Source organism: Halobacillus sp. A1 (assembly GCF_024189295.1).
Lineage (GTDB): Bacteria > Bacillota > Bacilli > Bacillales > Halobacillaceae > Halobacillus_A.
In genome coordinates this window covers 172,268-229,938 of record NZ_JAIZEN010000001.1, presented here as the reverse complement: position 1 = coordinate 229,938, position 57,671 = coordinate 172,268, and the positions used below count along the sequence as shown (strand labels likewise).

The window sequence follows — 57,671 nt, the reverse complement described above, 5'->3', positions numbered from 1 at the left end:
CAGCCAGCATGGCTTCTAATACAATCGTGGATTCGTAGCTTATGACAGCATCTACACAGTGAAGCAAGTTGTATAAATGCATGTCATCAGCGAAGCTTACATCTGGGAACTCTTTTTGTAGCAAGACCGTTTTTTCCGAGTCTCTTTGTTTACCATTCCGCTGCTTTACTATGAGGTTGCATGTACCTTTCATCTGTTGAATGATTGCCTTTGGAATTTCCGTCTCTTCATGGTGAATGACGAGAAGCACCGTTTTTTTAGACGGGTCTAATTTAAAATGGGTTTGGAAAGCTTTCTTATCCATTACGTTCATTTTAAATATTTCATCAAACCTCGGGTGTCCCATGCTCTTCAGGGAAGTTAAAGGTACTCCTTTGTTAGAATACCACTCCACATCATAACTTCCGTAGACAGCAAGATAGTCAGCAACTTTCGGAAGGTACCCGAATTCAAGCATTGGAATTCCGTGCTGCAGGCAGATGGTCGGGACTCCTTTTAACGAAGCGGCAAGCGCCATACTTCTTGTATCACTGCTATTCGTCGTTCCTAATACGAGACAGGAAACGGATGTTTTTTCAAAAAAATGGACAGCAGCAGAGATCTGATGCATGATGCCTGGAATGATCTTAACGAGTCTGTTCCTGAACTTCTTATCGCCGTATATAGGATGGAAATTCACTTTATTCAAACATTCAATAGCTTTCGTCTGGAATTCACTTATCGTTTTTTTGTTAACTTTTGAGTATGAAATAAATGGGGCGGCAGGGATGGCATGTGGTGGTTTAGGATTTTTCGATCTTTGCCGCAAAATCATTGTTTCTGAGGGCAGAAAATGCTCCTTCAACATCAATTCAGGAATTCTCAGTGAGGTGTCATATAATACGACTTTTCCTTTAGATTGGCTTACTTTTTTCCTATATGAATTCAGCCGCTGCTCAAAGTGAGACTGAATGTCCCTCTCTTTTTTTATGCTGGTCTTTATCGATTTAGACAAAGCCTTATCACTCAATTTGTTGATGGCATTCTCGTGTATAAGCACATAATAAGGACTCACCAGCGGAATAGAGATTCCTAGATAGGTAAGCGGTGCAAACAAATCAATAAAATCACAATAAGAAGACCAGTAATTGCGTTCAAAATCATTCATTACGTATTCCCCCCCTTTCTTTGTCATTCATTTAAAGATCTGAGGACAATCTATCAATTAAATTCTTCAACCTCTCCCCAGACAGTTCGGCTATTGGATAAGCCTGCTCAAGAAACTCTACCCTTCTCTCTTTAGCCAGTTTTTTCATCTCTTTGTCATTAAAATATCTATGGATCAAGTCAGCGTACCTCACCGGATCTGTTTCCACTAACTCCCCTAAACTGTCATAGTAACCCGTGTAATTAGGAAAAGGAGTAGATAAAATGAAGACAGGTTTATCAGCTATCATAGCCTCCAATGCTACTGTGGATAAATAAGTTACCACTAAATCACTGTGTCGTATCAGATCATACAATTGAAAATGTTGAGATGAGGAAAGGAAAGGATACTTTGAGGTCAGCGGGTGAGGGGTCAATTGAGGATAATCTCTCACGATGATATTGTAATCTTCATTATTTCCAAGGGAGTTAATAAACGCTTCCCATTTCTTTATCTGTTGATTATCTCGCACAACCATAAGAATCAATTTCTTCCCACGTTTTAAACCTAACTTGCGTTCCATCCGCTTCCTTGAAATAGATGGTTGAAGATGAATCGTATCGAATCGAGGGTGGCCGATCACCTCAACCGATTGCTCGTGTACGCCTAAACGCTTAAACCATTCGGCTTCAAAATTTCCATAAACAGCTTCTACATCTGCAATCTGAGGAATGAACCCTATTTCATTACCGATGATTCCATGCTGCATGCATATTGTAGGAATACCTACTTCTGCCGCAACCATCGCAATCGTTCTGCTTTGATAATAATGGGTGGAAGAAAACACGATACAAGAAACAGGATTCTTGTTAAAAAACCTGCTGGCTTCCTCTATTCGATGGACAATTCCTTCAATTTGTTTATTAAAGATCTGCTTAAATGTTTTATCATTGAACATCGGATGACCTTTGAATGATGATATGATCTCAGCTGCCTTTGTCTGTAAAATATGGATATTGGAACTCACATTCGCCCTATAGTCATGTAAGTAATGACAAGGAAGACCTTCTATCGGGATTCCTTTGACTATTTTGTTCTTTTTATTCTTAGTATAAAGATCATGAAGAACAATCGTGTCTGAAGGCTTAAAATGCTGATCAATGATTTCTTTCGGGAAACGCAGCAATTTAGCGGCGTCATATAGAACAACCTTTCCCTCTGGACTGACAGCTTTTGGAGCTAATTTACTTTTGCTTTTATTCACGTGATATCGTTTATAAGCATTAAAAAGCTGCTGGAATGATTGTTTATCTTTTATTTCATAACGTAAAGACTTCAGAAAATTTTCTGATGATATACGACCATACACTTTCTGATTATCTGTGATCAGACTGCGGAAGTGACACAAGTAAGGAATTGAAAAACCTTTATATTTTAAAATCTTGAACGTTTCTAAAAACTCGTAGTACAAAGACCAAATGTTTCGCTCTACCGTATTCATTCTTGACCTCCCTATATTTTAATAGGATTCATTTGCTTTTCCTCAAAGAACCATATACCTATTTATATTCCTTTCAATTAGCTTTGTTTAGCAATTCACCTAGTTTTTTCATAAATTAAGGGGGCGTCTCGAATATACTTTTTCTATAAAATTATAGTCTCTGCCCTTTGTCTCATTGCCATATATTGATAACCATTCGAAAAGAATAAAATCCATTTCCATATACTTCTCATCGACATCATTCAATAGAGACAATAAAAAGGCTTGGATATTAAATTCCAACCCTTTTTCTGGTTAACTTATCTAGTTAAACTAAAGCTCCCTTATGTTGAAGACTCAGTTTCGAGATGTTTGGACTGTTTCCGTTATGTTTAACAGAGGCAAGAGCTCCGGGAAATCCCTCCCTTTCCGTGGGAGCGCAGTGAGCCTCCTCGATCTTCGCTCTCCGGGCTCTCACCAAGCACTCTCTTCCCACAGGAGTCTCGTAATTTCCCGGAGCTCTTTGCGATGAGTAGGGGGTACGGAAACACCGATTTCAGGATGTCAGATGCTGTGCTACAGTTATGATCAAAACTTGATATTGAGCGGTTTATCCCTATAAACAACCGATCACCAAAAAACGAACATGGATAAAGAAGACGCACCTTCTTGCAAAAAGGGTTCATTTCTAGCTTACTTTCACGGAAATGAAAAGCCTATTGGATAGTTGGTTTCTCTAATACAACCGGTTGAATGAATCTGCAAACGTTGGTACAAGAGAGTTTCTGCTTCTCATTTCTTAGTTCCGTCCCGTAATAGAAGTTAGGGGTTTTAGGATACTGGACTGAGCATGCGAAGATAAAAATAATTCAAAGAACGGTATAAGAGGGTCTCGTTCATCTCCTATCGATTGGTGTGGTTGGGGAGCTGCGAGACACCCGTGGGAGAAGGATGTAGGCGAGATCCCACAGGGCTTGCAAGACCGAGGAAGCTCGCCACTTCCCCCACAGGAAAGCGAGTAGCTTCCCAACCACACCAGACTCTCATTACAGCCACGAACCCAGGTTATCTCGAAACCAAGTCTTCCATTATCCTGCCAGTTAGCTTAAGAACAAACCTTAACAGATTTTACAATTACCTACTTGTTCTATAAATACCAATATAGATACTAGCACGTTCCCCACTGCTTTTATCATTAGGTTATTAGAGTTGCGACTATGCTAATGCCAGTGACCATACACAACAATCGTTGATATACTTAAAGAAAACAGCAGACCAAATCATATGCAATTTGGTCTGCTCATGAGTATGTTATTTCGTATGTTTCTAAAACAGCCTCTTTTTGTGTTTATGAGGTTTTAATATTTCTTTGATACGTTGTTCCTTTCACGTTTTTTGTATTTTCAAGATGTTCAGTCAACCTAAGAAATAGACAACTTCATGCCTGGACGTATGAAGCTAGGATTTGTAATGTTGTTGGCAGATGCGATTTTCTGCACAGTCGTTCCGAATCTCAGAGCAATGCTGTACAGAGTATCTCCTGTTTTTACTGTATACGTTTGAGAAGATGGCTCAGAGGTCGATCCATTTGGAATCGTAAGCACCTGTCCAACCTGAATTAATGCTGAGTTTCTAATTTGATTCACGGAAGTAATCTCAGACAGGGTCGTATTAAATTTACGTGCAATGCTATACAGTGTATCCCCTGATTTCACCGTATAGCCTGCTGGGGTGTTCGACGGTGCGGTTGATTTCCCTGGTATTTTCAGTACTTGTCCGACACGAAGAAAATTCACATTATCCAACCGATTCTCTGACGCGATTTTACTTACCGAAGTGTTGTACTTAAGAGATAGACTGTAAAGTGTGTCTCCGGCTTTTACCGTATGAGTACCAGTGGAAGATAGTTCCCCGTCATTCAATAAGTCGGAGACGGTAACAAATTGATACCCTTGATTTTTCAGATTACTAATGATTCCAGGCAATGCACCAGGTGTACCAGATGCACCTGCCCCGGTATGCATCAGTACAATCGACCCAGGTACAATATTGTCCAGCACCCTGTTTCGAACATCGGCTGCTGAATTTCCTTTCCAATCAATCGTATCAATGTTCCAATGAATAGTTTGCTTATACCCGGCATTGCCGACGGCCGAGAGTACAGAGGAATTGACAGCACCAAAAGGAGCGCGAAAAAGTGGTTTCGTCGAACGCCCTGTCGTTTGCTTTATAATGTCTTCCGTACGATCAAGCTCGTTCTTGATTTGAGAAGCCGTAAGCTTAGTGAAGTCTGGGTGGCTGTAGGAGTGATTTCCAATTTCGTGTCCTTTTGACACGATGTTTTTGATTTTTTGAGGATGATGGTTTGTACCTGACCCAGTAAGGAAAAAAGTAGCTTTCACATTGTTTGAAGATAGTGTTTGGAGAATGTTTTCGACATTTGTTCCATCTGCCCCGTCATCGAAGGTTAAAGCAACGACTTTGCTTGAAGTTTTTCCTTTTGTAACAAACTGAGAGCTGGCTCCTTCTACTTGCGGAGAGAAAGGCAGGGTGAAGGTAATCAATAGAACGAGGGGGACACTTAAACGCAGTAATTTCACATTCATCTCACTCACCTCTTTTTTAGTTATGCTGAGGGGACCAGCATATGTATGGTGGAGTGGATAATATTCAGAAAATTCTTTCACTTATAAGTTCATTATACTTCTTTTTTAGGAAATGAAAACAAAAACATTGAAATTTCGACCAGATATAACCTTTTTTCTGTATATTGTTAGGAATTATAACTTCTGTAATAAAGTTTTCACGAGTTTTTTGTCATAAACTGAGAGCTGGAAGGTTTGCAGTATCGTCCGTGTGATGCAAATTCGAGTGCTGTCCTATATTTGCTCAGGCTTAGTTTCATATATTAGCAGGTTTAACAAAAAACAGCAGATGAGGGATTCATACAGGACAGTAACCTGTATGAATCCCTCATCTGTTTAAAAGGTTCGTTTTATTCAGCTGCCCCGATACACATGATACCCCCACGGTGACACTAATAAAGGTACGTGATAGTGGGAGTCCGGCTCACTTATGCCGAAACGGACAGGTACAGTCTGTAAGAAATTCGGCTCCTCAAGCTCTACCCCTTTCCTCTTAAAATAACTACCGATATGAAACACGATTTCATACTCTCCTTGTTGAATTTCTAATTCAGTTAATAAAGGAGCATCCAGGCGGCCGTCGAGATTGGTCGTGTCGGTTTTGATATGTTCTTTATTCTTTCCTTTAATAGTATATAAGTCTATCTCTACATGGTCCGCAGGGGTCCCGTGAGTCAAATCAAGTACATGAGTAGTTAATCCTGCCATATTGATCCCTCGCTATAACCTATTATTTTTCATAGTAGACGGTTTGTTTTTCTTTCTCCTTCGCAGCATCCTCCTGAGTAACTGTGAATTCTTGAAAGCCATATGGTGGACGCGGTTCCGTATAAACTTTCCCTTCGGACCCAGGGATGTCTTCAACTACGGTTTCCCACGTGCGGTTCTGCGATTCAAATGTCACGTTCTTAAGCTGAGGAAATCTCTCTAAAACACGGCAGCCAATATGGTAGATCAATGACTGGATAGATGGAGTTGTTTTTTCATGAAACACGCTTGCGGCTATATCTTTGATTTGAGCAGCGGCCGTATATTGGGACGGATATGCACCTGTGGCGTGCTCCTCGTTCTCATATTGCCAATGCAGGTTCAAGTAAATGAATAAAGGACGGTTGCCATCTTCCGGGAGGGTCGTATATTCATCCCGTATATAGCCGACGAACGAATTACCTTTCACTTTGATCAGCTGTAAATCCAATAAAGAACTTTGTTGGTGCTTCACTTGAATCCCGTTACCGCTTCGCACTAGTTCAATCATTGCCTGTGAACGTTCATCGCGGGAATGTTTGAATACTAGGTTACTAGGAACAAGCCCTTCCTTTGTACTGGCACTGGCGGCTTCAAAGGGAATTTCTTCACCGATCATCTGTACACTTTCGAAGTGAGGATACTTTTCCAGAAACGCATGTGATGCATAAGAGATAAAGCCTTCGGTCGTCGAACCTTCATAGCTGGCTAGATGCCGTTGGATGAAATTTTTCATCGAATCTGTTGCTACGACCATCGAGTTGTCACCTTCTGTGAATGAGGGTAAGAATTCTTTCCCTCCAATCCTTACACTTACGTTTAATCCAAACACAATATTTTCACTTCCGCTGTAGTTCGACTCGGGAATTTGTTTTACACCTCGTAGAGGTGTCATATATGTACGATAAGCAAACACATCTCTTTTTCCATAATACATAGTGCGTTCATTTGATTGAATATCCATTCGATCCTCTCCTTCAAGCCATTAGTTTATCTTGTAGACGGAACCTGGCAATTTTATAAATTTCTGATAAAGCTTTATCAAATTCTTCCGTTTCAGAGTTATCGACTCTCTCTTTCAATGCTTCATGAATATCGTCCTTATACTTGCCCTTCACAGCAAAAATAAAAGGAAAGCCGAATTTCTTTGTATATCGGTCATTCAATGATTGGAAGCTTGCGAACTCCTTCTCTGATAAGTTCTTAAGTCCGGCTCCCTGCTGTTCACGGACGGAGTCCTCACTCATTTGAATATTGTCACCCAGGTTCGGGTGGATACGGATGAGCTCCAACTTTTCTTCTTCCGGAGCGTTGCTTACAATCTCGACCATTCTTTGATGAAGAGCATCTAATGAAGGATAGGGTCGAAACTGGGCAGCTTTCACCGCCACCCAGGGAGAATCCTCAAAGACTTTCCCGAGACAATTCGCAAAATCCTGATCACTCATTTCGTTGATCTCGCTTATATTCACTACTCTCACCTTCCCCTCACTCCTTCTGCCAAAATGTATAATTCTCATCATAAGTATTTTTCTGAAAATTGTCATTATTCATTTTATACAATTATCAGCTCTGTAAATGAGCATTATGCATAATCCTTTATAAAAGACTCTGTTAAATTTCCGTGTTGATATTCATATAAGCTCCCGTTAGCGGAAGACTCAGTTTCGAGACATCCGTACTGTTTCCACCACAAAAATAGAGCGTGAAGGTCCGGGAAATCACTCGCTTTCCATGGGCGTACGGTGAGCTTCCTCGGGCTGACGCCCTCCGGGATCTCACCATGTACTAATATCCCATAGGAGTCTCGCATTTCCCGGACCTTCTTGCCCTTGTGAGGATTATGGAAACATTTGAGGCAGTGCTTCACTAAAAAAAACAACTACCTTTGAGTGATAACTGGCGAGACTTCTGTATGCAAGAAAATGCCGGGAATTGCCTTAAAGTGTAGGAAGTTTTTACACTAAAATGCTATAACCAGAGCACTGGAGTTTAATGCCCCCACTATTACTAAGAAGGTGCTTTTCAAGTGATTTAGCGAAGTACATCTTTCGTTCAGTGGCATGGACTGAGCTGATAAAGGCAACACGAGGAACGAAGAAATTCGATGGCCCCTTATCGAACAGAAGAGGAGGAATTCTCTTCTGTTGCTGATTGTTGAGTTGAGCATGGAATAGAATGTCTGAAATTTTCTTATTTGGATTTCGTAAAGCCCATCTATAGTGAGGGGCGGCGGGGAATGGGGAGACTCCTGTGGGAAAAGAGTGCTTGGTGAGATCCCGCAGGACGGGACGTCCGAGGAAGCTCACCGCGCTCCCACGGAAAGCGAGTCATTCCCCGCCGCCCTGATCCACTCACACAATGTCTCGAAATCAAGTCTTAAAGTATCCTGCCATATTGTTGAATAACTCTCTTAGGAACATCTACAACCATCTTTAACATCGCCATAAAAAAAATCATTACAAACCAAGCATCGTTTTGATCCTTAATGCTAAGCGGATTTGCATCGTCGTTTCCGCATCGCTTAGTTTACCGCCAAGTAATTCTTCACATTTTTCCAGTCGATAGACGACGGTATTTCGATGGACGAACAGCCGCTTCGCCGTTTCAGAAATCTGAGAATGAGTTTCCAAGTGCACAAAAAGTGTGTCCAGGAGTGTTTCATCCTCTCCCGCCAGCTGGTTCAAAGTGTTATTATAGAATTCTTTTAAATCTTCTTCTGGAACAACTCGGAGCAGCTCCATGACATCCTTCGTCCGATAACTTTGAATAAATCCTTCTTCCCCTGTGCGCCACCCTGTTTCAAGGGCATCTTGAGCCTCCTTATAACCTTTTCTTACATTCAGCAAATTCCTGGACAAGTTGCTTACCCCAAAAGAAATGCAGCGTCCGAATCGATCCTTTACATTATCCTGGATCAGCTTCAAAGAGGATATAACATAATCATGGTTTTCCTTAGCACTTCCATCGACTTTGAATAGAAGAATACATTGGTCTCCCCGTGTGAATAGATGGGTAGATAAAGAGAACTTTATAAGTTCTTCTTCAATATGTTCATAGATTTGGTCGGTTTCTATTTGGGTTTGGGTATAGCTGCTGAACCCTTTCGTCACTACCTTACCAATGGCACAAAAATAAGGAGCGTTATTTTCGAGTGAGAATTCTTTTGCCCGATTGATGATTTCTTCCTGTGAAGAAAACACCCCTTCTGTGAAATTTAGAAAAAATTCATTTTTGACACGCCGGGAATACTGCTTCAACGCATTTTCTTTAATCAACTCAAATGATATGACGTTGGCAGCCTGTTCAATCGTTAATTGTGAGGAATGATCCTCCTTGTGGATTGGGGAGAATACGATAAGAGAGCCCGCTCTTTTTTCGTGAGTAAATACAGGAAATACAGAATATGTACGGCGATCGGGAACGGTGGAAAATGAATAGTACCGACTTGCTTCTGGGACAGTGTTCCCTCCTTTGACATAGATCCCTTTAGCCAAATGATTGAGTGTCAGCTTAGGGTCAGAGGCAGCGATCGGGTTCGCATACTGATCCAGTAATGCTACAGGAACATGCAGCATGTCAGCCAGGCTCTTCAATAATTTGTGCAGCCCTTTTCCACTCATAATATGCTGGGAGAATCGCTTATGAGTATCAATAGCTAAACGCAGTTCATTGGTCTTCTTATCTAATATGTTGCTAAGCGTCTGATTCACGATATCTCCCAGCGATGTTGACGACGGCAGTTCTATAATGGGAAACCCGAGTTCGTCTGCCAGCTTAATAACTTCTGGAGGAATCTTTTGCAAAAAACGCTTCGTCTTAATTCCGAGCGCGGCACAACCTTGTGCGTTCATCGCTTCGACCAGCTCGAGCAGCAGCTCAGGCTGATCTTTGACATGATAAGCAGTCGTCACCAGCAGCTCCTGCGGTTTTAAAAATCGTGCAATATCCGGTGCATCCATCATATTGACATGCAGAATTTCCCTGTCGATGCCGGTTTCCCCAGCGATTACGTGGCACCCTTCCAAGGCAGGCATATGCAAAACTTCCGAAACTTTCATAAACTTCACTCCATCTACTTTTCATTTTTATGTATCTTATCATAATTTTTAGAATTATTATGCAATTTGAACAATAAACTATCGAAATTACTACACTTTTGCCAATGATGTGCCGCAGTTCTCTTGGTAAACTTAACCTACTAACAAAAAGAATCTCATCCTTACATCAGATGAAACGGAGGAGAATTATGGCGATTGAATCAAAATCTACTTTTATCATAAATAACAAAGCCGAAGACATGGTGAAATGGCTGTCATCCTTTGGTCTTTCTCCCGACGGCGGAATAAATCGATTATTATATTCATCCGCATGGAGCGAAGCTCAGAAAGCCCTTGAACATAAAATGAAAAATGACGGATTAGCTGTCCATTTTGACAGTGTCGGCAACCTGTTCGGTAGGCTGGAAGGCAGTGATGCCAAGGCGGATACGGTTTTGACAGGTTCACATATAGATACCGTGGCAGATGGAGGAAGATATGACGGGGTATACGGCATTGTAGCAAGCCTGCTGGCTGTTGAAAGACTAAAAGCGACTTACGGGACTCCGAAAAAACCAATTGAAGTCGTATCGCTATGCGAAGAAGAAGGCAGCCGCTTCCCTATGACCTTTTGGGGGTCCAGGAACATCACGGGCCGCTATACCCTCAAGGACGCTAAAAACGTCACAGACGCAAAAGGTGTTCCTTTACTTTCAGCGATGCGTGAGGCCGGTTTTGATCCTGCGCATTATCAATCTCCTATGAGACAGGATATTGATTGTTTCATAGAACTTCATATCGAGCAGGGCATCGTACTTGAGCGATCAGGCCACTCACTCGGGCTGGTCAGCCACATAGTAGGTCAGCGCAGGTTCACTATCAACATATCAGGAGAAAGCAACCATGCCGGGACGACTCCTATGCCTTTAAGAAAAGACGCTATGAGTATCGCCTCCCATTTGATTGATTACGTAACGACACAAGCGAGAAATGATGAGTCTGATCTTGTCGCCACGGTTGGTAAAATCACCGCCCAGCCGAATACACCGAACGTCATTGCCGGCGAAGTAGAATTCACCCTCGACGTACGTCATCATGAAGAGAAACACCTGAAACAATTTTGCGACAGGTTCCATGATTATATTCAATGGACAGCCTCAGAGAATCAAGTAAGTATTTCTTCTTCCCAGTGGCTGAACGCTTCTCCGGTGCAAATGGATGCTTCGTTAATGGACCTGTCCAAAGCCACTGCGCAGGATAACAACATCTCTTTTCAGCCGTTAATAAGCGGTGCCGGGCACGATGCTCAAGTTTTCGGTACCCACTGCCCGACCGCACTCCTATTTGTACCAAGTCAGCAAGGGATCAGCCACTCACCAAAAGAATTCACGAAATCCGAAGATCTTGAAAATGGCGTAGACCTGTTAACCGATCTTTTATATAAACTCGCCTATTAAACAAAAAGCTATGGTACACATCGTTGTTGATTTTTCATAAATAGTTATTCAACAATATGGCAGGACTTTGAAAGACTAGACTTCGAGGTAGCTGGGGTTCGTTGCCGTATGAAGAGTCAGGGGTGATTGGGAAGCTACTCGCTTTCCTGTAGGGGAACTGGCGAGCTTTCTCGGACTGAAGCCCTATGAGATCTCTGCTGTTCCGTCATCTTGATGAGTGGAATGTGGTTTTAGGAATGGACTCGCTTTCCGTGGGAGTGCAGTGAGCTTCCTCAGGCTCCGCCTTCCGGGATCTCACCAATCACTCTCATCCCACAGGAGTCTCGCCCATTCCTAAAACCACCTAACTTATATTACGGGACGGAACTAAGAAATAAGAAGAAAAACTAACCAATTATTAGACTCTCTTCACCCAATGAGTCTCTTCGTTTCCCAACCTTCCTATTCCATGGAAGCGAGTAGTGAACCCTCTCCCCAAAAGGAGGGGTTTTCCGTCATTCCTGTCCTATAGGTGGGAAGCACTCTATAGAAAGTCTTTCAATATGGAATACATGATTACATTAAGATTTTTGTTTTTCCTAAAAGCGGTTTCGTGACACTTATATGGAAAGGGGCGGAGGGAAAAGGTGAGACTCCTGTGGGATTAGCGGGACAGGTGAGACCCCACAGAGCGAAGCTCGAGGAGGCTCAGCGCCCGCCCCACGGAAAGCGAACCTTTTCCTGCAGCCCCTAAACTCCCACTATATCTCAAAACTAAGTCTTCAAGAATAGGGCGCTTATATGAATATCAACAGTGAAATTTAACTGAGCGAATCAATTAAAAAGGAGAATGACTGATGACGTATACAGAATTGAACACTCCGCTCCGTACCATTATGACTCCCGGACCTGTAGAAGTAGATCCTATAGTTCTCCGGTCATTGAGTACCCCTGTCTTAGGTCAATTCGACCCGGCCTTCACTTCGATCATGAATGAAGTGATGGAGATGCTGCGAAAACTGTTTAAAACAAAAAATGAATGGGCATTTCCTGTCGATGGTACATCGCGATCCGGAATCGAAGCTATGTTGTGCAGTATTATAGAACCGGGAGACAAAGTGCTCGTGCCTATCTTCGGAAGGTTCGGCCATTTGCTGACCGAAATATGCGAAAGGTACGGAGCAGACGTCTATACGATGGAATGTCCATGGGGAGAAGTTTTTGACCAACAAGCTATCATTGACGAAATTCATAAGGTGAAACCAAAAATCACCGCAATGGTTCACGGAGAGACCTCAACAGGACGGATGCAGCCCTTACATAAAATCGGGGGGTACTGCCGAAAGAACGACGTATTATTGGTCGTTGATGCTGTTGCCTCTGTTGCCGGTACGGATATCAGGGTAGATGAATGGTTTATTGATGGCTTGATAGCAGGCACTCAGAAATGTTTGTCTGTTCCCTCGGGTATGGCTCCGATTACTTATAATGACCGTATAGAAAAGGTGATCACCTCTAGAAAAAAGGTAGAAAGAGGAATATCAACTGCTGCTGATAAAGCAGAAGAAATCGGAAGAGGACGACCGATGATCAAGAGTAACTACCTGGACTTGAGTATGCTTCAAGATTATTGGGGTCCCCGGAGACTCAATCATCACACCGAAGCTACGTCGATGCTGTACGGACTCAGAGAAGGATTACGTCTCGTTCTTGACGAGGGGCTTGAGACAAGGTTCGAACGTCATCGACTTCATGAGCAGGCTTTGATGGCAGGCTTGCAAGCGATGGGGTTGGAATTATTCGGAAACCCTGACTGCAAATTGCCGACTGTCACTTGCGTTAAAGTCCCTGAAAGAACGGATGCTGAATCGGTAAGATCTATGATGCTTAATGAATTCGGGATTGAAATCGCCAGTTCTTTCGGCGAGTTACAGGGAAAGATTTGGCGCATCGGCACGATGGGCTACAGCTGCCGAAAGGAAAACATCCTCTTTACCCTGGGTGCGCTTGAGGCCGTACTTATTCGTCATCACGCCACCGTCGCACCTGGCAAAGCTCTGCAGGCCGCTCTGGACACTTACAATACTGCAGTCAAAGAAACCATCAAACTATAAAGCTGAGGAGGAAAACAGTTTGCCACAGCTGGACACGATTATAAAAAATGGTCACGTCGTTTTACCGAATGGTGTGATGAAAAAAGACATTGGAATAAAAGACGGAAAAATTTCGGTTATAGCCGCTGATATAATTGATAATGCAAACCATGTCGTGCGGGCTGACGGTCGGCACATTTTTCCAGGAATGGTCGATGTGCACGTCCACTTCAATGAACCGGGGCGTGAAGATTGGGAAGGCTTCACCACCGGCTCCTCGATGATGGCAGCTGGCGGAGCTACCACATATTTTGATATGCCATTAAACGGTGTCCCCTCTACAACCGATCAAGCTGCTTTACTGGAAAAAGCCAAAATAGGGGCGCAGAAATCCTATATTGATTTCGGATTATGGGGAGGATTAGTCCCTGGCAACCTCTCAGATTTAGCCGACCTTGCTCACTCAGGGGCGATCGGTTTTAAAGCCTTTCTCTCAGAAACGGGGAATGAAGAATTCAAATCTGCGGACGATGAGACTTTACTTAAAGGAATGGAGGAAATTTCAAGGCTTAATAAAGTGTTAGCCCTGCATTCCGAAAGCGGTCCAATCACGGGGTACTTATCTAAGAAAAAAAAGGATAATCAGCAAACGACAGCTGATGATTATGCGGAGACCCGGCCTATTATTGCGGAGGTAGAAGCTGTAGAACGAGCGATTCACTATGCGGAGATTACCGGCTGCTCCCTCCATTTTGTCCATATCAGCAGCAAGGATGCAGTTGATAAGATCCAGTCAGCAAAAAAGAAAGGAATGGATATTACGCTTGAGACGTGCGCTCACTACCTGTTGTTCAATCATACCCATCTCATAGAACGGGGAGCTGTAGCTAAGTGTGCCCCTCCTTTGCGGGAACCTGAAGAACAGGAAAAGCTCGTTCAATTATTAATTGATGATCAATTCGATATGATCACCTCTGATCATTCACCGTGCCCTTTTTCACTAAAAGACCCGGACCAATACAATCTCCTGGATGCTTGGGGCGGTATCAGCGGCGGGCAGTTCACCTTATTATCAGTAATTGAACTAGCCCTCAAACATAATATTCCATTAGAAAAAGCAGCCGAATGGACAGCTGCTCGACCAGCGAAACGGTTCGATTTATCATCGATTGGAGAGATTAAAGAAGGAATGGAAGCGAACATGGCAATCGTCGACCTTGGTCGGCCTTTCCGGGTTCGTATAGACGACCTGCATGCCAAACATAAGCACAGCCTCTTCTTAGATCATGAGTTCCCTTGCACGATTACTTCCACGTACCTTCGCGGGCAGACGGTCTATACGGAAGAAGGCTACCCTGCTTCTCCTCAAGGAGTATGGGTTCAAAATGATCCACCCAGATAAGTAAATTCAGTCTGGCCATAAAGTTTCGACAACTTTCTCTTCCGCCCACAACAGTCAGGAGACTCTGGCGTTCGTCCGCGTAAAACAAGTGGCACACGCCCGCCCGACCGCAAAAAACTTGTAGAGAACTCAGAATTTCTTCACAATTACAAAACGAGTATTCCATAGTGGAATACTCGTTTTGTGTTCAAATCTATTATAAAATCAAAGTGTTTTTCAAAGCTGCGATCAAATGCTCAAAATCTTCATTCACTTGTTCCAGCATTTCAGGTTCTTTGTAACTTTCATCCTGTGTCCGTGACATTTGAGGTTCGATTTCTAATATACGTCCGCCCATAAGGACAATTTCAATTTTTCTAGGCGCCGTATTATCTGACAGGCTGTAGTCTTCAAAATATTCCTTCATAGAAATGATTCTTTCCGTAAACAGAGTTTCCTTGGTCACGTTCATTTTTGAATCAATACTAAGGATTGTCAGTGTGCGGTCATTCCTGTTCACGATAAAAAGTTGATGTTGTTTCGCAGTCAGCACCTCTAAAGATTGGATATTGGCAGACTCAAACACCTCTTCCGTGAACTCCAGTACAGCAGCCGTACGCAAATTTTCCAGGTTGGAATTTTTTAATCTTTCACTGACCATCATACTCATTATTTTGAAAGCCTCCTCATAGTTTATTACATTCTCCAGATTCCCCCTGACCGGGCGTCAAAACCTAATTAATGGAAGATGAATATAAGGGGCTAGCTTCAATTTCAAACGGCTATTACCAAAGATAGACACTCGTTTTTTCTCGACATATTTATGTAAATCCAAGTGACCAGAACACTAAAATGAACACAATAACCGCTCGTATGAAGAATTATGATTGTTCATACGAGCGGAGGTTTCACCCTTCCAAATGGAGCGATGATACTTTTTCTTGAAACTTAACTGCCCACGCTAATAGATTGATATCTTTATGCTGATTCGCAACGATAGACACCCCTGCAGGCTTTCCGTCTACTTTGCCTATGGGTATGGTCAACTGAGGTAATCCAGCTAAGCCTGCAATGCACAACAATTCCATCGTTTTTGCCCGCCGCTCCTCCAGCTCTTCAGGAGGTAAACCCTGTTTAGGAGCTGCTCCCGGCACTGTGGGAATGATTAGTAAACCATCCTCTCCAAGAAGCTGCTTCATATGCTTTTGTATTTCTTCTCTTCTTTTGAATTCATGAAGATGCTCTTCTTTTTTCAACGTCTGCGTCCACTGGAACCTTTCTGCAATGCCAGGTCCGAATGTCGGATTCTCTTTTTGGATCCATTCCCCATGTTCCTGGCCGATCTCTAAGCCCTGCAATATTTTGAATACACCGAACCATTCGTCCAGTCCTTCTTTAGAAATTTCGACATCTTCAAAACTACTGCTCATCTGTTCAAAGTAGGGAATGAATAAAGCTGAATTTTCTTTAGCTTCTGGATCCATCCGACCCCAAGCATCCTTACCTTTCAGCACTCGATCAAGCTTGAACTTTTGATCCGGCAACTCGGGCAGAAGAACTCGTCCGATCTCATAAAGCAATTGGGGGTCTCTGGCCATCCAGCCAACCGTATCAAAGCTCTCAGCCAGCGGAATCACTTCACTACTATCTACAGCTCCATGTGTAGGACGAAACCCATATATCCCACAATAAGATGAAGGGACACGTACAGACCCCCCTGTGTCAGTACCTAAGGCAAAGTCTACGTTACCCGCAGCTACGGCAACGGCCGAACCGCTGGAGGATCCTCCCGGAATGTGTCCTTTCGCCTCTGGATTCTCAGGAGTTCCATAATGATAATTTTCTCCGTTGAGACTATACATCAATTCATCTGTGTGAGTTGTCCCTTTAAGTCGGGCCCCGTTTTTCAATAGTTTCGTAATTACCGGGGCGGTCCTCTCTGCCGGATTGTGTGTGCGCAGCCAATCAGGGTTCCCGGCATGATTGCTATACCCTTCGATCGAATAGACATCTTTCACAGAAAACGTAAGACCATTCAGCTTCCCTGACCCTGAAGGCTTCCTCTCAATCTCTGTATCTACATACGCGTTATAATGATCTTGCATGACGGTCCCTCCTTTTGCTTAGTTAAAATGGTACGTGCCAAGTCGTCACTTTCGGCTGAGTCGATGATATAATTTTTCCATTTTTAAAAACGTATCGGCAGCTGGGCTGATGACTGATCAGATCCGTTAAAGTAGCTGCCGGCATTGTTATGAAACTTGCAGGCTTTCCTATTTCCAATCCATATTGTTCCTCCACCATAAAGCCTTTGGCGGGATGAGAGGTGATCATTTCAAGGCCAGCTTTCAATTCAGATGTGCCCGTCATATGAGCTAAGTGCAGTCCTAAATGGGCAGCTTGTAGAATATTTCCGCTTCCTAAAGGATAAAAAGGCGTTTGTACATCGTCATGAGCGATACAAATATTCACTCCTTCTTCATATAATGGCTTCACCCTTGTAATACCCCTTCCTTTAGGAAACGCATCGAACCTACCTTGCATGGAGCTGTTGACGAGAGGACAAGAAACGATCGTGAGCTGAGCTTGCTTGACAAGCTGAATGACTTCTTGAGCATAATCATCATCATAGTAAGCCAGTGCAATAGCATGGGAAGCGGACACCTTCCCTTCCATCCCCTGGCTGATCGTAAGTTCAGCCAGGGATTCTAAAAACCTCGATTTCGGATCGTCCACTTCGTCACAAAACACATGAATGAATTTCTCATGTTTTCTCGCAATCTTAAAGCAGAAGTCGAGCGAATCGACCCCTGCCTTATTTGTTTTTTCAAGGTGCGGAACAGCACTTACTCCGTCCGCTCCCATGCGGACAGCGCGTTCCATTTTTGCCTGATTTCCCTTTGACTCCAGTCCTTCTTGAGGGAAAGCCATTATTTGTAAATCTATGATACCACTGAACTTTTCCTTGACCTTCAAAATCGCTTGTAAAGCCCTCAAATCCGGTTCTGAAATATCAACGGCAGCCCTTACAAACAAAACCCCCTGGGAAATGAGCAGTTTCAAGGCTTCAGTTGCACGGTGGGTGACATCTTCTTTATCCAGCCGGCTTTTAGCTTCCGTCCAGATTTCAATCGCTTCGCCCAGGGTTCCTGATTGGTTAGAGACCGGCTTCCCTGCAGTAAGGACCGTGTCGAGATGAGTGTGCAATTCTACAAATGGTGGAAGTACAAGATCCCCGTATGCCTCCCACGAGTTCTTTCCATGGATCTCACCTTTTGTAATCGCGTCAATCTTCCCCTCTGTGATCCCGATATTGAACGCTCCTTCCCCATCGATCAATCGCACGTTCGTAACGACAGTTTCGTACATAGACAGCACCTCACTCTTAAACTTCACTCCTATCATACGTATTGCTTTCCTTAAAAAACTGATGAAGCTCAGCATCCTGGAAATTCAGCTCAGATGACCTGCTGCTCACCCACTTTCCTTTCGAAAACACATGACGACTCGGCGATAAAGAAGCAAACAGCTCATGAAGATCTGTCGCCTCTGCTATAACAAACTCTGCTGGAGCTTTTTCCTTAATTTCATGAGTCGTGAGACCATACACCTCTCCAGGTATGGAGGTGATCATTTTCAAGACTTGAGTCAAATCCTTTTCCCCTGCTAAATGAGCTGTATATGCTGTCAATAACCCGACTTGGAGCATGTCCCCCCGTCCAAATGGATGGAACGGATCGTTGACATTATCTGAAGCTGCGGCAATCAGGACACCTTCATTTATTAATTCTTTTACTCTCGTAATTCCCCGCCTGACGACTCCCTGATCGTTACGGCCCTGCAAAAACAGATTTGCTCCTGGTAAGGTGACCGCATATATATTAACATCAGCCATTCTCTCCATAATACGCTGAGCTTTAAGCTGGTCCATACCAGCTAAAGAGCATAAGTGTCCGGCCGTCACTCTCCCTTGCAGCTGATTTGTTTCTGCTGCTTCTATCAAATGTTGAATGGTACAAATCGATGGGTCATCATTTTCATCTACGTGTAAATCTATGAACTTGTCATGCTTTATCGCAAGCTGCGTCAAAGCCTCGATCGCTTTTTCTGCATCCTCATCCAGGTGAGGGGCGCCTCCGATACCATCGACTCCCAGGTCGATAGCCGCTTCAATTATCCGCAGCTCCTCCGCTGTTCTTTGATGGATTCTTGAAAACATGGGGACGACCTGAATGGACATATGATCCTTTAACGCCTCTCTCGCTCGAAGAACAGCGTGTAAATGTTCCAATGCTACGTCCCCGCTGACATCCAGTTCGAAATTCACATGTGTCCGAATATGTGTCGTCCCATAAGATAACGATTGAAGTGCTGCTTTCATGACACGCCGTTCGATTTCTTCACTGGAGAAAAGGTGAGCCTTTTTACTATAATTGGATATCGCTTCCCGCAAAGTACCGGATGGATTAGGCACCGCCTTTAATGAAAAAGCTTTATCTAAATGGGTATGGATATCAACAAAAGACGGAAACAACAGTCTTCCTTCTACATCAATCACTTGGAAAAGAGAAAGCTGCCCCTCCGCTTGCGTGAAGGGAACAGCCTGGAGGGGAGCAGCTTCTGTTTGCTTAACTATATGTTCATACCGGCCATCTTTGATTGTCAGCTGGTAAAGTGCATCTTCCTGATATAAAGGCAGGCGGACATTCTTCAAAATCAACTCATTCAATTTTTACTCCTCCAGAGACAAAAATTCAGTTGTATAATAATTGCTTGGATCTTCCTCATTTGTAATGATTTCAAGTTCAAGCATCTGTTCCTGAAGAGTGGACCATCTCTCCTCTGACATATAACCGAATCCGTGTTCTTCGGCTTCGCCTCCGAAGATCAGCTCCTCTTGTGCCTCAGCTCCATATGTCATCAGTTCTTCAGTCAAATCAGGGTTATACTCTTGTAAAAAGGACTGGACATCTTCAGAGTTTTCTCTATAATACTCCCACCCACTAAGAGTTGCGTCCATAAATTCTTGTACTTTTTCCGGGTTCTCTTCAATCATTTTTTCCGTTGTGAAAATGACATTGGAATACGGCTGGAACCCAGAATCGTGGATAGGCAGAGCATTCGTTTCCACCCCTTCTTTATCTAAGACATGAGGTTCAGATGTTACGTAACCTTGTGTCACAGCATCTGGATTGTCAATAAACTTAGACAATTCTCCTGTATAGGAGATTTCTTCCACTCCTTCTAGATCAAAATCCTCTTTAATGTATTCCCAGTACCCGACGCCAGGTGCCGTAATCACTGTTTTCCCACTCAAATCATCAAAATCTTCCACGCCCGCATCAGCGTGTGAGATGAATACGTAAGGACTTTCCTGAAAAATCGCCCCAATGGCTACTAATGGAATCCCCTTGTTTCTCGCATTGAGAATATCTTCTCCCTGGGTGTACCCAAAATCAGCTTCACCGGCAGCGACCATTTGGGTTGTCGATACTTGTGGCCCGCCTGGTTCTATTTCCATATCAAGCCCTTCGTCTTCATACATCCCTTGCTCTAAAGCTGCGTAATTCCCTCCATGCTCAGGTTGAGCGAACCAGTTCGTGATAAGCTTAGATTCCTGAAGCTCTCCCTCATCTTCATCTGAGGATCCTTCGTCTCCCTCACTTGAGCTTGCATCTGCACAAGCAGCTAAAACTAATAGTAAAAACCCAACAGAAAGCAGCCGTTTATATAACAAAGAATTTTTCATAATAGAACCCCTTTTTTAATTTTCTACATTCATTTCTGATTCATGCCATGATCCTAACAGTACCTTCGACAATAAGCTGACGAGTAGAAAAAATGCAATTCCTAAAAATGAAGCTGCAATCCCGCAGGCAAATAAATAGGGGATTTCCATCGTAGTCGATGCCACAGTAATCGCATATCCGAGCCCTCCGGCTCCCCCGCCGATTCCAGCGATGTATTCTCCGACAATTGCCCCGATAATCGCCAGCGTACAGGATATTTTCAAACCAGCGATGATATAAGGAAGTGCGGCAGGAAGACGTACTTTCCACATGATTTCCCACTTCGATGCTTTATAGAGCTGCATGAGATTGATCATTCCTCGATCTGTCGCGTTCAATCCGATCAGGGTATTAGAAAGCATAGGGAAAAAACCGATTGTAAACGCGATGATGACGATCGCGTTCATTCCTGACCCGAACCAAATGACGATGATAGGAGCAATAGCCACAATCGGGATCGTTTGCAATAAAATAGCATATGGATACAGGCTTCGCTCCAAAATTTTCGAGCTGGCCATGATCACTGCTGCTCCGACGCCGATAACGACGCTGAACACGAAGCCTATGACAGATTCCAGAATCGTTGTAGTAGCAGAGGCCAGCAGTCTGTCTGAATTTTGTATGGAAGCCGCTATAATATCAGTAGGTGTCGGCAGTATGTAAACAGGAATTTGAAGCCATTGCGTTCCGAACTGCCACAGAGATAGAAAGACCAAAAATGTGATCATCGGCGGCACCCAATTATTCATAATGTTCCTTCTTCTCTTTGCAGCAGCTTCTCGCTCTTTAGAATGATCTTCCAGTCTCTCTTTTACGTGAAGATTGTCAGATGTATGCTCCATTTCCACGCCTCCCTTAGTCATTTAATTCGCCTGGCCTGCTACAGCATTTGGAATCTTGCCTTGATTCAGCAGATTATATGGGTCGTTGACTTTCTTCTTCTTCTCGATTTCTTCCATCCTTAAATTGTAGCCGCCGAATCCTAACAGATACGTGTGCGGATCATTGATGACCACACCGATGCTTTCACAGTAGTCGATGATTTCATACAACCTTTCCTTCGATTTATAAAGGACGACAGGCAGGGACGCAGGGGTGATGACTCCGTCGATTTTAATGAACTCGAAATGGAACTGGATCTCAAGACCGAACTTCGAACGAATCGCGTCCATCTGTTCAAAAATGTGTTCTGTTTCAAAACGAGCTTGTAAATAAGTCATGTTCTCGCCGTGTTTTTGAGCCCATAATGTCGCATGGTTCCACGTGTAATCTGAAACCTTCATCCCTTTTTGGTACTTGCTTGAAGGAATCGTAAACCCTAAATCCCCTCCATAGGCTTCTGTCCATTCCCGGAGTTCATCATCGAATGATTCGTCTACTTCCAGCATGACCATCGATTTACCTTCCCGCACGACTTTTTTCAAGGAATGGAAATGCTCAGGAATCGGCCACTCACATACCGATAACAGCCTTTTTACGATACGTTCTTCAGTGGCCAGCTTTTCACTGAAGCGCACAGCATCTTTGAAATCGTCAAAGAAGGCAATATGCTGGGACCATTCGGTTTTTGTCTCGATTGGAAGAACAGCTTCGACAAGGATGCCCGAGGTTCCGTAATTATGGATGTAGTCGACCACTTTCTCACCTTTAAAAGTCAACAACTTCGGACTTTCTTCCACGGTCATAATCGTAACTGCAAGTACGTTTCCATCCCATAAATTCCCCCAGCGAATGGAACCGATTCCTCCCGACCCTCCGCACAGGAAACCGCCTACTGTCGATGTCAAAAAGGTGCTGGGATAAATATGAAGCTCTTTTCCTTCTTTCCTCAATGTTTTTTCTAATTTACCTATTCTTGCGCCTGCCTGGACCGAGACCTCATTGGCACTGATTCCATTGATTTGATTCAGCTTCGTCAAATCTAGGATGATCCCTCCGTTTAACGGAACTCCCTGACCATAATTCCCTGTCCCTGCCCCTCTTGGAGTCATAGGGATCCGATGTTTGACAGCAATCGCAACGATCGTCCTTAATTGATCAATCGTTTCAGGAAGTACGGCGCAATCTGCAACTTTATCCTTCAGCTCCTCATAAAGAATGGGAGAAAACCAGTAGCAATCCTTCGATAAACGAGCGACGTCACTCTCTTTGAAAATAACCTTTCCTTCGCCTAGTACATCTTTTAATTCCTGTTTCCACATCTTCACCACTCCTGTCAAAATTTTAAATCCTGGGAGACTTTACCGACAATATCGCTGAATTGGTGAGAAGTCCTCACCTTATCTGTTCGGGGAAAGGGCATCGGTATATCTACGGTCGACGCAATCTTACCAGGGCCAGGTGTCATGACAGCTACCCTCGTTGATAAGTACACAGCTTCGAACACATTATGGGTAATGAATAATACCGTCATTTTCTGGGACTCCCATATTCTGAGCAGCTCACTTTGTAAACTTTGCCTAGTAATTTCATCAAGAGCGCCAAACGGTTCGTCCATCAATAGCAGCTTTGGCTTAGCAACGAGCGCCCGGGCAATGGAGACTCTCATCCTCATCCCACCGGATAACTGACGCGGCAGTGCTTCCGCATATTCCTTCAACCCAACCAGTTCGAGCACTTCCTCAGCCTGCTCTTTCATTTCCGCCTTTGATAGATTCTGAAATTCGAGAGGCAGCATGACGTTTTTGATTACCGAACGCCACGGTAATAACGTGGCATCCTGAAATACGAACCCAACATCATTACTCTGCTGCTGCTGATCACTCCCGGATTCCCCTAATATTTCCAACTCTCCTTCAGAGGGAGAGATCAAACCGGAAATCATTTTAAAAATCGTCGATTTTCCACAGCCGGACGGTCCGACAAAGGATACGAATTCACCTTCTTTTATCGACGTGTTGACGTTCTCTACAGCTGTGTACCCATTTGGAAACACCTTACTGACTTGACGCATGGAAACAATCGACGTCTCCTCCACTTCTTCAGGCTGCATTTCCTGCACTATCGATTGAGCTGATTTCATATTGCTCACTCCTTATCTCACCGGTTGTTTTTTTAGATCCTCGATTTCAAAACGGCTCATTTCTTCAAAGACTTCTGCAAGAAACTCACTTGTTCTGGCATTGATTTTTATTCCTTTTTCCCGAGTGGCCTTAGTAGCGTCTCCAGCCATCCCAGTATAAGAAATATCATCCATGACCCAGGCGAAATAGCAGCCTCCTTTTAAATACAAGTGTTGATTATCTTCGGGAAGTTCAACAAAATCAATCGGGCTCCTCTTCATATCTACCCAGTCGGGTTTGAAATCGAGTACCATCGAAGTCTCTACTTCCCCGCCATGAATACCGAATTTCTTTTCTTTTTCAGATACTACCCCATCTAATCCATGACCCTCTGAAGAATTCAGTCGAAACACCATTAGCCCTGTCTGGATCCTGATTTCACGTGATACCATATTCAACAAGTCGTGATTGCCTCCGTGAGAGTTAAAAAGGACAAGGCGGCGAAACCCGCTCTCTTTGACACTCTCAGCAATATCACTGACAACGGCCTGTAAAGTAGAAGCTGACAACGTCATTGTCCCTGTCATTCCGAGGTGCTCTGTACTTTTTCCATACGGCAGCGGGGGCAGCATCCAAATATTCTGCTCATTTGTGAAATGTTCAAATGTCTGAGCCAGCAGCCCTTCTCCGATAAGAGTATCTGTATAAACCGGCATGTGCGGTCCATGCTGCTCTATAGCGCCAATGGGCAGTACAACGAGTGCATCTTCCTTGTCCAACTCTTTCACTTGTTTGGACGTGAGCCGAGCTAAGAACTTTTCATTGAAAGCTTTTCCAGAGTACCTCTCATTGATCATTCCATTTACCTCCTTATTTTTTAAATATTCAGTCTTTTGATGATATACGTTGGCATTAATTCAGCGGAAAATTAGTGCAATGTCAGCCTACAAAAGGTATACGCAGGAGAATCGTCGTGCCCTGCCCTTTCCAATGAAAAATCAACAAAAAACATGAGTCTTACTAACGTACTTCACTATTTTCTGCTGCCATTCTCTGAACAGCACGGATGATGCCGCCATATCCGGTACATCGACAGAGATTTCCGGATAACGCCATTTTAATGTCCTCTTCTGTTGGGACAGGTACTTCTTCTAATAGAACTTTCACCGCCATGACCATGCCTGGCGTGCAATAGCCACATTGGAATCCTCCTTCTTCCAAAAATGCTTTTTGAATCGGATCCATCTCCTGGTCTCTGCTGACTCCTTCGATCGTCGTAATTGACGTTTGATCTGCCTGGTAAGCCATCGTGAGGCACGCGTTGACAAGCTGTCCATCAATCATGACGGAGCATGCGCCGCAGCGGCCGATTCCACAGGAAATTTTAGTACCTGTCAGCTGCAATTCATCCCTCAGGATATCGACTAACCTTGCAGTCGGCTCCACCTGCACTTTTACCGGATTTTCATTGATTGTAAGATTCAGGTCGATGACCGGCACATTCTCTGTTTGCACATTTACTGCATCGCTTTTGTCCATGGATTGATCCTCCTCTTACTTACTTCCGCTAAAACCTCTTCTGAAGATACGGGAAGACGACGCACCCAGTAACCGACAGCTTCTTGAATCGCTTTGGCTATAGCTGGCGCTACGGCTACACTGCCGATTTCCCCGACACCGCGAGGACCATAAGGATCGTCTTCTGGCAATGTTTCGATAGCTTCTACTTTCATAGTAAAAGGAACGTCCCCTATGCCAGGGATCAGGTAAGCATCTAAGTTCTGGGTCATATACTCGCCTTCCGACATCAAAGCATCTTCCAGCAGTGTATAACCGAGGGACATGACGCCTCCCCCTTCAATTTGCCCCTTGTACCCGAGGTAGTTGACAACCGGGCCCGCTGCAATTGCTTGATCAAGATCGATCACTTTTACCTTTCCAGTTAACAGATCGACTTCCACCTGAGCCAGAACCGCTCCAAACGTATATAAAAAGTGACCAGAATCAATTGGATCGGGGGTGGTGGGAAAATCAAAGTTCGTGGATGTAGTCATCTCTTCTTCTGTGCTTTGCTGAGCTAATTCTTCATAGGTGATGATGGGAATTTCTTCTCCATCATGAGCTGTAACAACGAGGCCGCCTTTACCTGTCTGCAGTCGATGGCCTTCTACACCCGTTAAAGCTTCTCCCTTTTCTATCAGCAGCTTGCAAAAAGGTTCCTTCATCTTCTGCAGCGCATGCCAGACCATGCTCGTTCCTCGTGAAGCCGTCGTCGATCCTGAAGAAGGCACAAGGGACGTGTCCCCGATCACAACCGATAGATCTGATACTGAACATCCCAGTTCTTCCGTTACAATCGTCTCGATCACTCCTAAAATTCCCTGGCCGGCTTCTTCAAATCCGAAAGCCGCTTCGATTTTTCCGCTTTCTTTTAAACAAAGTCTTCCTCCTGCAGGGTCTAAACGCCCATATCCGAGCCCTCCGCCATGCATCGTGATAGCTGTACCAATTCCACGCACCTTCCACTTGTCCGGCATCTCATTTTCCTCTTTTATTTTCAACTGTCGGTGCTCTTTAATGGATTGAAGTACTTGATACGCTCCATCTGTAGAGGCTATTCGTTGTCCAATCGGTCCGATTTCGTCTGTTTCCCGAAGGTTATGCCTGCGAAATTCAAGCGGATCAACATCTAATCTATACGCCAGCCGATCCATTTGTCCTTCTAAAGCAAAGGTGACTTGATTACCGCCGAACCCGCGGAACTCTCCAGCTACCCCATTATTCGTAAAAACAGACACACCTTCCGTTTTCACATTCGGGATCACGTAAGGTCCTGTCGAGTGTTCGACTGCAAATTCAAGAATGGCCGGACCAAGCGTAGAATAAGCACCTGTATCTGCAAGTATGTCGACCTTATGAGCAATAATCTTCCCATCAGCGGCGACCCCCGTTTTCATCGTAATGCGCATCGGATGGCGCTTCAGTCCAGAAATCACAGATTCCTGTCTCGTCTGATGGATTTTTACCGGCCGCCCTGAAGCAAGGGCTAACAATGCTCCATATGGCTGAATGTTCAATTCATCTTTTCCACCGAAAGAGCCACCCATGGGACTAGAGACGATCCGAATCTTCTCCTCCGGCATATTTAAGATTCTCGACAATTGGAAACGGTCTTTGTAGCCGTGCTGCGTCCCTACATAAACCGTAAGCGTATCATCAGGTTCAGGCACAATCACACCACCTTCTGTTTCCATATAGGTGTGCATCTGCCGTGGAACTTGATACGTTTCTTCTACTATTTCTGTACATTTATGAAAAGCATCATCAACATCCCCTTTATAAAAGTGTGCCTTATGAAGAAGGTTACCATCTGGATGAAGCTTTGGTGTAGCAGCACCTAGCGCTTCAGCCGGATCATCTACTACCGGCAGAGGTTCGTACTCTATTGCAATTAAAGAGCAAGCATGCTCCGCCATTTCTTTCGTATCAGCGGCAACAGCAGCGACAGCATCTCCAACGTAGCGTACGGTGTCTTCACAAAGTACCGGCTGATCAGGAGTCACGATGCCAAAAGCATTCAGACCCGGCACATCTTTAAAAGTGACTACTGCACGGACTCCAGGTAGTTGTTCCGCTTCTTCCGTATGAATAGAGAGGATTCTGGCATGCGGATAAGCGCTCCGTTTTATTTTTCCATAGAGCATATGCGGGAAATGAAGATCGGTTAAGTAATTTAACCGGCCTGTAACTTTATCTGGCCCATCCGGCCGCTTCCTGTTTCTTTTTTCAGATGCTTTCATCTGCTGCAAGATACATTCTCCCTTCATTTATAAAGGCGGTAATCTGCACCTTCATTGGATAAGCTTCTCGAACTCGGAGACAATAACGTTCGCCGCTACAGTTTTACGATATTCAGCTGTGGTGAATGGGTCGCTTGCTGGAACGTACTCCTGCAGGACCAAATCATATAAGCGTCCAAGATCCTCTTCGACTAACACTTTTTTTTGTAAAAAACGTTCACTCTCGTATAGACGTTTAGGAGAAGCTGTCCCTCCTCCGGCAGCCAATCGAATATATTCCACTTCGCCAGACTCATTGATACATGTATAGCATGCCACTGTTACAATTGAAGGGATAAAAGCTTCCCTGCGCCCCACCTTTTTAAAAAAAGATAGGACTTGTGCAGATACAGGCGGTTCAGGTAAAGTTATGGATGTGAGAATCGGATGGTCCTTACCGTTTACTGATTGTATGTACGTTGCTATATCATTTCTGAGATAAGTAGTGCCATCAAATGAAACTGCTTCCGCTTCCAAAACCATTAACGCTGGAATAACATCCCCTACTTGATAACAGACATTGCCTCCAATTGTTGCTCGATTCCTAACAGCTGGAGAAGCGACATGCCTGATCGCCTCTGCCAGAATCGGCCAATATTCTTCAATGAATACATTACGGTGACAGTCGGACAGAGTAGTTAAAGCACCTATACGCAACTTGAATTGTCCTTCATCTTCTAATTGATCAAAACCTTCCAATACATTGATTTTATCTAAGCTGATTAAATGCTCAGCAAGTGGCGTCCCTTGCTCCCTTTGAAGTTGAATCAAAGTCCCGCCTGTTATATAACACGCCTCAGACCCATAACGCCTTTTTAACTCCCAGGCTTCTGACAGGTCGGAGGGCCGCCAAATCTTCGTGGGTACAGGTAAAGTTGGAGGTTTCCCGCTCATGAGCGGCTCATGTTCGTTAACCATTCATAATCCTCCTCAGTATCAATATCATAGAAGCAGCTCCCTTCTTTGAAATCAATCGTTATCCCATTGGTTATCGATTGATTGCGTAACACGCTTCTTGCTCCTTGATCTCCTTCTAACTTTTGAAGCATTGGATATAAATCTGAAGAAAATAGGATAGGCGGCTGGATGCGCCCCTCATATGTAGAAGCTGCATAGGGGAGGTGAGAAGCAACCCGGAAACATTCGAGTAATGAATTTATCATTTCCACCTTTATTAAAGGCTGGTCCCCCAGCATTACTAGCATCCCTAAAGCGTTCATTTTATGTGCCGATTCGACTCCGCACCTTAAGGAATAAGCCTGGCCGAGATGAGCCTCTCTGCATTTCACTTGGGACCATTTTGATGACCGAAGAATCTTATCAGTAAGCCATTCCAACTCATCATCTTCCTTCGTCACAAGAAATACGTGATCCAAACGTGAGTCAAGAGCCGTCTGCAGTGTATGGCCGCCAATCGTCGTTCTTTCAAAGGGTAAGGCAAGCTTATTCCTGCCCATTCTACTGCTTTTTCCCGCCGCTAAAATGACTCCACAGATTTTATGAGGTTTCACGGGCAGGCCTCCTTTTTAACTTTGAAGAGTTTTTGAGATGAATCAACTCGGCCACGACGCTGATCGCAATCTCTTCCGGCCCCTTCGCATGGATGGAAAGCCCGATAGGAGAAGTAATGCGGGAGGGAACTTCTCGAGTGCCAAGCAGCCGCTTCGTCCGTTTTTCAGAACCTAAAATTCCTAAATAACGAAGTTCCTTATCGATAAGGTAAGAGATGATTTCTCTATCCTTTTGAAAATTATGAGTCAGAACCACGACATAATCGTCAGGTGTCACATTCAAGTCCGGCATCAATTCGTTCGGAAAACCTCGAAGAATACAGTCAGCGTCAGGGAAATTTGCCTTATTGCAAAGAGCAGGCCTCCAATCAGAAACGGTAACAGAGAAGCCCGATTTTCCAGCGAAGCTGACGAGAGGCATAGCGTCCTTACCAGCACCGAATACAAATAAGCGAGGTTTTGGTTCATATCTCTGCACGAACACATCGTCACTATGGGTCAAAGACTGTTTTCCTGGATTAACTTTTTTTACTAAAGGCAGGAGAAGCGGGAGATCTTCGACCACACCGCCGAATACTTCCCGGCCTTCAGTTATGAAACAATCACGTTCGTTACTGGATGAGTTTAAAAACTTCACCCTGGTGACAGATTCCCTTTCATCTAAGCAGATTTTTACTCGCTGCAGCGTTTGGATCAATTCCACAGTCACCGGTTCCACCAAAACGTGGATCACTCCGTTGCATCCCGACCCTTCTCCCCATGATAGTTCGTTATAGCTTCTCATATCATAGATAAGCGTTTCCGTTTTTCCCCCTAAATGATTATGCTCGATTCTCGCAGCTAAATCTTCTTCTAAACAGCCTGCGCTCAACATCCCTACTTGAGTACCGTCCTTTTTAAAAACCATCGATGCGCCTTCCTTCTTATAGGCAGAACCTTCGACCTCTATAATCGTAGCCAGAACACCATCAATACCAGCTTCCGTCATTTCTTTAAGTATCACGTGGATATCTTCCATGGAGCGCTTCTCCTTTATTAAATAGTTTCGTTCCCGAAATCATCCATGTTATGTTTTATGACATATTACTCTTTAATTAATTTAAATGTCATTAAAGTTAACATTTACTGTTATATATAATCGTAAGACAAATTATATAGTTTGTCATTAGTTAACTTGTATGAATTATCAGAATATTTTTAGCTGTTCTATACAATACGTATTGAACCTTTATTTCGTCAGTTTCTGAAGCAACACAAAAAGCCTCCAGGACTGAGGTGTTCATCAGACCTGAAGGCTTGGAGTTTATTCTTATTATTAAGAGTGAAACACTCCACCACTTATTCTTTCAAAGAGTTTATGCAACAAATAACGCAGACCACCTATGACTATAACTACAATCAGGATAAAAAGCGGCATCCTCAACCAGCCTGAGGCAATCTGGCCAATCAGCCAATTCCCTCCATAATAAATGGCTACAAACCCAATAAGAGCTGTAAGAAGAAAAGAAAATCCAACCCCTATTCCCTGTCGTATATTGAGCGTTTCGAACGTTTTTATATTGTTATAAATTAAATATATCACTGCAACTCCAGACAGCAGCAAGGAAAGTGATTCCACTTAGGATCAACTCCTACACAACTTAGAGAAATAACTTGCAAAGGGTAGATGCACTCATTGTTTGACATAACTATATAATCTTTAGATCGGAGAATATAGAACAAAAGCTAAAACAGTAAATACTATGACAAGAATCCCGCGGCTTATGTAACGTTCCCTATTTTGAATTCCTACTTTCTTTTCCAAATAATCTTGATAAATGATCACTAATAAGAATCCAGCGAAAGCCAGCCCGTAACCCGTAGAATCATCAAGCAGACTTGTTAATCTCATCGCAGCTAAACCGATCAGCAGATTACCTAAGTTCCCAATACCCATAAGCAAATAATTAGTTTTCTTTTCTTTTTCCATATAATAACCTCCTTAATGCCGGCCATTACGCTGCAGCAGGCGCCAGGTACTTAGTAAAATAAGCACCCGCAATTAGTAGAATTATCGTAAGTGTCCACTTGAAAATCCCTAAAAAACCAAACCAGTAAGCTGTAAGATTAGTTATGGCAATCAAGTAAAAACAAATGGAGGTCAGAGCACTTTTCACACCCGTCACGCCTGCTTTTTTCCTTTTTTGAATCAAAATGGAAACTGAAGTAATGAGCGCTATAATTAATAAAATTGAAAGGATTTCTTCCATTAATGTTTCCCTCATTCCTCTTGGTCAGCTACATTAAACAATACGCCAGTTGTATAGCCGAAAGTTTAATCAGAGAATAGCTCGTTCACTTTAGAACCCACTGGTACGTAGCTTATCTATTAAAAGTATCTCCTGACTGTAAGTTCAATGTTCGATTGTTTATCGTAATCGTATGCTCGTCCTCCCACTCCACGTCTGCATGACCCACTCTGTCATTGAAATACACCGTCTTTTTGAACCAAAGCGGGCCTTCCCATTCCCCTTTTACAGAAAAAGAAGTAGCAGCTCCTCCATTCATAAGGTATACATTCACCTCATATTTATTGTCCGGAGAATGAGAGGACTCAATAAGCTGTTCAGCCATAGAAAAAGGGATTAAAGCAGGCAGAATAAGAAGTACGGATAGGCAGCCTGAAATTATAACCGTTATCCAGCTTCTTACTCTTGTTAACCAATTAAGGTGGTTTGCAAAACCTTTTATCCCTAAAATGAACGCCGTGAAAGAAATGAACCATAGAATGTACATCGGCGGACGAATGGACCAATCGTTGTAGAATCCGGAGTACAGGTCTTCGAATAGAAACACCAAACATGCTATTGTTAGATAAAAGGCCCATAAATGAAATCTCTTTCTCAAATAATCCCTCCCCTGTGGAAACTCCCCCTGCATGGCTTCACAACCTGATAAAGCGCCAGTATAAAAGGTGAATTGGAGCAATTCCCCTATAATTCCTTCTATAACAAAAAGGATTCCATGAAGATCCCCTATTCCTGTCGCTGCAAAGTCTCTCTTTTAAATAAAGGCGGCCATTTCTCCAACCTCTGAAGTGATGATCTTATCAGTATCTTTAAGACTTTAACCATGTTGCCGAGCCGTGGATACCTTCTGAAGTTTCACTTGACTGCAAATGACTACATTCATCGGCTCCTTATTTATTGACTAGGAAATTATATCATGAATGAGTCAGAATTATCTAAATACCCTGCAAAGTTCACTGTTTTCTGCTATAAAGCCAAATTACTATATACTTTACCATTTTATGATAATAGCGTTCTTTTCATAGACTAGGAGAACCTCAACTAAAGTCCCTCGTACTTCGGAAGGTTTAGTAAGTTCTTATCATACAAAAATCGTGTAAATATACTTATTTTTCTTAATTTTCTACAAATTTACAATATTATATTGTTCTGTTTACAAAACACGACTACCATTAGAAGTGAATCATCCATTACATACCAGAAGGGAGAACGATTATGTTTAAGAAATCTGCTGCACTGTTAGTAAGTTCGACTATTTTGTTTGCCGGAGGCAGTTTAGGCGGCGGCCAAGAAGTAAACGCCAGCGGGAGTGACGGAGACACTAGTGAAGTTAAAAATGTGATCTACATGATTCCTGACGGTTATTCTGCTGGTTATGCAACAAATTACCGCTGGTTTAAAGGAGAAGATTCAGTGTTCGATCCTCATCTTAAAGGGATGATGAAGACTTATTCAAATGATACAGAAGTAACAGACTCCGCAGCTGCAGGTACAGCCATGGCAACTGGTGAGAAGACCAACAATGGAATGATCGGTGTTACCCCAGATGGGGAGGAATTAGACAGTATTTTAAACGCTTCTGAGAATGCCGGCAAATCTTCAGGACTAGTGGCCACGTCTACAATCACCCATGCTACACCTGCCGTTTTCGCTTCTCATGTAGCTGATCGTGATAATGAAGCATCGATCGCCCCTCAGCTTCTTGAAAATGACGTCGACGTGCTGCTTGGTGGCGGAAAAGAATTCTTCCTTCCAGAATCTGAAGGCGGTCAGCAGGAGGAGAACCTTTTACAGCAAGCACAAGATGACGGCTATTCTTTTGTAGAAAATAAAGATCAATTAATGGATTTGGAAAACGAAGAGAAAATACTCGGTTTATTTGCAGACGGGACTTTAAGCTCGGAATTAGGAAGGGAACAGACAGAAGAACCGAGCCTCTCTGAAATGACGTCGACAGCAATCGACTCTCTTTCCCAAGATGAAGATGGATTCTTTTTAATGGTCGAAGGCAGTCAAATCGATTGGGCGGGTCATGCTCACGATGCAGCCTGGGCTATGAATGATGTGGCTGCGTTTGAAAAAGCTGTTGAAAAGGCAATGGAATATGCGAAACAGGATGAAGAAACACTTGTCGTTATTGCCGGAGACCATGAAACTGGCGGCATGACAGTCGGATCAAACGGAGAATATGACGTGAAGCAGGATATCGTTCAAGGTATCAGCGCGACAGGTGAACAAATGGCAGAACAACTAAATGAAGAGGCATCCAACATAGAACAGGTCGTACAAGAACACACTGGACTTGAACTTACTGAAGAAGAAGTGGAAGAGATCCGCTCTGCTGAGGAAACGGCCAATGTGATTAATGATATCGTCAGCGATCGTGCTCTTGTCGGATGGACCAGCTCCGCTCATACAGGAGTGGATGTACCGATTTACGCTTACGGACCTTCCTCTGATGAGTTTTCCGGATTAGTCAACAATACGGATCTTCCGAAAAAGATGGCTGAATCTATGGGTGTCGAACTGACTGGCGCACCAAATGGTGACGGGTCATGGAAAGACCAGAATGGAATGAGTTATGCTGTACCCATGCAAGGCTGGAACGAATGGAGTGTAGTAGATTACTTGAAATCCAATGGTTATCCATCCAGTCTTACATTCCGCGGTGAAATTGCCGATAGCTATGAAATGGAAGATTATATGGGCTCCGCTCCTCAGAACCTGGACATGCTCGATGAATTGAAACAGGATATTGGAAAAGAATAGATAAATTGTAAAACAGGCAGCCGAAATTTGCGGCTGCCTGTTCTTATAACTCGCTCTCTTTTTATTGAGGCACTACAATATTTCCACTGAGAAGAAAAGCATCTAATGACATGGTTGGAGGTTCATTTTCGCTGTAGCCTACCGGGACATCCGCATCTACAGTGTCTGTAGGCGAACCCCACGGTGTAGCGACATCAAGAAAATTGTTGAGCACTTGAATTTGATCGTCCGCCGGAACTGATGCGCCCCCAAATCTATAATCAACATATACCGCTAGTCTTTCAGAATTTGGATTGATAATGCTATTGTTTTCAATGACAATCGGCGTCGCTTCTGTGAAATCGACCGGGATGAATATAATCGAGCTGCCCGCTCGATCTTCATGGTCGATGTCATTATCTCTTACTAATATTGAGACGTCATCAAATCCAGCCAAATTAAACAACACAAACTGTGTATGTCTGCGCATCGTATTTCCTTCTATTACAATAGAACCATCAAATCCGCTTGCTCCATCCTCGAATGTCATCGCTGCGCGGCTCGCTGCTCCTCCCTGGAACGTGTTTCCTACAATGTTCGTTGCTCCTTGGGCATTTTCAAATAGTAAGGAATCTGCATTCCCAGTATGAATGAACGTATTATTGACTAGAGACAGGTTTCGGGCGCGAATAAGAGCATTCCGCCTTCCTCCTTCAAGAATCGAATTACTGATCGTAATGTTTTCATATACAACTCCGAAAGATTCAAAAGGTATAGCCAATAAAGCATTGTCACCTGCAGCAGCCGTAGGTCCGATAAAATGAATACCGTCAATCGTCACGTTATCTGCTTCAATCCTGAGACTTGTCGTATTGATCAAACTATCAGAAAACACCACCCGCGTCTGTTCAGCAGAAAGACCTCTCAACGTAAGTGGCTTGTCGATAGCTAAGAAGGAAGGCGGAGTATATTCTCCAGGGAAGGCAATTAATTCATCTCCCGGGTTGGCATCCTCTACCGCTTCTTCAATCGTCTGATAAAATATCGCTTGATCGACATTCAATACCCGTCCATCAGGAATTTCACAGACTGTAGCTGCGGGTGGAGTAACCGCATCTTCAGGACAGATTACACACTCCTCCCCAGTCCTTTGTAAAACTAAAGCACACGGCTGGTCATCAATACATACGAGAAGTTCTTCACACGGAGCATCACATGGCAGACAAACTAAATCTCCAGCGATAATCCCTTCACATCCCTCACCAGCCGTTAAGACTTCATATAGACACACTCGCTCAATTGTAATAAGCGTTGATGTTTCCACCGAATTTTGCACCCAGTCATAGACTTGAGAAGTATGGATACAAAAAGATTCTACTTGATTCTGACTGAAATCGCTGCTTATAGATTCATCTTTTGAAGAATATATGACTGGAGTCTTATAAGTTCGGTTCAATGGCGTACACTGCCCTGATACGTCTGGTTCACGAGGGGTGCAGAAAGGTGCCTCCAAGTTAACATTTACACTAGCTTCCACCTTCACATCCTGACAAAGAAAAACTGAAACTTCATAGGTCGTTTCACCATTCGTCGAAGTCGTTTCACAGAGCGAGCATCGAAAATCCGTGATCTGACAGTCTATAATTGTACCAGGAGGAGCACACAAGAAATATCTTTCACAAACACTGAATTCCCCAGAAGCCAGCGTTCCATCTTCAAGCTCCAATGTTGCCGTACCCGTAGTCAGCACATTCACCACTTGCAGCGTCACTTCTGTTCCATCCGCAAGGAAAACCACTTTTTCTGCACGTCCGCCAGGCTGGAGCACCTCATTGCAGCTTACATCAGATAGAGAGCATATGACTCCGTTTGACTGTAAAAGTTCGATATTCTCCTGCCTTTGGACTGCTTTAAATCTCATTCCTTCACCTTCTTCTCTTTATTAATCACTATTTACTGCTATTCATTATTTATATGTATTACATCTAATTATGGAGTGAGCGCTTAAGAAAATTAGGCAATATCACTCTAAACTCAATCAAGTAACTAATCGAAATATAAAAAGTGAGTACTCACTTTACAAAAGAAGAAAGCAGAAGTATTATATAAGTGAGTAATCACTCATTTAGGAGGAGAGAAAAATGGAAAAGGTGATCAGTTTAAACCACATTGCTCATTCATTTGGAGTTGAAACGGTAATAAAAGATATAAATATTGAGATTGATAAAGGAGTAATTTTCGGTTTACTCGGCCCTTCAGGATCAGGAAAGACAACACTTGTTAAAATTATAACCGGAATTTTGCATCCTACTGAAGGCTCCTCTGTCGTCCAAGACACGCAAATGCCCTCTCTGAAGCAAATGAAAAACATCGGATTTATGGCTCAATCAGATGCACTTTACGTGGAATTAACAGCCTATGAGAACATCGATTACTTCGCTTCTATTTATGGGCTCCCCCGATCCGAAAGAAAACAACGAATTAAAAAAGTGCTGGAAATCGTCGACCTTGTAAAGCATATGAAAAAACCTGTTCACACGTTTTCAGGTGGGATGAAACGAAGACTTTCTCTTGCCATTTCCATAGTGCATGAACCTGAAATTCTAATTCTTGATGAGCCCACAGTCGGTATTGATCCTCTGCTCAGACAGTCGATCTGGCAAGAATTCAATAAATTAAAAAGTGAAGGAACAACAATCATTGTAACCACCCACGTAATGGATGAAGCTGAGAAATGTGATGAGCTTGCACTCTTGCACGATGGTTATGTCATAGCTCAAGGATCACCGAAAGATTTGAAGCAATCCATTCATGTGGATACGATGGAACAGGCCTTTCTTCATTATGGAGGTGGAAAATCATGAATTCTATTTCAATCATCGTCCGCATTCTACGTCAGTTTAGACGCGATAAAAGAAGTCTCGCGCTAATGTTTGCCGCTCCATTACTCGTCCTTACCTTAATGTGGCTTGTACTCGACAGCGGGGATTATGTGCCCGAAATTGCGGCAGTCGATCTGCCTGACCGTTTCGTGGAAATATTAGAAAATGAAGCAGAGGTCATGTCTTTGGATAGACATGAAGCTGAAGACGCTCTGAAGAACCAGGAAATTGACGCAGTCCTTGAATGGGAAGAAAATAAACCTGCATTAACACTTGAAGGAAGCGATCCGACCGCAAGCGGGGCTGTGAACATGGCGTTGCAGCAGACCCTGAATCAGATGAACCCGCAACAGGAACAGATGGAGCCCGAAATACATTACTATCACGGGTCCGAAGAAATTAAGCTTTTTGATAATATCGGCCCTGTTCTTATTGGCTTTTTTATCTTCTTTTTCGTATTTATCGTAGGTGGTGTTTCATTTATACGGGAACGGACGCAAGGAACACTGGAGAGAAGTCTGGCCACACCGTTGAAAAGGTGGGAAATCGTCATTGGCTATTTAGGAGGGTTTGGTTTATTTACGATTATCCAATCCATCATTATTGCCGCTTACTCCATCTATGCACTGGATGTGTTCATGGCTGGAAACTTCTTATATGTCCTTCTAGTTACTTTCTTGCTCGCTCTTTCAGCTCTTAGTCTCGGAACGTTACTCTCAGCATTTGCAAAAAATGAATTTCAGATGATTCAATTCATTCCACTCGTCATCGTCCCTCAAGTTTTCTTTTCAGGAATGTTTAATTTGGAAACGCTGGATCCCTGGCTGCGCGCTATAGGAAACATTATGCCGCTTACGTATGGAGCTGAAGCACTTCGCGATATTATGATTCGAGGCAGTGCATTTGGATCATTTGCTGTTGAGGTTTTTGTCCTTTTTGGGTTTACTCTTTTATTCACATTACTAAACATAGTAGCATTAAAGAGACACAGAAAGTTATAATAAAAATAAAAACGGGGGATCTTTATCGTGGATAAACAAGAATACTTGCAGCAGCTGATCAACGCAGGTGAAGAAGAAATTGAATTGACCCCCAAACAAGCAAAAATTCTCGAAGCGGCGATTGAGATTTTTGCTGAAAAAGGGTACGCAGCCACTTCTACAAGCGAAATCGCAAAAAAAGCAGGGGTAGCTGAGGGAACCATTTTCCGACATTACAAAACTAAAAAAGAACTATTAATATCTATTGTGACTCCTGGGATCATAAAACTGACCGTCCCTTTTTTCGCCAATCAATTCGTCAGCGAAGTGTTTAAAGAAAAATCCGAAAGTTACGAACAACTATTGCGAAAAATTATCCGCAACCGGTTTGAATTTGTACAAAAGAACATTCCTCTTTTGAAAATCATTTTACAGGAGATGGCGTTTCATGAGGAATTGAAACAGTCTTTCCAAAACATATTCATCAAAAAAATATTTCCGAAATTCGATGAAGCGGTCACCCAATTTAAAAAGGATGGTTTAATTGTCGACTATCCTTCTTCAACCATTATCCGTTTCACAATGACTACCATTATCGGGTTCATCATCACCCGCTTTTTAATTCTTCCAGAAGCGGAGTGGGATGATGAAGAAGAAATCGACCGCACCATCCGAATGCTGATGCATGGCATACAGCCTGATAGTTAAAAAAAGCGTGATCTTCCTTTTAAAAGGAAAAGATCACGCTTTTCTAATCTCAAATCATCGTACACACTTTGTTTCTACCCGTGGTTTTAGCTTTATACAACGCATTATCAGCTCGCTTGAATATATCATCCCGAGATGACGCAGTTTCATTAAGGTTGCTTGCCCCTATAGAGACACAAGCGTTAATTTCTCTTCCGTCAGGCAGCAAAAACGTATGCCCCTCTACCGCTCGCCTGATTCTTTCCGCAATGGTGAGCGCCGTGTTGAGTGAGCAGTCTGGAAGGATAAGAGAGAATTCTTCTCCTCCATTTCTAGACACTTTATCAGTTGGGCGTGCATTTCTTTGAAGAAGTTCACTCAACTGCTTCAGCACGGAATCACCCGCATCATGCCCAAATGTGTCGTTCACATTTTTGAAATGATCAATGTCAATCAATAAAAGAGAAACATCCTCCTTTCTTCTATTTGATGCCAAAATTAATTCATTTAACGTATTATCAAACTGTCTGACGTTTGCCAGTCCAGTTAAAAAGTCGGTTTTGGCATCGTTTTTGAATTTGATGAACATTTTTTTGGAATTCTGTATATCACGGAAAAAGGCTGTAGCTAAAAGAGCTGTAGGAATAGCGATCAGCCAGAAGAAAACGATGATTTCCCTAAAACTTTCTATATCAGGAAGCAGCACGTACAAATTGCCAGTAATCATAGACATGCTGATGATGTTCATGAGCAGAATGGTTCGGTACCTTCCCTTTCTAAAATACCGGCCAATCACACTCATAATGACTCCAAGAGAGATCATGAATCCGAAAGCCATAATCGCCGATTCATTAATTCCAAATAGAAACCTTGATAAAGCAATGAGAACAGAAGATGTTATAGCCGGGATGAATCCGCCATAGTAAGCTAAAATCATCACAGGTACGTGTCGCAAATCTATCATGACGTGGTCAGTGACTTGAATGGAAAATAGCATGAGTAGTAAGCCAATGGCCGCAGTTAAATACCCCACTCTAAACTTCTCTCTTACATTAGAGTGGATGCTGATCGGATCATTAGTCATTTTTCCAAGCACATAAAACCCAGCCATCATGACAGCCGCATTTCCTATTAAATCCTTAAGTATCATAAACATGTAAAACCCTCGCATTTTATGTATTCTCTATGTAAATCTATAGACTCAGGTATTTCTTCCTCTTCTTCTATATTAATGGAAATCAGTAACATTTTCGATAATATATTAAATTTTACTGATGCCTAATTTACTATTGTTGTAATTCCACACCTAATTTAATATAGTCAAAAAGCTATCAAAATGCACATCAGTATACTCACAAATAAATAAACGTACTGGACATGGCTTCTTGGAATTCGAGCAGAGAGCCTACAAGGTCTCGATATAGATAAGGCGCAGATTTTTTGACAAAAACAAAAAGAACTTCCTTCACTATTATTGAAGAAAGCTCCTTTATTTTATAAATTTCACCGGCAAAATCAGCGCCCTGAGAGATGGTGAAAATCTGAAGAACGGTTTTCGGCCAAATTCTTTCACAAACGAGAACGGGGCCATATGATCTACCTGAATCTCAGCTTCAGCATTTTGAAGCTTCCATGGTCTGTGATAGATACCAACTTCAATGAACATCTTCCCAAAGGCAGTCCAGCAGTAATATCTTTCCACGAGAAAATGGTCAAGACTTCCCTGCTCAGGAACGTACAACTCCCCTACAGGACGATATTCTCCCTTAAACTCGGCCTGAGACTTCCCCTTTCGTTTGCTGAAAAAGGAAATTGTATTTCCTCCCCGCTCCATACTCATATTCGCATAATAATAAGGCAGCATAGTAAGTCGTGCCCCTATTACCGCTAACATCTTATCTGCATCTAAACTGAAAAAATAAATCCCTGGGACACCATCGCGTTTAACGTATGTGCGTACATTCAACTCTAAAAAAGAACGCAGTCCGGGAACGGAAGGAAGGTTTCTTATTCTCATGTCAGTGACTTCAAAAGGTATGATGGTGAGCCAAGCTTCTCCTTCATGTACATCTAACTGTAAAACGTCAGGGATATAACTTTTTAAAATCTTTTCTCTAACAGGAAAGTGTATGAATAAAAGATTTTCCCATTTCTGAGTCATCATCCAGTTCCCTGTCGGCATTAGTGTACTTCTATGTTTTGCATCATCTGCAAGATGCACATGCATGATGTCGTCCTTCTTTCTTAAAATCCACGCTATCCCATACTTTTATTCAAAAGTAGTTGTTGATCTTGAAGATGAATTAATTCCAATCCCCTTATAATGCAGTCCATGTGTACTGACTACCCCAACTTTCTTTCGCCAGCGTTTCTACTTTTTCGACAAGTTGTTCATCAACTGCATACGCATCACCTTGTTCATATTGGTTATAGTGGAAAGCGTATAAGCGAGCAGCAAATTGATGGAAAGGCAGCGAAGATTCCCCGTGTATTTCATTGAAACCTGTAACACTTGGCTGTATGCCTTGCCCCCAGTCTTGAGAACTGTCATTATTCGGATTATAAAAATAAATGCGGACGTCTCCATTTTGATCTTGAGCTACCCTCTGAATCGACACCGCGTGGAGACCCAGAAATCCACCAAACGAATCTGTTATGAATATTCCTACCGGGTTTGGATAAATGAGTTCATAACCTTCATTATAATCAGGGTGATGAGTGGCATAAAACAAGCGGACAAAACCGCGGTAATCGGAAACAGCACCTGATAAAGGATCAATGACACTACTGAACCCTCTAGGTACCCAGTTGCCATAATAAACAGGGTTAACCCATTTATGCACATCCTCTCCTCTAAAATTGGAGCGGCGCACAAGTTCAGAATAAATACGGTCTAAATGGGGAACTAAAATCAACGAAACAGGATCTAATTCCACGTGCAAATCGTCTACTAATCCTTCACGTAAATCTTTGGAATGAATGGTTTGTCCTTCAAACGTTATATCAATATCTTCATCCCTTGCCGCCCTGGCTATTAAATCAAGAAGATGGCCAGGCGCATGCAGCGACCAAAGGCTTATTCCACGGGCTGTCTGGCAGGTGGGATTCATCCCTTGACCAATCCCAAGCGGCTGCCCAAGCACACTGATCGTTCCGGCAACTAATATATTATTTGCTGTAAGCCCTTCATTTCCATTAACCAAGTTCAACAAACTTTTGCGGGTAGTTGGCTGTATGTCTAATTCGATAATTCTGCGAATTCCCGGAATAACAGGATTCGAAGAAAGAACCCCACGATCCAATAACAAAGTTAAACCGTACAAGGACTGTTTTAATGGCAAATGGATGCCTACTGTAATAAGGTTTTGCACGAAGGGTAAATGCTCTTCTAAATTAGCTTGACCTTTATTTGATAAAGCTAAAGCATCTGATAGCAATTCAGGATGGTGCTTGTTAAGATAGCGGACTAAAACGATATGATAAGGAGCTACAAGTCCAGTTTCATGCATTGATTGAGAAAAAGACCGCGCTTCCTTTTTCAATTTCCCTTCATCTAAATGTTTAAGTTGATCCCTATATTCCTTCACGTCACATCTATCACACACTGTTGTTCTCCCATTGATGGCATCCAAATATTTTTGAATGGCTTCTCTGTCCGAAGCGTCTATTTCTGTCTCTAATAATTGTTCAGCATGTTTGACCATTTTTACTGTCCGCTTAACCATAATAGGCCGCTGCGCCACTAATTCATCAATTTCTTTAACAAGTTGACTGGATATAGAAGCTAAGGAAAGTTTATCGGATAAGAATTGAAACAAATTTTCCATACGGTCCTTGTCTTTCCCTTTCCCTTCAATTCGAGCTGCTTCTGTTTCTTCTGGAAAAAGAATATCCACATTCAAGGCCATAACTTCGTTTAAAAAAGAGTGCGCCTTCTCTTTGGAAACCCCTTCGCGATCATATTCACCCTCAGCAATAGCAACCATTCGCACTTCACTGAGCAACTCTGATATAGTAGTCATCCCGCCAGATCTCAGAGATCCTTTGACAAGGTTCGCCTGCAGCTTGGATGGATCTTCCCATGGCCCATCTTGAAAAAGCCCAGCTTGTTCAAACTTTTCAGCTTTCTCGTATAGAATCGAGAACCCATCTGGCTCATCCATTAATTTCGCAGCAGTTTGCAGGACTTCACTTTGATACATGGACTTAGCAAATGAGTAAGCGCCCTCCAACTGGTCAAGAGCCTCGTCAAATGCTTCTTCTTTATTCATTTCCACCTTTACTGACATAACCCTGTTTCCTCCTAAACATAAAAATCATAGTCCACGTAATCCGTTAACAATTGAGAGATTTCTCCACTGTCTTCACCGTGAAAAAAAACGGTTCCCAAGTGATTACCATAACCCTCGTCTGTATCTTGAAATTTAGCAGTTGTTGGTTTGTAAAGCGTGTGTTTTTCAAAGCTTGGGTGCTCCTCTAAATCCCTGGGAACCTGTACACGAGTCGCATTTTTCTTTCGAGGGTAGACTAAAAAACTGCCCGCATGTCCATTAGGTTTAACCTCTTTAGGCAAAAATTCCTCTAATTCCTCTAAAGTGGTATGTGGATCACAGCAAAGAATATGTGCGCCAAAGGGATTAAAACCGTAAACCTTTTGAATCAATTCAAAAATATGTCCTCCGGGAATTCGATAAGCTACTTCACCAAAGTATATTTCTTCAGTATCCGTTATAAAAAATTCAGGATGGATCATACCAAATTGGATATCAAACGCTTGAATCAACTTTTCGACTTCTTTATGAATGTAAGGCCGGTAATATTCAATTTCTGCTGAAGGCGGAACCATACTTGAATAACCGAGCTTCACATATTCCGTCATATTCAAGAAGAGAATTTCACCTTTATAAATAAATACCTCACATGATATTTCCATCCCTGACAGATGACTCTCCACTAAACCAGGAAAGCTTTGGTCCGTAAGTTTGTTTTCAATATCTTCCTCTGAGAAAATCATACGATGACCAGCCGCTCCAGCTTTATTTAACGCTTTAAAATGGATCGGGTCCGCGTCCTCATTTTGATGATTTTTCAATAAAGAATAGTTCACCCGTTTAAAAAATCTGCGAACCTCTTCTTTGTTTTCAACTTCTTCGAAAACTCCAACTTTTAATCCACCTAAATGAGCCCTGCGTTTCATCATGGCTTTGTCTCTAAAAAGAATAGAGTGGTCAAATACAGCAGGATCCTCTCGAAGACGTGCATTCAAGGCACCAGCCCATTCGACCAATTCCTCAAATACAGAAATCGTGTGACCTACGTCGATATTCACCAATTGATCGAATAATTCCTCTGAGCGTTCATACACTTCTTGATAATGATTAGGCTTCCCAAAATCCCAGGAAAGAAAGGGAATTTTGTGTTGTTCAGCATATTCTTTATAACCTTCGTGGCTTATGACAATGTAGGGTCTTTTAATTTGCTGGATCGCTTCAATTGTAGGAATACTCCAGCCGATCAGAGCAACCTTGGCACCTTTTTGCGGGCGTTCATGATTAATTTGGAGAGGCCCGAGCTTCCTGCTGTTCATACGTTCGCGATCGTTTTGATTATTTAATTTAAAGTTTGCTTCACGATTACTTACTGGCATTAATCTTCACCTGCTCCTAAAATGTTTACAACACTTAGTTAGAATCTCCATTTGGCTCGTATTTATGCCCACCCAAAATTTATCTTCACAGTAAAAACAGGACAGCCGCTGAGTGCTGTCCTGTGGTTCATCCACCAAGGGATTTATACCAAATATTCATATCTTCTAATCCAGAGCCAATCATACTGTTCTTAATCATGCAGCCTCCATATGTAAATCCCTGGCGAGCTGCTACGATATTCATTCCCATCGATTTAGCTCTTGTATAAGAGAACATCATTCGAATGCGGAGCTCTCTCATTTTTTCTTCGAGCTTTAAATACTGATAGGAGAGAAGACCTTTCCCTCTGTGCGGGGGCAGCGTTGCACAATCCGTAAACTCAGCTGCTTCAAATTTTGAAAAAATATCAGCTGAACAAGCACTTACTAATTGCTCATCTTTATAAATAAGTGAAAAATAAGTATCTTCCCTTAAAAGCTTTTCTAAATAGTGAGGATCGTGAATAGGAGTAGGATATTTCGAAAAAACTTTACGATAAAGGTTTGCTAATTCATTCGAATTCTTTTCCTTAGCCCACTTCATCTTATACCCTAAAGCAAGTGATTCTTCCTTAGCTTGAGGTTTAATGTTCATTTCTTTCACCTGAGCGATTACATTCGCTGGATCCGGCTCATTCCTGGACGGTTGTAGGAAATCAGCATATATTTTTGTATCGCTCCCTCGAAAAAAACCTTCAATTCCCCCTTCATATTGATAGTACAATTTTTTTACAGCCGCTTCTTCTTTACTGTGTGGTCTTACGTAAATAATAATTTTATCGCAATTTTTCCTTGCCGCTAACTTAGTAAGTTTTCCGATAAACGAATGAACATCTTCCGGGAGTCTATATACCTTAATTCTCCTACTTTCAGGTTCCACATAAAAATATCCTCTTTTTTGCAAAGACGAGACCGTTTGAATATGAGCAGATTCCATCAATCACAATCCTTCCTTAATTGGTACATTGGCTATTGTATTCAACGAAAAAAGGTTTCATGATTGCGCACCATGCGTTATCTTAATTTCAAGAGAAAGAACTCGGCTTAAACAGATCACCCTGATTGATGATCAGTAAAAAAATTCAAAATACACTGCCTGAATTAAATTGGGGCCACATTACATGGAAAATATGTAGTTATTCGACAGTAAGAATGATTTACCTACCTGCAAAATTTAATAACCAAGAATATGTCTAAATAACTTCAGTGTTCTAACAATAAATAGAACGTTAGAAAATTATATCAGAAAAAACAAAGGTTGTTGCGGCTCCCAACAACCTTTGTTTTAACTTGCTGATCTTCTATCATTTGCTGTCTTTATTACTCCCTCCATCAATCAATTTAAACCTGCTTGCTTTTCTTTCATTAGGCTGGAACTCAAAGGAAGTGATCGTCGCACCCGCTCCTATCTTCAAGGAGCCATCTGGCTCTACTAAAAATAAAGTGCCTAATTGATTCACTTTAATCGCCTGAACGTTATGTTTCGCGAACACCTGCTGCAAGTCATGGATCAGCTCCATTTTACCGAATGTGAAAGCCATCCCTTTCATCTCCCTACTTTTCTAATTTATATTAGTAGGATATGTAGTTGCAGTAGCAAACATGCTTTTCATCAAGCAAGAAAGTTATGAACACCCCCCTCACGTGAGATATAACACACTACCAAAAACCAGGAGCGTTAATATAGCAGGGAGGAAGGCCTCCCTGGAATCAGTCAACTACACATATAGTGGAACAGCTTTGTCTTAACCTTGTATATACCTGAGGAACTCTCGTAAGTTCTCTAGGAACTGGGCATTTTTTCTTTGGGTATTTTTCTTTTTCTTTCTTTGGTTTCTTCGGACATACCTTCTCCAATTTCACATATACAGATGGTTCTCTTTCTAATTTTTGTTTTTTACAACAACGTCTTCCCATGCTTCTTCCCCCTTCCATCAAATACATTGGGAGTACTCTATATTATATTAACGATATATAGAGTAGTGAAGGCAGAAGGAGTGGTTCTCTAAATTATACAAACACCAAAGAAGATTTTTATTAGCCTGTCGCTATGTTTCTTGTTCCCCAAGCCAGAATTAAGCAGCCAACGAAAAAAGGGCCGTTCATAGTTAAGAACGACCCTGATGGTTAAACGGCTGTTTTTTCTTCACGATATAATTTCCTCTTATAGCTCCTGTATAAAAGTGTAGTAAGTACAAGAAGGGCGACACACATCAAAAGGGGGATTAACCATAAGTTATTAATCGAAAGTGTAAGTGATAAAGCAAAGATCAACACCGACACCACAGGCGAAAAAAAAGAATACGCTTTTGCATCATACAGCCAACCATACGGAAACAGGTGAGCAGCTGTAATAATGGCAAAAACTGCTGCCATATCCTCTACAGATTTAGTAAAAACCAAAAAGATGATAGGAAAATACATCAGCTGTGCCAAATTTAAATATAATCCTAAAACACTGAGGGGAAGATTTTCTGCTTTCCAATCCACATCAAATAGTTTCGATGAAATGATTGACAGCGGGAAAGTTAATCCCGAAGTGAAAAGCATAAATACATTCTTCTGAGTAATTTCAATAGGCAGTAAAAAGACCACAGTAATGATCAGCCATACGACTACTGCTGCTGTCAAAAAAGAAATTCCATGTTTACTTTTAATCGCCAGTTCGCTCTTCATCTCAGATATATTCATTTACGCACCTCTGTATTTAGTTTCATATCATGTAGTCAGTTCTATTTTCATTATATCGGCTTCGCTTCATAGTTAACACAAATTATTAAAACAAGGATATTTGCCCTCTTTCCCAACACAAATAAAAAAGCAAGCACTCGTAATGAATGCTTGCTTCTTTACTATTTTATCTTAGAAATACATGATTGCCGATTTCTGTGGTAACTTCCTGATTGCTCAAATAGCTGCTCTGTGCTTTATCCGGGTTATAGAAAAAGATGGATCCATTGTCGAAACCTTGGTATGCAAGAGCTTCATCGACAGCATCTTTAGATTCCTGACTTGCCGGCTCATTGATACTTCCGTTCAGTACCGGCGAGAACTGATACCCATCATAAATGACTCCATGAATGGAATCCGGGAAACGATCAGTTTCTACTCGGTTCAAAACAACCGTAGCAACAGCGACTTTCCCTGCGTAGCTTTCACCTTCAGCTTCAGCTTCAACAAGACGAGCGAGCAAATCTTTTTCGTAATTATTGGCAGTGACCGGCAGTTGCAGCTGCTCACCAGGAACAATTTCATCATAAGACTTATTGTTCATCGCTTGGATTTGCTTTGCAGAAACCCCATAATTTTCAGCGATTTTATAAATGGATTCGCCCTTTTGGACGGTGTGTGCATTCTCATCGGCAGAGATTTGTGTCGGAAATGAAAAAGCTAGAAGGCATAAAGCTGCCGTTCCGACCGTCAACATTTTCTTTAACACTTTGAAACTACCTCCCTGATTTTTGATCTATTATAAAGTAACATAGTAGAAGTTTTTGAACACTATTAATTATTTCCTACGTTTCCAGTAATCAGATCAATGACAGCAGGTGACAGAGGAAGGTGTTTCTCAGAAATACGTTATTTAAATGTTTTCGATATTTTTTTAATTTAATCGTATGTTTTTCATCAAAAAATTTATAAATAACAAAGCATGAAAAAAAGCGAATAAAAACCAAAAAGCACCAGCATACTATGTAGAGGTGATTATAATGTGGTTTAATATCATTGCGGGGTTCATCATTCCCTGGATTTTTGGTTTATACATGTATAGAAAAGCTCCAGAAATTTTTTTCACGACAGCTCCAATTACGGCACTGATCGCTGTTACTTGTAACCAGGCTGGGATTCATCTTGGGTTGTGGGAAGTACATCCAATGCCAAAAGTCTCGCTGTTAGATTCAATATTCCTCGACTTAGGAATTTTTACGATCGCTGGAGCCTCGTTCACCTACTTCCTGGCGTATAAAAAAAAGAATCAATTTTTATTATTGACCGTATTCACATTAGGAATGACAAGCTTAGAATACTTATCCATCGTTATGGAGATTGTAAGCTACAGTGACAAATGGAATATCTTTTATACATTTCTTATGTACGCAGCAGGTTTCATCACATTATATTTTGCATCTAAAAAATTAGTAAAGCTTGGCGTATATCCATAATACAGCATAAAAAAACCTTCCCCGGCCGGGGAAGGTTTTTTATTAATAACTATTATTTTTGAACGTTAGCAGCCTGTGGCCCACGGTTACCTTCAACGACTTCGAAAGAAACAGTTTCGTTTTCTTCTAACGTTTTGAAACCTTCGCCCTGGATTGCAGAAAAGTGAACGAATACATCGTCTTGTCCTTCTACTTCAATAAAACCGAAACCTTTTTCTGCGTTAAACCATTTCACATTACCTTGTAACATAAATTGTTACCTCCTGCGTGGAACTACTTCCACAATGTATTACTATAAATGCTCTGCAAATCCAATCCAGACGAAAGTTACTTTAAAGTTACTTTTGCTTTCATTCGTAAACGAACATGAATAATTAACTTTTATCTTAACAATTATAAACCAAGATGTCAACCTCAGCCAAATTCCTCATCAATCCTTTAGGTCATACGATGCAAATTTCTAATTGGATGGCAGGCGTCCCATTGGCAAATCCCTCTACATTGGTCTCCATTCCAACTATTGGTTTTATTATCTAAATTTTCAACTAATTTATGTGCATTCTACATAATGACCATCCTATTTTTCTCATATACAATGTTAACAATTCTAACATATTATGTTATTTAAAAGTAAATCATTAGGAGGAATGAACACGATGGGAATGAACAAACCAGTTGTTAGCGAGTACTCAACAAAGATGGACAAACCTGAGCCGTCACCTTCAACAAAAAGAGGGTTTACAATGCCTCATATTTACGTCATTTTATTTATTTTCAGTGCTATAGCTGCTATTACGACTTACTTTGTTCCAGCAGGTACGTACGACAGAGTGGAAGGCCCTGAAGGAAGAACAACCATTGATCCAAACTCATTCCAGACCGTTGAATCCAACCCCACGAGCTTAATGGACTTTATGCTGGCTTTTCCTAAAGGACTCGAAAGTGCAGGAACCATCGTGTTTTTCACATTCATTATCGGTGGGATGTTCATGGTTTTAAGAAAAACTGGAATTATTGAAAATGCTGTGGATTCACTTACAAGGACTTTTTCTAACCAAAGTCTAGCTGTTGTTCCTGTGCTTATGATTGTTTTTGCCGTTATCTGCAGCTTGATTGGCACCCAGGAACTGAGTCTTGTCTATGTACCAGTGATTCTCCCTCTCATCATCGCTCTAGGTTACGACTCCATAACAGCGGTGGCCATCGCTTTATGCGCAACGACAGCAGGGTTCACCGCGGGATTTCTAAACCCCATCAATACAGGGTTAGGGCAGCAGCTGGCCGGAGTTCCCTTATATAGCGGAATCGGACTTCGTATTACGGCATTTCTAATCATTATTGCTATCGGCGCAATATATGTAAGTAGATATGCCAAAAAGATAAAACATAACCCTACCCTCAGCCTTACATACGAAGATGATCAAGAAAAGCGTGAAATGTATAAAGGTGTTCAGCACACAAAACGATTTAAAGCCACTGGCAGACAAAAAGCCGCCTCGATAGCCGCCCTTGGATTTTTTGGGATTCTTGTTTACGGGGTACTTCAGCATAGCTGGTTCATGTTAGAGATGGCTGGTTTATTCATCATGATGGGCATCGTAGTCGGTTTGATCGCCGGCTTGTCCGCTACTGAGATTTGTGAAGGGTTCAATGAAGGATTTAAAAGTGTCTTACTCGGTGCTTTTATCGTCGGAGTGGCACGAACAGTGGCCGTTATTATGGAGGATGCGCAAATTATGGATACGATTGTTTATGGTTTAGGTGGAGTCGTCGGGAATTTCCCTTCGATATTCAGCGCGATCGGGATGTTTGGTATTCAGCTTGCATTCAATTTCCTCGTCCCTTCAGGAAGCGGACAGGCTTTAGTAACAATCCCTATTATGGCACCCCTTGCTGAAATCATCGGCGTTACGAAACAGACGGCTATTCTTGCTTATCAGTTCGGTGATGGATTAGGTAACATATTATTTCCTACATCTGGATATTTCATGGCGACTCTTGCTTTAGCTGGGGTGAAGTGGCAAACATGGGTTAAATTCTACCTGCCTCTTTTCGGCATGTGGGTTTTGACAGCGATAAGTTTTCTAGTCGTCGCTCAAGCTATTCAGTGGACGGGCTTATAGACCAAAATTTTTATGGATAAAAATCAGAATTATACGATTTTTCATATAAGGAGGAAATGAAATGAATAATGTCAGTTTATTACCGATTTCTAAAGACCAACACCGTATCCTCGGACCAAAAGCTTATATTGCTATGTGGTGGGGAGATGCTATTATGGTCGGATCGTTCATGCTTGGATCAAGCATGATTCCTCCGTATGGGGAACTCAATTTATTTCAGGCTTTCGCCGCGCTGATTTTAGCTAACATCCTGGCTGCTTTACTTTTTTCACTCAACGGCAGAGTAGGTTGGAAACACGGAATCCCGATGGTCGTCCAGCTCCGGTCTTCGTTTGGACCGATCGGTGCTAAGCTCCCTTCTTTATTAAGGGCGGTCCCTGCTCTGTTCTGGTACGGTGTGCAAACGTGGCTTGGCGCACAGGCATTGAACCAAATCTTCATGGATCTTGCTGGTTTCAGTAATGTATGGGTATGGTTTTTCGCCTTTCAGGCTTTACAAATTTACCTTTCAGCTAAAGGAATCAAATCGATCAAGTGGATTGAAATCGTTGGTGCAATTATCATCATGCTAGGCGTTATCTACATGATTTTCCTGTTCCTCACTACTTTCGGGCTGCAGCTTCAAGAAACCGCCTCTATTGAAGGCACCTGGTCCATTACCTTTTGGCTGGCTATGACTGTACTGCTAGGGCAATTTTCCGCATTATTTTTGAATGTGTCTGATTATACACGCTACGTCCCTAAGAAAATTTCCCCTAAAACATTCGTAGGGTCCCATATTATAGGAATCGTACCCCCTATGATCCTGCTTCCTTTAGTAGGAATTTTGGGCGCGGCAGCAGTAGGGATTTGGAACCCCGTTGATATCATGTCCCAATACATTTCAAATACCATGGCAAGCATTATCGTACTGTTCGTGATTGCCCTCGCGCAAATTACGACGAACCTGGTTGCTAATATTACTCCTACGGTCTTTGTAGCGATGGACATTTTTAAGATTTCATGGGAAAAATCTTGCGTTATCATCGGCATACTTGGCGTATTCACATGTCCGTGGTGGATTATGAATGCTGCCTATTTCACTACTTTCATCACCGTCGTGTCTGCATTTCTAGGCCCTGTATTTGCGGTTATGGTCGTAGATTATTACGTTATCCACAAAGGTAACTACCACGTAAAAAAATTATATGAAATGGATAAGCTGTTTTCTGCTTTTAAAGGCTGGAACCCGGCCGCTGTCATTGCAATTTCGGCGGGGACGCTCGTTTCTTTTATCAATGTAGATCTGGCCTGGTTCATCGGACTCCTACCGTCCGCTATCATCTATGTAGTCTTAATGAAGTTTTGGGTGGTTCATTACGAAAGCTATGTATCAGACTCGATGATTGAAGAAGAATCTTCTCACCGTTCCTATGAAGATGAAGCACAAGCAAAATAGTAATCATGAATCTCAGAGGGTTGTCTAGACAGCCCCCTGAGATTTTACTATCCCTGATAATGAACCATAGTAAGATACATTCTATACCGGGGAAGTGGAATGGAAACCTCATTATGAAGAACGATTACAGACTGTTGTTTCATAATGGATGCGCTTCGTATGCCTGTTGTAAAATTACTTAAATACGAGAAGGACGGTCTAACTACTAAATCCGAAAGGTACGCGGATTGAAAAGCACCGGGGCGTCTCGTAGAATTTAGAGATTGGATCATCTGTTCTGCCGTCATAATTCCTATTCCATGCCCAAAGTAAAGACCACCTCCGAGCACCACAGCATTTTCCCCCCTCCAATGAGGCGTACGCAGATCAAAATCAGGATTCTCAAAATAGACGACATCTCCCGGAAGAAAATTCATTGTGCGCGTGGGATGGATACCAAGATCACTGTCCGCATGCCAGCTATAAATGAATAAATCCGGAAACAACTGATTGAACGTCCTCTCCCCCAAGACACGAAGAACCGCATCATAATAAATGATGAGCATAGCACCTGCACACTCGAAACCATAATAAGAGCCGTTGGTAAAGATGTCGCGGATCGCATCAGATGGTCTGGCCCCTGGCCTTAAACGAAAACCTCCGAATTCTGTCATATACCAATACTGAGGATTGACACGTGTTGTTTCGAATGTTGCAAATGAGGCAGCGCTTTGGTGCATAGCTTTTGCGCTTTCAACTATGCTATTGCGTAACGTCATTTCAAAATTTAATTCACCCGGGTAGCGATAAGAATATGGATGCGAAGATCCATTCATCAACCGGTAAATTTCAGCTTCCTTACTTCCTTCAGACCAACCTCCGCTTTCCTGAAAGGGTGTCCCCGATAAAATATTCATCTTACACCTCTTTCTGCTTTTCAGTGGATAATCCTCTTATCTAAAGCTTATTCTATACTAAAGGTATACTTGTTAAAAATATGAAAGAAGCTCTCAAAAAGTAACTGGCTCCTTACTATTACAGGGACTCCAACACCCATATCGATTTGCTTGTGAAATTGTATTATAAATTCCACCATAATTTATAAGGTTTATTTCGGATTAAAACAACAAAAGACTCAGTTTCGAGATGTTCGGACTGTTTCCGCCACAAAAATAGAGCTTGAAGGTCCGGGAAATCACTCGCTTTCCATGGGCGTACGGTGAGCTTCCTCGGGCTGACGCCCTCCGGGATCTCACCATGTACTGTTCTCCCATAGGAGTCTCGCAATTTCCCGGACCTTCTTGCTTTTGTGAGGATAACGGAAACATCTTAGTTGGTGCTTCACATAAAAAATAACTGTTTTTAAGTGATAACCACCGGGACTTATGTATGCAAGAAAACGCTTGGAACTACCTCGAAGTGCAGGAAGTTTTAAAACTAAAATGCTATAACCAGAGCACTGGAGTTTAATGCTCCCACTATAAGTGTGAAAGTTCTTATCCAGGCGATTTCGAGAAAGCACATCTATAGTGAGAGGCGGCGGAAACGTTGGTACAAAAGATTTTTTTTGCTTCTCTTTTCTTAGTTCCGTCTCTTAATATAAGTTAGGTGGTTTTAGGAATGGGCGAGACTCCTGTGGGATGAGAGTGAATGGTGAGATCCCGGAAGGCGGCAGCCTGAGGAAGCTCACCGCACTCCCACGGAAAGCGAGTCCATTCCTAAAACCACCTTCCACTCATCATGATGACGGAACAGCAGATACCCCACAGGAAAGCGAGTAGCTTCCCAACAACCCTTGACTATCAACACGGCAACGAACCCATACTATCTCAAAATCAAGTCTTCCACTATCCTGCCAGTTTGTATAATAACTCTTCTGACAGATCCTTACTTAAAAGAGAAGTTTTTAATCACTATTTCATTCAGTTTTCCACGCTTAAGACTGTCGGCTGAACGGGTGGACGATCTTGCTCAGAATTTTTAATGCATTTATATTTTTATTAGTGATAAGTTCTTCAACCAATTTGTTATCTAGAGCTTTAGTGATACGATCAAGTTGTTTATTATCGAATTTCTCCATCATCCTGCGAAGTGTAAGAGAATCATGGTAAGACTGATAAAGTGGTTGAACAAGCTTCTCATAGCTTCCTATTCCAACGATATCATGAGCGGCATAAATCCCTGTCAATATCGATTCAAATTGCCCGAAGCCGAATACAGGAGTAATTGATCCCCAGCAGTTACCGACAAAAAACGTATTTCCAATCCTCGGAGTTTCCGTTTTGCCTATTCGGTAATCCTCAAGAGAATATTCATTCACTAATGTGAATTCTTGATCTAATCTTTTAGTGCAATCCGCCAAAAACTTTTGCCACAATTGTTCTTTATCGAGACCTTTATTTTCTGAGTATTGAGGATAGACGAGTACGATGCTCGCTTCACGATCAGAATGAGAAAGTATGTAGCCCATCCCTTTAGGGGCATATTCGTAGTTAAAAAATGAATGGGCTTCTGTCTGGTTAAAATCCCCTTCAACTACTGCACCTTTAAAAGAAGCTTTGAACGCTGTGTCATATGTCTGCAGTTTTTTTGTATCTAACGCATCTCCGGTACTCATAACCACATGAGTGTATTCTTTAGAAATTTCATCGTAGGTTACTTCTTGATTAAACTTTATATTTCCTTTGAGTTGTGCGGCCATCTGCTTCTCAAAAGATTCCAAGTGTTTGCCTCTCATATTAACAAATCCCAAATGGCCTTCGATATAAGATGACTCTTTTTCAGAATGCACGTATATTTTTTGAATATTACTAGAAGGTTTCAAATGAATATCGTGGGTTTCAGACAGAAATTTAATTGCATCATCATAAGGAGTATGAAACATGGAAAACATCGCTTCGGCAATGACAAAACGATCACCTACCATCCCGCGCCTTTCAAAAATATCAGCTTCATATCCATACTTTTCCAGAGTCAAAGCACAGGCCAGTCCCGATAATCCAGCCCCCATAATCGCAATATTCATTTCCATTCCTCCTTCTTTTCTGATTAGGCGGTCTTATTGTGCGTTTCGGCTCTGGATTCTATACAGGACGCAAGGAAATTAAGCAGCCTCAGCAGGTAGATTTTTTAAAATCCGACGATTCGTAAAAACCTTTGAACGATTCAGTCTTAGACGACTAAAACAGCAGGCACAGAAATTTCACGGCAACAAAAAAAGCGTTCAGAGGTACTATTCTGAACGCTTTTCCATAATTATAAGACATCTTCACTGCCATCCAAAGAATCATAATATCCCAGTACTGCATCTACGTAATAAATATCACCGTAACAGGCATCATATTGGACGGCTTCTGAACGGAGACAGCTGTAATCACCTGTGTGCTCTAACTCATCATACTTCATCGCGGAGAATTCTATCGCTAATTCCTGCGTATATTCCCCGCCGTTTTCCATGACGAAATCGATGAAACCAGAACCGAAGTTATAGGACTGTAACGCTAACTTCACGTCCTGATCAGCTTGATCCAGGGTTTGAGCAAAATGAGAAACACCTTGCTGTATCGATCGTTCAGGGTCATCGATACAGCCTACAGAACCACAAAGAGATTCAGAAGCCTGCATAGGATCATCGCCTTTCCCCCCGGATTCCTGCATCATGATGGCCAATAGAATATCAACGTGTTCTTCAATCCCTTCTTCTTTTGCGTACTTGTCCACCGTTTCTTCATATTGAAGGACATCCTGAGACAAATTATCTGTGCTGCCACTGGTAAGATTATCGGATACTCCATCGCCTATGGTGCTATTAGAAAGTGTATGAATGACACCGGCCAGTAACATGATAGGGAGAATATACTTAAAAAAAGTACCGAGTAAAGCCCGTTTGAATTTTGGTTCACTCTTTTTTTTCGGCATGTTCTCCCCCCCTTTTTCACCATGTTTCTTTAGTTTATTTTAACATGCGTTTCATAGTTTTACCTCTATGAACTACTAGTCTGCTAGTCTTCATCACCGAAAAAACCACCCGCCAGTTTTTACTAACGAGTGGATTATCTTCTAATCTTAGTCTTCTCTTATATTATATTTCCAAGCTTTATCCTGATCGATCATCCGTTTGGCAGCATAAATCAACAGGAATTGAATGAAGATAATCGGAAGTCCCATCAAACCTGAAATTACTTCTAACGGAGCAAGGCCACCGATTCGCATGAGCACAAGTGCAAGTGCAGTAATGACGCCGGCAACAACTATGCGTAATATTTTAGGAGGCTCATACTTACTCATATCTCTCGTACTTGTATACGCTGCGACCGTATACGTCGTCGAATCCAGGGTAGTCGTCAAGAATACCAATGCGACAATCATAAAGATGACAATCGCAAGCCCCCAAGAGGAAGAGTGGATAAGATCTCAGGAATGGCAGCCATCGACTCGCCCTCCTTGACGAGATCTAGCACCGCAAGCTCACCGGACAAGTATCTGTGTACCCCTAATCCTCCCAGGACACCTGTCGCAATCCAGGAGATCAAGGTCGGCGCAAGGAAGTACGTAAGGATCATTTCTTTGATCGTTCTTCCTTTGGAAATTTTTGCAGCAAAAACACTATGGAGCATCGCCCACGTCGCACTATAAGCAAACCAGAACACCGTATTACTCTGGATATGTGTCGTTTCTGATGGCGTCACTGCTGCTGTGTTCAATGATATATCAAGATAATTAGAGAGCAAGAAAGAAACACTCTCAGTGAAATAGTCCAAAATGAATACGCCTGGTCCGGCCAGGACGATGAAAATCGCAAAAAGACCAGCCAAATACATATTAAATGTACTTAACCGTTTGATTCCTTTTTCAACTCCTAAGTATGCACTAATGGAAAACATAAATACCCAGATGATGGTTACAATCAAGGTCAGTCCGAATGTTACTTCGATTCCAAACAGGGATGATAGGTTGTGCGTAATAATCGGTGCTCCGAGACCAAGAGTCACAGCTGCTCCTGCTAATATACTGATAAGAAAAATGATATCTAATAGTTTTCCGCCGAGTCCATCCGTAAATTTATCACCGAATAAGACTCGGGAAGCTTCTGAGATCCTCATTAACGGTCTCTTTCGCACATGGAGAATGTACCCCATGGCCGGTGCGATCATAACGAAAATCGCAAAAACCTGAAACCCCCATAGGAACATGCTGTATGCATTTCCCCACAAGAGAGCTTCCGGGGAACCAGCTTCGACCCCAACCGGAGGGTCATTTGCTACGGACGTCCATTCAAGCATCCCTGTCCGCATGATGGTGGATCCTACCCCCATCGCTATGAGAATCGAGGCATACTCGAACAATGAAAATCGAGGTTTTTCTTTCGGATCACCTAAAACGACTTGACCATATTTGGAGAATGATAAAAACAGACCCGCCGCCACCAGGATCAATCCGTACCATAAATAGCCCCAGCTGTGTAATCGAAAGTCGAGTTCAGGACCTCTAATGATTCTGCTTCATACATGGCAAAAGGTATACTGATCGCAATGATGATCAATAAAGACGGTACAAAAATTTTATAATCGATTAAGTTTTTCTTTTTCATTAAAGTTCCTCCCCTCTA

Annotated in this window: 46 protein-coding genes and 2 pseudogenes (1 of these 48 cut by a window edge); 10 read left to right on the top strand and 38 right to left on the bottom strand. The window is 42.4% G+C overall.

Going from position 1 to position 57,671, the window contains the following annotated elements; genetic code table 11:
- The 6 genes and pseudogenes from LF817_RS01105 to LF817_RS01075 all read right to left on the bottom strand — a co-directional run.
- Positions 1 to 1,147, bottom strand: the 5' portion of a protein-coding gene (locus tag LF817_RS01105; RefSeq protein WP_253933910.1) for a glycosyltransferase family protein. Its footprint begins 251 nt before the window's first position; only the first 1,147 of its 1,398 coding nucleotides appear in the window; it begins with the start codon at positions 1,145 to 1,147; its stop codon lies beyond the left edge, outside the window.
- 31 nt (positions 1,148 to 1,178) lie between these two features.
- The gene (locus LF817_RS01100) at positions 1,179 to 2,627 is read right to left on the bottom strand and encodes a CDP-glycerol glycerophosphotransferase family protein (RefSeq protein WP_253933909.1); all 1,449 of its coding nucleotides are present in this window, start codon (positions 2,625 to 2,627) and stop codon (positions 1,179 to 1,181) included.
- 1,400 nt (positions 2,628 to 4,027) lie between these two features.
- Positions 4,028 to 5,212, bottom strand: a complete 1,185-nt coding sequence (locus LF817_RS01095; protein ID WP_253933908.1) for a LysM peptidoglycan-binding domain-containing protein — start codon at positions 5,210 to 5,212, stop codon at positions 4,028 to 4,030.
- Between the two features lie 393 nt (positions 5,213 to 5,605).
- A complete protein-coding gene (gene uraH / locus LF817_RS01090) occupies positions 5,606 to 5,959 on the bottom strand; it encodes a hydroxyisourate hydrolase (protein ID WP_253933907.1) in 354 nt (117 codons plus the stop codon).
- A 22-nt stretch (positions 5,960 to 5,981) separates the two neighbouring features.
- A pseudogene (gene pucL / locus LF817_RS20320) lies at positions 5,982 to 7,518 on the bottom strand (factor-independent urate hydroxylase).
- A gap of 939 nt (positions 7,519 to 8,457) precedes the next feature.
- A complete protein-coding gene (locus LF817_RS01075; RefSeq protein WP_253933905.1) occupies positions 8,458 to 10,059 on the bottom strand; it encodes a PucR family transcriptional regulator in 1,602 nt (533 codons plus the stop codon).
- 188 nt (positions 10,060 to 10,247) lie between these two features.
- Between LF817_RS01075 and allC the strand changes: the two genes are divergently transcribed.
- From allC to LF817_RS01060, 3 genes are all read left to right on the top strand, one after another.
- The gene (gene allC, locus LF817_RS01070) at positions 10,248 to 11,495 is read left to right on the top strand and encodes an allantoate deiminase (RefSeq protein ID WP_253933904.1); all 1,248 of its coding nucleotides are present in this window, start codon (positions 10,248 to 10,250) and stop codon (positions 11,493 to 11,495) included.
- An 836-nt stretch (positions 11,496 to 12,331) separates the two neighbouring features.
- Complete coding sequence (locus tag LF817_RS01065; protein ID WP_253933903.1) at positions 12,332 to 13,588, top strand: pyridoxal-phosphate-dependent aminotransferase family protein; 1,257 nt, start codon at positions 12,332 to 12,334, stop codon at positions 13,586 to 13,588.
- 19 nt (positions 13,589 to 13,607) lie between these two features.
- On the top strand, positions 13,608 to 14,969 hold the full coding sequence (locus LF817_RS01060) for an allantoinase (protein WP_253933902.1): 1,362 nt from the start codon (positions 13,608 to 13,610) through the stop codon (positions 14,967 to 14,969).
- Positions 14,970 to 15,165: 196 nt separating this feature from the next.
- On the opposite strand, the gene LF817_RS01055 is transcribed toward LF817_RS01060, so the two are convergent.
- From LF817_RS01055 to LF817_RS00970, 18 genes are all read right to left on the bottom strand, one after another.
- On the bottom strand, positions 15,166 to 15,618 hold the full coding sequence (locus LF817_RS01055; protein WP_253933901.1) for a hypothetical protein: 453 nt from the start codon (positions 15,616 to 15,618) through the stop codon (positions 15,166 to 15,168).
- Positions 15,619 to 15,856: 238 nt separating this feature from the next.
- A complete protein-coding gene (locus LF817_RS01050; protein ID WP_253933900.1) occupies positions 15,857 to 17,053 on the bottom strand; it encodes an amidase in 1,197 nt (398 codons plus the stop codon).
- Positions 17,054 to 17,075: 22 nt separating this feature from the next.
- Entirely contained in the window at positions 17,076 to 18,353 is a 1,278-nt protein-coding gene (locus LF817_RS01045; RefSeq protein ID WP_253933899.1) for an amidohydrolase family protein, read from the bottom strand.
- Entirely contained in the window at positions 18,334 to 19,677 is a 1,344-nt protein-coding gene (locus LF817_RS01040; RefSeq protein ID WP_253933898.1) for an amidohydrolase family protein, read from the bottom strand. Before LF817_RS01040 ends, LF817_RS01045 begins: the two co-directional genes overlap by 20 nt.
- 3 nt (positions 19,678 to 19,680) lie before the next feature.
- On the bottom strand, positions 19,681 to 20,697 hold the full coding sequence (locus tag LF817_RS01035; protein ID WP_253933897.1) for an ABC transporter substrate-binding protein: 1,017 nt from the start codon (positions 20,695 to 20,697) through the stop codon (positions 19,681 to 19,683).
- 15 nt (positions 20,698 to 20,712) lie between these two features.
- Positions 20,713 to 21,579, bottom strand: coding sequence for an ABC transporter permease (locus tag LF817_RS01030; RefSeq protein WP_253933896.1), 867 nt, complete (start codon positions 21,577 to 21,579; stop codon positions 20,713 to 20,715).
- A gap of 21 nt (positions 21,580 to 21,600) precedes the next feature.
- Entirely contained in the window at positions 21,601 to 22,938 is a 1,338-nt protein-coding gene (locus LF817_RS01025) for an FAD-binding oxidoreductase (RefSeq protein ID WP_253933895.1), read from the bottom strand.
- 14 nt (positions 22,939 to 22,952) lie between these two features.
- Positions 22,953 to 23,759, bottom strand: a complete 807-nt coding sequence (locus tag LF817_RS01020; protein ID WP_253933894.1) for an ABC transporter ATP-binding protein — start codon at positions 23,757 to 23,759, stop codon at positions 22,953 to 22,955.
- A 12-nt stretch (positions 23,760 to 23,771) separates the two neighbouring features.
- Positions 23,772 to 24,596 (bottom strand): creatininase family protein, encoded by an 825-nt coding sequence (locus LF817_RS01015; protein ID WP_253933893.1) that lies wholly within the window; start codon positions 24,594 to 24,596, stop codon positions 23,772 to 23,774.
- 163 nt (positions 24,597 to 24,759) lie between these two features.
- A complete protein-coding gene (locus LF817_RS01010) occupies positions 24,760 to 25,278 on the bottom strand; it encodes a (2Fe-2S)-binding protein (protein ID WP_253933892.1) in 519 nt (172 codons plus the stop codon).
- Entirely contained in the window at positions 25,257 to 27,539 is a 2,283-nt protein-coding gene (pucD, locus tag LF817_RS01005) for a xanthine dehydrogenase subunit D (protein ID WP_253934266.1), read from the bottom strand. The genes LF817_RS01010 and pucD overlap by 22 nt, the downstream gene beginning before the upstream one ends.
- Positions 27,540 to 27,590: 51 nt before the next feature.
- Complete coding sequence (locus LF817_RS01000; protein WP_253933891.1) at positions 27,591 to 28,496, bottom strand: FAD binding domain-containing protein; 906 nt, start codon at positions 28,494 to 28,496, stop codon at positions 27,591 to 27,593.
- Positions 28,469 to 29,089 (bottom strand): nucleotidyltransferase family protein, encoded by a 621-nt coding sequence (locus LF817_RS00995; RefSeq protein ID WP_253933890.1) that lies wholly within the window; start codon positions 29,087 to 29,089, stop codon positions 28,469 to 28,471. The genes LF817_RS01000 and LF817_RS00995 overlap by 28 nt, the downstream gene beginning before the upstream one ends.
- Complete coding sequence (locus tag LF817_RS00990; RefSeq protein WP_253933889.1) at positions 29,076 to 30,107, bottom strand: XdhC family protein; 1,032 nt, start codon at positions 30,105 to 30,107, stop codon at positions 29,076 to 29,078. Before LF817_RS00990 ends, LF817_RS00995 begins: the two co-directional genes overlap by 14 nt.
- 297 nt (positions 30,108 to 30,404) lie before the next feature.
- Positions 30,405 to 30,707, bottom strand: a complete 303-nt coding sequence (locus LF817_RS00985; protein ID WP_253933888.1) for a hypothetical protein — start codon at positions 30,705 to 30,707, stop codon at positions 30,405 to 30,407.
- Positions 30,708 to 30,788: 81 nt separating this feature from the next.
- On the bottom strand, positions 30,789 to 31,058 hold the full coding sequence (locus LF817_RS00980) for a hypothetical protein (protein ID WP_253933887.1): 270 nt from the start codon (positions 31,056 to 31,058) through the stop codon (positions 30,789 to 30,791).
- Between the two features lie 25 nt (positions 31,059 to 31,083).
- Positions 31,084 to 31,338: a hypothetical protein gene (locus LF817_RS00975; protein ID WP_253933886.1), complete on the bottom strand. Its 255-nt coding sequence runs from the start codon at positions 31,336 to 31,338 to the stop codon at positions 31,084 to 31,086.
- 112 nt (positions 31,339 to 31,450) lie between these two features.
- A complete protein-coding gene (locus LF817_RS00970) occupies positions 31,451 to 31,975 on the bottom strand; it encodes a DUF5412 family protein (RefSeq protein ID WP_253933885.1) in 525 nt (174 codons plus the stop codon).
- Between the two features lie 617 nt (positions 31,976 to 32,592).
- Here LF817_RS00970 and LF817_RS00965 point away from each other — a divergent pair.
- Positions 32,593 to 34,146, top strand: coding sequence for an alkaline phosphatase (locus LF817_RS00965; RefSeq protein WP_371924980.1), 1,554 nt, complete (start codon positions 32,593 to 32,595; stop codon positions 34,144 to 34,146).
- A gap of 61 nt (positions 34,147 to 34,207) precedes the next feature.
- Here the strand turns inward: LF817_RS00965 and LF817_RS00960 are convergent, their stop codons facing one another.
- Complete coding sequence (locus tag LF817_RS00960; protein WP_253933884.1) at positions 34,208 to 36,046, bottom strand: BMQ_0737 family morphogenetic spore coat protein; 1,839 nt, start codon at positions 36,044 to 36,046, stop codon at positions 34,208 to 34,210.
- 220 nt (positions 36,047 to 36,266) lie between these two features.
- Here LF817_RS00960 and LF817_RS00955 point away from each other — a divergent pair, with 220 nt between their 5' ends.
- The 3 genes from LF817_RS00955 to LF817_RS00945 are packed head-to-tail and all read left to right on the top strand — an operon-like array spanning position 36,267 to position 38,695.
- Positions 36,267 to 36,989, top strand: a complete 723-nt coding sequence (locus tag LF817_RS00955) for an ABC transporter ATP-binding protein (protein ID WP_253933883.1) — start codon at positions 36,267 to 36,269, stop codon at positions 36,987 to 36,989.
- On the top strand, positions 36,986 to 38,008 hold the full coding sequence (locus LF817_RS00950; RefSeq protein ID WP_253933882.1) for an ABC transporter permease: 1,023 nt from the start codon (positions 36,986 to 36,988) through the stop codon (positions 38,006 to 38,008). The genes LF817_RS00955 and LF817_RS00950 overlap by 4 nt, the downstream gene beginning before the upstream one ends.
- A 27-nt stretch (positions 38,009 to 38,035) precedes the next feature.
- Complete coding sequence (locus LF817_RS00945; RefSeq protein WP_253933881.1) at positions 38,036 to 38,695, top strand: TetR/AcrR family transcriptional regulator; 660 nt, start codon at positions 38,036 to 38,038, stop codon at positions 38,693 to 38,695.
- Between the two features lie 49 nt (positions 38,696 to 38,744).
- Here LF817_RS00945 and LF817_RS00940 read toward each other — a convergent pair whose 3' ends face one another.
- The 8 genes from LF817_RS00940 to LF817_RS00905 all read right to left on the bottom strand — a co-directional run bounded on the left by LF817_RS00940 (position 38,745) and on the right by LF817_RS00905 (position 47,799).
- Positions 38,745 to 39,830, bottom strand: a complete 1,086-nt coding sequence (locus tag LF817_RS00940; RefSeq protein ID WP_253933880.1) for a GGDEF domain-containing protein — start codon at positions 39,828 to 39,830, stop codon at positions 38,745 to 38,747.
- Positions 39,831 to 40,163: 333 nt separating this feature from the next.
- On the bottom strand, positions 40,164 to 40,901 hold the full coding sequence (locus tag LF817_RS00935; protein ID WP_253933879.1) for a YqjF family protein: 738 nt from the start codon (positions 40,899 to 40,901) through the stop codon (positions 40,164 to 40,166).
- A gap of 91 nt (positions 40,902 to 40,992) precedes the next feature.
- Positions 40,993 to 42,963, bottom strand: a complete 1,971-nt coding sequence (locus tag LF817_RS00930; protein ID WP_253933878.1) for a hypothetical protein — start codon at positions 42,961 to 42,963, stop codon at positions 40,993 to 40,995.
- 14 nt (positions 42,964 to 42,977) lie between these two features.
- A complete protein-coding gene (locus LF817_RS00925; RefSeq protein ID WP_253933877.1) occupies positions 42,978 to 44,321 on the bottom strand; it encodes an ATP-grasp domain-containing protein in 1,344 nt (447 codons plus the stop codon).
- Positions 44,322 to 44,448: 127 nt separating this feature from the next.
- Complete coding sequence (ablB, locus tag LF817_RS00920) at positions 44,449 to 45,297, bottom strand: putative beta-lysine N-acetyltransferase (RefSeq protein ID WP_253933876.1); 849 nt, start codon at positions 45,295 to 45,297, stop codon at positions 44,449 to 44,451.
- 367 nt (positions 45,298 to 45,664) lie between these two features.
- Positions 45,665 to 45,901 (bottom strand): hypothetical protein, encoded by a 237-nt coding sequence (locus LF817_RS00915; protein ID WP_253933875.1) that lies wholly within the window; start codon positions 45,899 to 45,901, stop codon positions 45,665 to 45,667.
- 586 nt (positions 45,902 to 46,487) lie between these two features.
- The gene (locus tag LF817_RS00910; protein ID WP_253933874.1) at positions 46,488 to 47,051 is read right to left on the bottom strand and encodes a DUF7010 family protein; all 564 of its coding nucleotides are present in this window, start codon (positions 47,049 to 47,051) and stop codon (positions 46,488 to 46,490) included.
- A 166-nt stretch (positions 47,052 to 47,217) separates the two neighbouring features.
- Entirely contained in the window at positions 47,218 to 47,799 is a 582-nt protein-coding gene (locus LF817_RS00905; protein WP_253933873.1) for a cell wall hydrolase, read from the bottom strand.
- A 271-nt stretch (positions 47,800 to 48,070) separates the two neighbouring features.
- Between LF817_RS00905 and LF817_RS00900 the strand changes: the two genes are divergently transcribed.
- Positions 48,071 to 48,523 carry a hypothetical protein gene (locus tag LF817_RS00900; RefSeq protein WP_253933872.1) on the top strand — a complete coding sequence of 151 codons (453 nt, stop codon included), beginning with the start codon at positions 48,071 to 48,073 and terminating at the stop codon, positions 48,521 to 48,523.
- A 52-nt stretch (positions 48,524 to 48,575) separates the two neighbouring features.
- Here LF817_RS00900 and LF817_RS00895 read toward each other — a convergent pair whose 3' ends face one another.
- A complete protein-coding gene (locus LF817_RS00895) occupies positions 48,576 to 48,773 on the bottom strand; it encodes a cold-shock protein (RefSeq protein WP_253933871.1) in 198 nt (65 codons plus the stop codon).
- 493 nt (positions 48,774 to 49,266) lie between these two features.
- On the opposite strand from LF817_RS00895, the gene LF817_RS00890 reads away from it, so the two are divergent.
- Together LF817_RS00890 and LF817_RS00885 are read left to right on the top strand one after the other, a co-directional pair.
- Complete coding sequence (locus tag LF817_RS00890; RefSeq protein WP_371924987.1) at positions 49,267 to 50,646, top strand: YfcC family protein; 1,380 nt, start codon at positions 49,267 to 49,269, stop codon at positions 50,644 to 50,646.
- A 61-nt stretch (positions 50,647 to 50,707) separates the two neighbouring features.
- Positions 50,708 to 52,084, top strand: coding sequence for an NCS1 family transporter (locus LF817_RS00885; RefSeq protein WP_253933869.1), 1,377 nt, complete (start codon positions 50,708 to 50,710; stop codon positions 52,082 to 52,084).
- 47 nt (positions 52,085 to 52,131) lie between these two features.
- Here LF817_RS00885 and LF817_RS00880 read toward each other — a convergent pair whose 3' ends face one another.
- The 4 genes and pseudogenes from LF817_RS00880 to LF817_RS00865 form a co-directional block, all read right to left on the bottom strand.
- The gene (locus LF817_RS00880) at positions 52,132 to 52,980 is read right to left on the bottom strand and encodes a protein-glutamine gamma-glutamyltransferase (protein WP_253933868.1); all 849 of its coding nucleotides are present in this window, start codon (positions 52,978 to 52,980) and stop codon (positions 52,132 to 52,134) included.
- Between the two features lie 1,019 nt (positions 52,981 to 53,999).
- Positions 54,000 to 55,088, bottom strand: a complete 1,089-nt coding sequence (locus tag LF817_RS00875) for an NAD(P)-binding protein (RefSeq protein WP_253933867.1) — start codon at positions 55,086 to 55,088, stop codon at positions 54,000 to 54,002.
- Between the two features lie 230 nt (positions 55,089 to 55,318).
- Positions 55,319 to 55,981: a lysozyme family protein gene (locus LF817_RS00870; RefSeq protein ID WP_253933866.1), complete on the bottom strand. Its 663-nt coding sequence runs from the start codon at positions 55,979 to 55,981 to the stop codon at positions 55,319 to 55,321.
- Between the two features lie 147 nt (positions 55,982 to 56,128).
- Positions 56,129 to 57,653: pseudogene (locus tag LF817_RS00865) on the bottom strand (BCCT family transporter).
- Between the last annotated feature and the right edge of the window lie 18 nt (positions 57,654 to 57,671).

Excerpts from the sequence above, each read along its gene's own strand:
- LF817_RS01100 (WP_253933909.1), bottom strand. The coding sequence starts at position 2,627 with ATGAATACGGTAGAGCGAAACATTTGGTCTTTGTACTACGAGTTTTTA.
- LF817_RS01095 (WP_253933908.1), bottom strand. The coding sequence starts at position 5,212 with ATGAATGTGAAATTACTGCGTTTAAGTGTCCCCCTCGTTCTATTGATT.
- uraH (WP_253933907.1), bottom strand. The coding sequence starts at position 5,959 with ATGGCAGGATTAACTACTCATGTACTTGATTTGACTCACGGGACCCCT.
- LF817_RS01075 (WP_253933905.1), bottom strand. The coding sequence starts at position 10,059 with ATGAAAGTTTCGGAAGTTTTGCATATGCCTGCCTTGGAAGGGTGCCAC.
- allC (WP_253933904.1), top strand. The coding sequence starts at position 10,248 with ATGGCGATTGAATCAAAATCTACTTTTATCATAAATAACAAAGCCGAA.
- LF817_RS01065 (WP_253933903.1), top strand. The coding sequence starts at position 12,332 with ATGACGTATACAGAATTGAACACTCCGCTCCGTACCATTATGACTCCC.
- LF817_RS01055 (WP_253933901.1), bottom strand. The coding sequence starts at position 15,618 with ATGAGTATGATGGTCAGTGAAAGATTAAAAAATTCCAACCTGGAAAAT.
- LF817_RS01050 (WP_253933900.1), bottom strand. The coding sequence starts at position 17,053 with ATGCAAGATCATTATAACGCGTATGTAGATACAGAGATTGAGAGGAAG.
- LF817_RS01045 (WP_253933899.1), bottom strand. The coding sequence starts at position 18,353 with ATGATAGGAGTGAAGTTTAAGAGTGAGGTGCTGTCTATGTACGAAACT.
- LF817_RS01035 (WP_253933897.1), bottom strand. The coding sequence starts at position 20,697 with ATGAAAAATTCTTTGTTATATAAACGGCTGCTTTCTGTTGGGTTTTTA.
- LF817_RS01030 (WP_253933896.1), bottom strand. The coding sequence starts at position 21,579 with ATGGAGCATACATCTGACAATCTTCACGTAAAAGAGAGACTGGAAGAT.
- LF817_RS01025 (WP_253933895.1), bottom strand. The coding sequence starts at position 22,938 with ATGTGGAAACAGGAATTAAAAGATGTACTAGGCGAAGGAAAGGTTATT.
- LF817_RS01020 (WP_253933894.1), bottom strand. The coding sequence starts at position 23,759 with ATGAAATCAGCTCAATCGATAGTGCAGGAAATGCAGCCTGAAGAAGTG.
- LF817_RS01015 (WP_253933893.1), bottom strand. The coding sequence starts at position 24,596 with ATGATCAATGAGAGGTACTCTGGAAAAGCTTTCAATGAAAAGTTCTTA.
- LF817_RS01010 (WP_253933892.1), bottom strand. The coding sequence starts at position 25,278 with ATGGACAAAAGCGATGCAGTAAATGTGCAAACAGAGAATGTGCCGGTC.
- pucD (WP_253934266.1), bottom strand. The coding sequence starts at position 27,539 with ATGAAAGCATCTGAAAAAAGAAACAGGAAGCGGCCGGATGGGCCAGAT.
- LF817_RS01000 (WP_253933891.1), bottom strand. The coding sequence starts at position 28,496 with ATGGTTAACGAACATGAGCCGCTCATGAGCGGGAAACCTCCAACTTTA.
- LF817_RS00990 (WP_253933889.1), bottom strand. The coding sequence starts at position 30,107 with ATGGAAGATATCCACGTGATACTTAAAGAAATGACGGAAGCTGGTATT.
- LF817_RS00980 (WP_253933887.1), bottom strand. The coding sequence starts at position 31,058 with ATGGAAAAAGAAAAGAAAACTAATTATTTGCTTATGGGTATTGGGAAC.
- LF817_RS00975 (WP_253933886.1), bottom strand. The coding sequence starts at position 31,338 with ATGGAAGAAATCCTTTCAATTTTATTAATTATAGCGCTCATTACTTCA.
- LF817_RS00965 (WP_371924980.1), top strand. The coding sequence starts at position 32,593 with ATGTTTAAGAAATCTGCTGCACTGTTAGTAAGTTCGACTATTTTGTTT.
- LF817_RS00960 (WP_253933884.1), bottom strand. The coding sequence starts at position 36,046 with ATGAGATTTAAAGCAGTCCAAAGGCAGGAGAATATCGAACTTTTACAG.
- LF817_RS00955 (WP_253933883.1), top strand. The coding sequence starts at position 36,267 with ATGGAAAAGGTGATCAGTTTAAACCACATTGCTCATTCATTTGGAGTT.
- LF817_RS00950 (WP_253933882.1), top strand. The coding sequence starts at position 36,986 with ATGAATTCTATTTCAATCATCGTCCGCATTCTACGTCAGTTTAGACGC.
- LF817_RS00940 (WP_253933880.1), bottom strand. The coding sequence starts at position 39,830 with ATGTTTATGATACTTAAGGATTTAATAGGAAATGCGGCTGTCATGATG.
- LF817_RS00935 (WP_253933879.1), bottom strand. The coding sequence starts at position 40,901 with ATGCATGTGCATCTTGCAGATGATGCAAAACATAGAAGTACACTAATG.
- LF817_RS00930 (WP_253933878.1), bottom strand. The coding sequence starts at position 42,963 with ATGTCAGTAAAGGTGGAAATGAATAAAGAAGAAGCATTTGACGAGGCT.
- LF817_RS00925 (WP_253933877.1), bottom strand. The coding sequence starts at position 44,321 with ATGCCAGTAAGTAATCGTGAAGCAAACTTTAAATTAAATAATCAAAAC.
- ablB (WP_253933876.1), bottom strand. The coding sequence starts at position 45,297 with ATGGAATCTGCTCATATTCAAACGGTCTCGTCTTTGCAAAAAAGAGGA.
- LF817_RS00915 (WP_253933875.1), bottom strand. The coding sequence starts at position 45,901 with ATGGCTTTCACATTCGGTAAAATGGAGCTGATCCATGACTTGCAGCAG.
- LF817_RS00910 (WP_253933874.1), bottom strand. The coding sequence starts at position 47,051 with ATGAATATATCTGAGATGAAGAGCGAACTGGCGATTAAAAGTAAACAT.
- LF817_RS00900 (WP_253933872.1), top strand. The coding sequence starts at position 48,071 with ATGTGGTTTAATATCATTGCGGGGTTCATCATTCCCTGGATTTTTGGT.
- LF817_RS00895 (WP_253933871.1), bottom strand. The coding sequence starts at position 48,773 with ATGTTACAAGGTAATGTGAAATGGTTTAACGCAGAAAAAGGTTTCGGT.
- LF817_RS00890 (WP_371924987.1), top strand. The coding sequence starts at position 49,267 with ATGCCTCATATTTACGTCATTTTATTTATTTTCAGTGCTATAGCTGCT.
- LF817_RS00885 (WP_253933869.1), top strand. The coding sequence starts at position 50,708 with ATGAATAATGTCAGTTTATTACCGATTTCTAAAGACCAACACCGTATC.
- LF817_RS00880 (WP_253933868.1), bottom strand. The coding sequence starts at position 52,980 with ATGAATATTTTATCGGGGACACCCTTTCAGGAAAGCGGAGGTTGGTCT.
- LF817_RS00875 (WP_253933867.1), bottom strand. The coding sequence starts at position 55,088 with ATGAATATTGCGATTATGGGGGCTGGATTATCGGGACTGGCCTGTGCT.
- LF817_RS00870 (WP_253933866.1), bottom strand. The coding sequence starts at position 55,981 with ATGCCGAAAAAAAAGAGTGAACCAAAATTCAAACGGGCTTTACTCGGT.